The sequence below is a fragment of the Nocardiopsis sp. TRM 82005 genome (assembly GCF_056312425.1).
The window spans coordinates 57672-113926 of sequence record NZ_JBWDTQ010000023.1 but is presented as its reverse complement, the minus strand read 5'-3'; the positions used below and the strand labels follow the sequence as shown (position 1 = coordinate 113926).

Annotated in this window: 49 protein-coding genes and 1 riboswitch (2 of these 50 cut by a window edge); of the genes, 26 read left to right on the top strand and 23 right to left on the bottom strand. The window is 70.6% G+C overall.

Going from position 1 to position 56255, the window contains the following annotated elements; all coding sequences use genetic code 11:
• On the bottom strand, positions 1-738 hold the 5' portion of the coding sequence (gene gcvT, locus AC0T5L_RS18995) for a glycine cleavage system aminomethyltransferase GcvT (RefSeq protein ID WP_476166786.1). The gene continues 375 nt to the left of window position 1, outside the view; 738 of the gene's 1113 nt are visible here — the first part of the coding sequence; it begins with the start codon at positions 736-738; its stop codon lies off the left edge, out of view.
• Positions 739-881: 143 nt separating this feature from the next.
• Positions 882-983: riboswitch (glycine riboswitch) on the bottom strand.
• 390 nt (positions 984-1373) lie between these two features.
• Between gcvT and AC0T5L_RS18990 the strand changes: the two genes are divergently transcribed.
• Complete coding sequence (locus tag AC0T5L_RS18990) at positions 1374-2144, top strand: penicillin-binding transpeptidase domain-containing protein (RefSeq protein WP_476166826.1); 771 nt, start codon at positions 1374-1376, stop codon at positions 2142-2144.
• Positions 2145-2353: 209 nt separating this feature from the next.
• A complete protein-coding gene (locus AC0T5L_RS18985; protein WP_476166785.1) occupies positions 2354-2995 on the top strand; it encodes an amidohydrolase family protein in 642 nt (213 codons plus the stop codon).
• A 30-nt stretch (positions 2996-3025) separates the two neighbouring features.
• Here AC0T5L_RS18985 and AC0T5L_RS18980 read toward each other — a convergent pair whose 3' ends face one another.
• On the bottom strand, positions 3026-4087 hold the full coding sequence (locus tag AC0T5L_RS18980; RefSeq protein ID WP_476166784.1) for a 3-deoxy-7-phosphoheptulonate synthase: 1062 nt from the start codon (positions 4085-4087) through the stop codon (positions 3026-3028).
• 248 nt (positions 4088-4335) lie between these two features.
• Positions 4336-6054, bottom strand: coding sequence for an AMP-binding protein (locus AC0T5L_RS18975; protein ID WP_476166783.1), 1719 nt, complete (start codon positions 6052-6054; stop codon positions 4336-4338).
• A gap of 186 nt (positions 6055-6240) precedes the next feature.
• Here AC0T5L_RS18975 and AC0T5L_RS18970 point away from each other — a divergent pair, with 186 nt between their 5' ends.
• On the top strand, positions 6241-7128 hold the full coding sequence (locus tag AC0T5L_RS18970) for a DUF4429 domain-containing protein (RefSeq protein WP_476166782.1): 888 nt from the start codon (positions 6241-6243) through the stop codon (positions 7126-7128).
• 101 nt (positions 7129-7229) lie between these two features.
• On the top strand, positions 7230-8186 hold the full coding sequence (gene pip / locus AC0T5L_RS18965) for a prolyl aminopeptidase (protein WP_476166781.1): 957 nt from the start codon (positions 7230-7232) through the stop codon (positions 8184-8186).
• Positions 8187-8277: 91 nt separating this feature from the next.
• Here pip and AC0T5L_RS18960 read toward each other — a convergent pair whose 3' ends face one another.
• Positions 8278-10131, bottom strand: coding sequence for a DUF4153 domain-containing protein (locus tag AC0T5L_RS18960; protein WP_476166780.1), 1854 nt, complete (start codon positions 10129-10131; stop codon positions 8278-8280).
• Positions 10132-10550: 419 nt separating this feature from the next.
• On the opposite strand from AC0T5L_RS18960, the gene AC0T5L_RS18955 reads away from it, so the two are divergent.
• Entirely contained in the window at positions 10551-10742 is a 192-nt protein-coding gene (locus tag AC0T5L_RS18955; RefSeq protein ID WP_476166779.1) for a ferredoxin, read from the top strand.
• Here AC0T5L_RS18955 and AC0T5L_RS18950 read toward each other — a convergent pair.
• Both AC0T5L_RS18950 and AC0T5L_RS18945 read right to left on the bottom strand, forming a co-directional pair.
• Positions 10726-11994 carry an NAD(P)/FAD-dependent oxidoreductase gene (locus AC0T5L_RS18950; RefSeq protein WP_476166778.1) on the bottom strand — a complete coding sequence of 423 codons (1269 nt, stop codon included), beginning with the start codon at positions 11992-11994 and terminating at the stop codon, positions 10726-10728. The two genes, AC0T5L_RS18955 and AC0T5L_RS18950, sit on opposite strands and share 17 nt — an antisense overlap.
• A 44-nt stretch (positions 11995-12038) precedes the next feature.
• Positions 12039-13001, bottom strand: coding sequence for an asparaginase (locus AC0T5L_RS18945; RefSeq protein WP_476166777.1), 963 nt, complete (start codon positions 12999-13001; stop codon positions 12039-12041).
• A gap of 266 nt (positions 13002-13267) precedes the next feature.
• On the opposite strand from AC0T5L_RS18945, the gene AC0T5L_RS18940 reads away from it, so the two are divergent.
• Positions 13268-14176 carry a 3'-5' exonuclease gene (locus AC0T5L_RS18940; RefSeq protein ID WP_476166776.1) on the top strand — a complete coding sequence of 303 codons (909 nt, stop codon included), beginning with the start codon at positions 13268-13270 and terminating at the stop codon, positions 14174-14176.
• 31 nt (positions 14177-14207) lie between these two features.
• On the opposite strand, the gene AC0T5L_RS18935 is transcribed toward AC0T5L_RS18940, so the two are convergent.
• The 3 genes from AC0T5L_RS18935 to AC0T5L_RS18925 all read right to left on the bottom strand — a co-directional run bounded on the left by AC0T5L_RS18935 (position 14208) and on the right by AC0T5L_RS18925 (position 16115).
• On the bottom strand, positions 14208-14468 hold the full coding sequence (locus AC0T5L_RS18935; RefSeq protein ID WP_476166775.1) for a hypothetical protein: 261 nt from the start codon (positions 14466-14468) through the stop codon (positions 14208-14210).
• Between the two features lie 153 nt (positions 14469-14621).
• On the bottom strand, positions 14622-15281 hold the full coding sequence (locus tag AC0T5L_RS18930; RefSeq protein WP_476166774.1) for a TetR/AcrR family transcriptional regulator: 660 nt from the start codon (positions 15279-15281) through the stop codon (positions 14622-14624).
• A 144-nt stretch (positions 15282-15425) separates the two neighbouring features.
• A complete protein-coding gene (locus AC0T5L_RS18925) occupies positions 15426-16115 on the bottom strand; it encodes a biliverdin-producing heme oxygenase (RefSeq protein WP_476166773.1) in 690 nt (229 codons plus the stop codon).
• Positions 16116-16639: 524 nt separating this feature from the next.
• Between AC0T5L_RS18925 and AC0T5L_RS18920 the strand changes: the two genes are divergently transcribed.
• The 5 genes from AC0T5L_RS18920 to AC0T5L_RS18900 all read left to right on the top strand — a co-directional run bounded on the left by AC0T5L_RS18920 (position 16640) and on the right by AC0T5L_RS18900 (position 21864).
• Positions 16640-17905, top strand: coding sequence for a PP2C family protein-serine/threonine phosphatase (locus AC0T5L_RS18920; RefSeq protein WP_476166772.1), 1266 nt, complete (start codon positions 16640-16642; stop codon positions 17903-17905).
• 23 nt (positions 17906-17928) lie between these two features.
• A complete protein-coding gene (locus AC0T5L_RS18915) occupies positions 17929-19851 on the top strand; it encodes a sensor histidine kinase (protein WP_476166825.1) in 1923 nt (640 codons plus the stop codon).
• A gap of 27 nt (positions 19852-19878) precedes the next feature.
• A complete protein-coding gene (locus AC0T5L_RS18910; protein ID WP_476166824.1) occupies positions 19879-20313 on the top strand; it encodes a response regulator in 435 nt (144 codons plus the stop codon).
• Between the two features lie 70 nt (positions 20314-20383).
• A complete protein-coding gene (locus AC0T5L_RS18905) occupies positions 20384-20911 on the top strand; it encodes a low molecular weight protein-tyrosine-phosphatase (protein WP_476166771.1) in 528 nt (175 codons plus the stop codon).
• Between the two features lie 5 nt (positions 20912-20916).
• Positions 20917-21864, top strand: coding sequence for a fructosamine kinase family protein (locus AC0T5L_RS18900; RefSeq protein WP_476166770.1), 948 nt, complete (start codon positions 20917-20919; stop codon positions 21862-21864).
• A gap of 41 nt (positions 21865-21905) precedes the next feature.
• On the opposite strand, the gene AC0T5L_RS18895 is transcribed toward AC0T5L_RS18900, so the two are convergent.
• The 3 genes from AC0T5L_RS18895 to AC0T5L_RS18885 form a co-directional block, all read right to left on the bottom strand.
• Positions 21906-22883: a carbohydrate ABC transporter permease gene (locus AC0T5L_RS18895; protein WP_476166769.1), complete on the bottom strand. Its 978-nt coding sequence runs from the start codon at positions 22881-22883 to the stop codon at positions 21906-21908.
• A complete protein-coding gene (locus tag AC0T5L_RS18890; RefSeq protein ID WP_476166768.1) occupies positions 22880-23857 on the bottom strand; it encodes a carbohydrate ABC transporter permease in 978 nt (325 codons plus the stop codon). The genes AC0T5L_RS18895 and AC0T5L_RS18890 overlap by 4 nt, the downstream gene beginning before the upstream one ends.
• A gap of 223 nt (positions 23858-24080) precedes the next feature.
• Entirely contained in the window at positions 24081-25442 is a 1362-nt protein-coding gene (locus tag AC0T5L_RS18885) for an ABC transporter substrate-binding protein (protein WP_476166767.1), read from the bottom strand.
• 838 nt (positions 25443-26280) lie between these two features.
• On the opposite strand from AC0T5L_RS18885, the gene AC0T5L_RS18880 reads away from it, so the two are divergent.
• The 4 genes from AC0T5L_RS18880 to AC0T5L_RS18865 all read left to right on the top strand — a co-directional run bounded on the left by AC0T5L_RS18880 (position 26281) and on the right by AC0T5L_RS18865 (position 30220).
• Entirely contained in the window at positions 26281-26835 is a 555-nt protein-coding gene (locus tag AC0T5L_RS18880; protein ID WP_476166766.1) for a hypothetical protein, read from the top strand.
• A 112-nt stretch (positions 26836-26947) separates the two neighbouring features.
• Positions 26948-27364 (top strand): hypothetical protein, encoded by a 417-nt coding sequence (locus AC0T5L_RS18875; protein WP_476166765.1) that lies wholly within the window; start codon positions 26948-26950, stop codon positions 27362-27364.
• Positions 27365-27626: 262 nt separating this feature from the next.
• Positions 27627-28718, top strand: coding sequence for a Gfo/Idh/MocA family oxidoreductase (locus tag AC0T5L_RS18870; protein WP_476166764.1), 1092 nt, complete (start codon positions 27627-27629; stop codon positions 28716-28718).
• Between the two features lie 140 nt (positions 28719-28858).
• Positions 28859-30220 carry a four-carbon acid sugar kinase family protein gene (locus tag AC0T5L_RS18865; protein WP_476166763.1) on the top strand — a complete coding sequence of 454 codons (1362 nt, stop codon included), beginning with the start codon at positions 28859-28861 and terminating at the stop codon, positions 30218-30220.
• Between the two features lie 133 nt (positions 30221-30353).
• On the opposite strand, the gene AC0T5L_RS18860 is transcribed toward AC0T5L_RS18865, so the two are convergent.
• Positions 30354-31229, bottom strand: coding sequence for a helix-turn-helix domain-containing protein (locus AC0T5L_RS18860; protein WP_476166762.1), 876 nt, complete (start codon positions 31227-31229; stop codon positions 30354-30356).
• A gap of 136 nt (positions 31230-31365) precedes the next feature.
• Between AC0T5L_RS18860 and AC0T5L_RS18855 the strand changes: the two genes are divergently transcribed.
• The 3 genes from AC0T5L_RS18855 (at position 31366) to AC0T5L_RS18845 (ending at position 34275) form a co-directional block, all read left to right on the top strand.
• On the top strand, positions 31366-32085 hold the full coding sequence (locus AC0T5L_RS18855) for an Atu4866 domain-containing protein (protein ID WP_476166761.1): 720 nt from the start codon (positions 31366-31368) through the stop codon (positions 32083-32085).
• A 48-nt stretch (positions 32086-32133) separates the two neighbouring features.
• A complete protein-coding gene (locus AC0T5L_RS18850) occupies positions 32134-33480 on the top strand; it encodes an amidohydrolase family protein (protein WP_476166760.1) in 1347 nt (448 codons plus the stop codon).
• Positions 33481-33843: 363 nt separating this feature from the next.
• Positions 33844-34275: a PPOX class F420-dependent oxidoreductase gene (locus AC0T5L_RS18845; protein ID WP_476166759.1), complete on the top strand. Its 432-nt coding sequence runs from the start codon at positions 33844-33846 to the stop codon at positions 34273-34275.
• Positions 34276-34344: 69 nt separating this feature from the next.
• Here the strand turns inward: AC0T5L_RS18845 and AC0T5L_RS18840 are convergent, their stop codons facing one another.
• The 5 genes from AC0T5L_RS18840 to AC0T5L_RS18820 all read right to left on the bottom strand — a co-directional run bounded on the left by AC0T5L_RS18840 (position 34345) and on the right by AC0T5L_RS18820 (position 39305).
• Positions 34345-35244: an alpha/beta fold hydrolase gene (locus AC0T5L_RS18840; protein ID WP_476166758.1), complete on the bottom strand. Its 900-nt coding sequence runs from the start codon at positions 35242-35244 to the stop codon at positions 34345-34347.
• A gap of 109 nt (positions 35245-35353) precedes the next feature.
• On the bottom strand, positions 35354-35695 hold the full coding sequence (locus AC0T5L_RS18835) for a DUF4873 domain-containing protein (RefSeq protein ID WP_476166757.1): 342 nt from the start codon (positions 35693-35695) through the stop codon (positions 35354-35356).
• Complete coding sequence (locus tag AC0T5L_RS18830; protein WP_476166756.1) at positions 35692-37239, bottom strand: flavin-containing monooxygenase; 1548 nt, start codon at positions 37237-37239, stop codon at positions 35692-35694. The genes AC0T5L_RS18835 and AC0T5L_RS18830 overlap by 4 nt, the downstream gene beginning before the upstream one ends.
• Positions 37240-37523: 284 nt before the next feature.
• The gene (locus tag AC0T5L_RS18825) at positions 37524-38435 is read right to left on the bottom strand and encodes an AurF N-oxygenase family protein (protein WP_476166755.1); all 912 of its coding nucleotides are present in this window, start codon (positions 38433-38435) and stop codon (positions 37524-37526) included.
• A 15-nt stretch (positions 38436-38450) separates the two neighbouring features.
• Complete coding sequence (locus AC0T5L_RS18820; protein ID WP_476166754.1) at positions 38451-39305, bottom strand: SDR family NAD(P)-dependent oxidoreductase; 855 nt, start codon at positions 39303-39305, stop codon at positions 38451-38453.
• A 116-nt stretch (positions 39306-39421) separates the two neighbouring features.
• Between AC0T5L_RS18820 and AC0T5L_RS18815 the strand changes: the two genes are divergently transcribed.
• Positions 39422-40222: a MerR family transcriptional regulator gene (locus AC0T5L_RS18815; protein ID WP_476166753.1), complete on the top strand. Its 801-nt coding sequence runs from the start codon at positions 39422-39424 to the stop codon at positions 40220-40222.
• 19 nt (positions 40223-40241) lie between these two features.
• On the opposite strand, the gene AC0T5L_RS18810 is transcribed toward AC0T5L_RS18815, so the two are convergent.
• The gene (locus AC0T5L_RS18810; protein ID WP_476166752.1) at positions 40242-42155 is read right to left on the bottom strand and encodes a GMC oxidoreductase; all 1914 of its coding nucleotides are present in this window, start codon (positions 42153-42155) and stop codon (positions 40242-40244) included.
• 217 nt (positions 42156-42372) lie between these two features.
• On the opposite strand from AC0T5L_RS18810, the gene AC0T5L_RS18805 reads away from it, so the two are divergent.
• Positions 42373-43020: a DUF6230 family protein gene (locus AC0T5L_RS18805; protein WP_476166751.1), complete on the top strand. Its 648-nt coding sequence runs from the start codon at positions 42373-42375 to the stop codon at positions 43018-43020.
• A gap of 4 nt (positions 43021-43024) precedes the next feature.
• Positions 43025-44578, top strand: coding sequence for a DUF6114 domain-containing protein (locus tag AC0T5L_RS18800; RefSeq protein ID WP_476166750.1), 1554 nt, complete (start codon positions 43025-43027; stop codon positions 44576-44578).
• 61 nt (positions 44579-44639) lie between these two features.
• Here AC0T5L_RS18800 and AC0T5L_RS18795 read toward each other — a convergent pair whose 3' ends face one another.
• Positions 44640-46454, bottom strand: coding sequence for a UvrD-helicase domain-containing protein (locus AC0T5L_RS18795; protein WP_476166749.1), 1815 nt, complete (start codon positions 46452-46454; stop codon positions 44640-44642).
• Between the two features lie 842 nt (positions 46455-47296).
• Here AC0T5L_RS18795 and AC0T5L_RS18790 point away from each other — a divergent pair.
• From AC0T5L_RS18790 to AC0T5L_RS18780, 3 genes are all read left to right on the top strand, one after another.
• The gene (locus AC0T5L_RS18790) at positions 47297-47899 is read left to right on the top strand and encodes a DUF1707 SHOCT-like domain-containing protein (RefSeq protein WP_476166748.1); all 603 of its coding nucleotides are present in this window, start codon (positions 47297-47299) and stop codon (positions 47897-47899) included.
• A 210-nt stretch (positions 47900-48109) separates the two neighbouring features.
• Positions 48110-48715 carry a SanA/YdcF family protein gene (locus AC0T5L_RS18785; protein ID WP_476166747.1) on the top strand — a complete coding sequence of 202 codons (606 nt, stop codon included), beginning with the start codon at positions 48110-48112 and terminating at the stop codon, positions 48713-48715.
• Between the two features lie 59 nt (positions 48716-48774).
• Positions 48775-50205: a hypothetical protein gene (locus AC0T5L_RS18780; protein ID WP_476166746.1), complete on the top strand. Its 1431-nt coding sequence runs from the start codon at positions 48775-48777 to the stop codon at positions 50203-50205.
• A 135-nt stretch (positions 50206-50340) separates the two neighbouring features.
• On the opposite strand, the gene AC0T5L_RS18775 is transcribed toward AC0T5L_RS18780, so the two are convergent.
• Complete coding sequence (locus tag AC0T5L_RS18775; protein ID WP_476166745.1) at positions 50341-51102, bottom strand: SanA/YdcF family protein; 762 nt, start codon at positions 51100-51102, stop codon at positions 50341-50343.
• A 179-nt stretch (positions 51103-51281) separates the two neighbouring features.
• On the opposite strand from AC0T5L_RS18775, the gene AC0T5L_RS18770 reads away from it, so the two are divergent.
• On the top strand, positions 51282-52850 hold the full coding sequence (locus tag AC0T5L_RS18770) for a DUF885 family protein (protein ID WP_476166744.1): 1569 nt from the start codon (positions 51282-51284) through the stop codon (positions 52848-52850).
• A 78-nt stretch (positions 52851-52928) separates the two neighbouring features.
• Here the strand turns inward: AC0T5L_RS18770 and AC0T5L_RS18765 are convergent, their stop codons facing one another.
• Entirely contained in the window at positions 52929-53966 is a 1038-nt protein-coding gene (locus tag AC0T5L_RS18765) for an N-acetylmuramic acid 6-phosphate etherase (RefSeq protein WP_476166743.1), read from the bottom strand.
• A gap of 85 nt (positions 53967-54051) precedes the next feature.
• A complete protein-coding gene (locus AC0T5L_RS18760) occupies positions 54052-55038 on the bottom strand; it encodes a MurR/RpiR family transcriptional regulator (protein WP_476166742.1) in 987 nt (328 codons plus the stop codon).
• A 201-nt stretch (positions 55039-55239) separates the two neighbouring features.
• Between AC0T5L_RS18760 and AC0T5L_RS18755 the strand changes: the two genes are divergently transcribed.
• Positions 55240-56255: the 5' portion of an AfsR/SARP family transcriptional regulator gene (locus AC0T5L_RS18755; RefSeq protein WP_476166741.1), read on the top strand. The gene runs 835 nt beyond the window's last position; only the first 1016 of its 1851 coding nucleotides appear in the window; the start codon lies at positions 55240-55242; the stop codon falls past the right edge of the window.

The following is a 56255-nucleotide window of genomic DNA, read 5'->3' as shown; positions in this document are numbered from 1 at the left end:
CAGCGGCATCCCGGCCTCCAGGCGCAGGGTGTCGCGGGCCGAGAGCCCGGCGGGCACGAGGCCGTGCTTCTCCCCTTCGGCCAGGAGGGCGTCCCACACCTTGGGGGCCCGCGTGGCGGGCCTGACGAAGATCTCGAAGCCGTCCTCGCCGGTGTAGCCGGTACGGGCGAGCAGGACGGGTTCACCGGCGACGGTGTGCTCGTACCCGGCGTAGTAGCGGATGTCGTCCAGGTTCGCGTCGGTCAGCGGCGCCAGGACGTCCACGGCGCGCGGACCCTGGACGGCGATCAGGGCGTGGTCGGCGGACTCGTCGGCGACCTCGGTGTCGAAGCCGGAGGCCCGCTCGGCCAGGGCGGAGGCCACGACCGGCACATTGGCGGCGTTGGCCACGACGAGGTACTCCTCCTCGCCGAGCCGGTAGACGATGAGGTCGTCCAGGACCCCGCCGTCCTCGGCGGTGATCATGCTGTACCGGGCCCGGCCCACCTTGACCCGGGACAGGTGCCCCACCATCGCGTAGTCCAGGGCGTCGGCGGCCTGCGGTCCGGTCAGCCGGATCTCACCCATGTGGGAGAGGTCGAACAGGCCCGCGGCCTCGCGCACCGCCCTGTGTTCGGCGGTCTCGCTGCCGTAGCGCAGCGGCATGAGCCATCCGGCGAAGTCGACGAGGGTGGCGCCGGCCTTCTCGTGGGCCTCGCGCAGCGCCGTGGCGCGCGGCGCGGATGCGGGCTCTGACATGGGAACTCCCGAGAGGATGGGCGTCGTGACGTACGTGGCGTTGCCATCCTCCCCCTCTGTCATCGGTGCCTGAGAGCTTCGCCATGCCTCGGCGTGGCTTGCACCTTCGGCGAGAGACGGTCGTCCCTGCTTTCCAGAGTGGTCTCGCCCGTACGGTCCACTGTGCCTGAGAGGTTGTCTTCGGGGAGGAATTGCTCCTTCGGCGGCCCGTGCTGGATACGCGGGCACTCTCCCGTACGGGGTCAGCAACACGTTCAGCCTAGCAGCGGCCGCACACGGCCCCCAAGAGTGCCCGGAGCTGCCCCCGGTGGAGCCGTGGCCGCCCGCCTCCGAGCCCGGCACCTCGCCGGACCCCGGACCGGTGTCCCCGCCGTCACCGCCCTCTGGCGGGGTCGAGAGGTTAGCGTGTGCCGAGGACGGGCTTTTGTCGTGTGGAGGGGATGGCGAATGCGAACCGACACCGGGGACGGGTCCCGGAGGCTGCGGGGGACGGTACGCGGCCTGCCCGCGCTGGCCGCCGGATGCGTCCTCACCCTGGCCGCGGGGACCGGGTGCGCCGAGTCCGGGCAGGGCGGCGGGCCACGGGAGACGGGGATCCGGCCGGGTCCTCCGGGGACGGCCCGGAGGCCGGTGCCCTGACCCGGGGCGACGTGGCCGCCGAGGAGCGCGAGGACCTGGAGGCGGTGTTCTCCGAGGAGGGGGTCGTGGGCGCCTTCGCGCTCTACGACGTGCGGGAGCGGAGGGCGACCGTGGTCGGGCCCGAGGAGGCCCATGAGCGCGCGGTGCCCGCGTCCACCTTCAAGATCCCCAACACCCTGATCGGGCTACAGACGGGCGCGGTCGAGGACGTGGACGAGGTGCTGTCCTACGGCGGCGGGTCCCAGCGGGTGCCCGAGTGGGAGCGGGACATGTCCCTGCGTGAAGCCTTTCCCGCCTCCAACCTGTCCGTCTACCAGGAACTGGCCCGCAGGGTCGGGCACGAGCGGATGGTGACCTGGGTGGACCGATTCGACTACGGAAACCGGTCGGTGGGCGACGCGGACTCGGTGGACGGGTTCTGGCTGGACGGTCCGCTGGAGATCTCCGCCATGGAGCAGACCTCATTCCTGGCCGACCTGGCCCTCGCCGACCTGCCCGTGGACACGGAGCACCAGCGGGCGCTCCAGGAGATCGCCACCGTGGAGGAGGGCGACGGCTACACCCTGTGCGCCAAGACCGGGTGGGCCACGGGCGTCGAGCCCGCGCCGGGCTGGTGGGTCGGCTGGGTCGAGCGAGGCGAGGAACTGTACACCTTCGCGCTGCGTATCGAACTCGAGGAGGACGGGCAGGAGGAGTTGCGGGTGTCGCTGGGACGCGAACTGCTCGTGGAGCTGGAGGTCCTGCCGCCGGAGGCCGCCGGGGAGTGATCCCGTCGGGCCCGGGGCGGTCGGAGCGGCCGCGGACACCCCGGAGTACGGATCCGGGAGGCGCGGCGGCCTCGGGTCGTCTGGAGGGAGGGCACTGAGGTCCGAGGACACGACGGTCACGGTCCGGGGCGGGACCGTGTTCGACGGAACCGGCACCGGGCCGCCGTCCGGACTGGGTGGTCGTGGCGCGCGGCGGACGGATCGACTGGATGGGTCCCGCCGCGGACGCCCCGAGGATCGGCGGGCCGCACCACGAGATCGACGTGACCGGGTGCACCGTCCTGCCCGGGTTCGTCGACACCCACGTGCACATGGTCATGTCCGGCGACGGCATGAACCCGGCCGACCTGGTGGACCAGCCGCCGCACTACGGCTACGAGATCGGCGAGCGCGGGATCGACATGATGGGGGAGCGCGGCGCCTTCCTGGTGCCCACCCTGGCCACGGCCACCGCTCGGCCCGACCCGGCGAAGTCGGCGGACGACGCCGTAGCCAAGAAGCTCAGGCTCCAGGAACACCTGAGCGAGCGCGTGTCCGCGGCCCTGCGCGCCGGGGTGCGTGTGGCCCTGGGGACCGACTCCGGTGTCTGCTCGCACGGCCGCAACCTGCGTGAACTCGCACTGCTCGTGGAACACGGCCTGAGCACAGAGGCCGCCCTGTTCGCCGGGACCCGGGACGCGGCCGAACTCGTGGGCCTGGCCGACGAGATCGGCACGCTGGAGATCGGCAAGCGGGCCGACATCGTCGTCTGCGCCGGGGACCCCCTCACCGACATCGCGGTGGCGGCGGGCCCGAGCAGCATCACCGCGGTGGTCGAGGACGGGGCCGTGCACAAGGACATCCGCGCCTGAGCGGACGCGGATGCCCTCGCGTGTCCGTCGTCAGGCGGCGTTCTTGCGGCGCTGACGCACGGACTCGGCCAGCTGGGACAGCACCTCGCCGGTGGTCTCCCAACCCATGCACTTGTCGGTGATCGACTGGCCGTAGGTCAGGTCGGCCGGGTCCCCCAGCTTCTGGGCGCCCTCGACGATGAAGCTCTCCAGCATGACACCGACGATGCCCTTCTGGCCCTCGGCGACCTGGGCGGCGATCGCGGCGGTCACACCGGGCTGGCGGGTGTGGTCCTTGCCGCTGTTGGCGTGGCTGGCGTCGATCATCAGGCGGCGGGGCAGCCCGGCGCCCTCGATGACCTCCAGGGCCGCGTTGACCGGCTCGGCGCCGTAGTTGGGGCCGCTGCGTCCGCCGCGCAGGATGACGTGGCAGTCCGGGTTGCCGTTGGTCTCGACCACGGAACCGGCACCGGCCGGGTCGATCCCGAAGAAGGTGTGCGAGGCGGCCGCGGCTCCGACGGCGTCCACGGCCACCTGGACGTCGCCGTCGGTGCCGTTCTTGAAGCCCACGGGTGTGCTCAGGCCGCTGCTCAGCTGGCGGTGCACCTGGCTCTCGGTGGTGCGCGCCCCGATGGCGCCCCAGGAGACGACGTCGGCGATGTACTGGGGGGTGATGGGGTCGAGGAACTCGGTCCCGGCGGGCAGCCCCAGCGAGTTGATGTCCAGCAGGAGCTTGCGCGCGGTACGCAGGCCGCGGTGCACGTCGTAGGTGTCGTCCAGGCCGGGGTCGTTGATCAGGCCCTTCCATCCCACGGTGGTGCGCGGCTTCTCGAAGTACACGCGCATCACGACGCACAGCTCGTCGCGCAGGGAGGGCGCCAGCTCGGCCAGGCGGCGGGCGTAGTCCATGGCGGACTCGGGGTCGTGCACCGAGCAGGGGCCCACGACGACCAGCAGGCGGTCGTCGTCGCCGTCCAGTACCCGCTTGACCTCGGCGCGCGAGTCCTCCACCAGGGAGTTGCGCTCGGGACCCAGCGGGAGCTCGGCCAGTAGGTCCCTGGGGGCGATGAGCGGCTTGTAACTGGCCACCCGTGTGTCGTTCGTGCTCGGCATGGTGTTCCCCTTGGGTCCCGTCTGTCCTTTTTCGCTGTCGTCATGAAAGCTGTCGTCATGAAAACAGTAGCGCGGCCGGACACGGGCGGCACGGTCGCACGGGTATTTCGGCACGGGTCGCGCGATGGGAAAGAACACACCGGTTTGGCGGCCGAAAAAGCGTCTCATTTTGTGAGACGTAATTTCCGCGGCTCCCGGGCAATTGTCCGGGTGGCCGCCGGAACGGGCCGGGACTGTCCCCGGCCCGGTCACTCCTTCAGCCCTGGGAAGTCCTCCTCCCAGTACTCGTGCGGGTTGCGCACGCTGTCGGTGACCGTGCCGCGCTCGGCCTCGGCCTGGCGCAGCTGCACTCGACGAATCTTACCGGAGACGGTCTTGGGCAGCTCGGCGAACTCCAGGCGGCGTACCCTCTTGTGCGGTGACAGGCGCTCGCGCGCGTACGCCAGGACCGCCCGCGCGGTCTCGGCGTCCGGGGCCGCCCCCTCGGCCAGCGCCACGTACGCCTTGGCCACCGCGAGCCGCAGCGGGTCGGGCGAGGGGACGACGGCGGCCTCGGCCACGTATTCGTGCTCGATCAGAACACTTTCCAGCTCGAATGGTGAGATTCGGTAATCTGAGGCCTTGAACACGTCGTCGGATCGGCCGATATAGGTAATGTAACCGTTCGAATCCCGCCTGGCGATGTCACCGGTGTGGTAGCGGCTGCTGCTGGTCACCTCCCGGGTGAGTCCGGGGCTGTCGGCGTATCCCTTCATCAGCCCCACGGGTATCTCGGCCATCTCCACGCATATCTGTCCGGTGTCGGACGGTTCGTCGGTGGCCGGGTCCGCCAGCACCACGTCGTACCCGGGCAGCTCCCGCCCCATCGACCCGGGCACCACCTCCTGGCCGGGGCCGTTGCCGAGCAGCATGGTCGTCTCGGTCTGCCCGAACCCGTCGCGGACGGTCACGCCCCACGCCTCGCGCACCCGGTTCACCACCTCGGCGTTGAGCGGCTCGCCGGTGGCCAGCGCCTCGCGCAGTCCCACGTCCCACGAGGCCGGGTCGGCCTGCAAGAGCATCCGCCACACCGTGGGAGGTGCGCACAGGGTGTCCACACCGCAGCGCACCACCTCGTCCAGCAGCCGTCCGTTGTCGAACTGCTCCTGGTTGACCACCAGTACCGTCGCCTCGGCGTTCCACGGCGCGAACACGCTGCCGTAGGCGTGCTTGGCCCAGCCGGGCGCGGACACGTTCAGGTGGATGTCGCCAGGCTGCGCACCCAGCCAGTACATGGTCGACAGGTGCCCCACCGGATACGAGCGCTGGGTGTGGGTGACCAGCTTGGGCCGGGAGGCCGTTCCGGAGGTGAAGTACTGCAACAGGGGATCGTCGGGGTGGATGGGGTGCGGCGGGTGAAAGTCCAGCCCGGCGTGCTCGGAGTCGGCGTAGCTCAGCCATCCCTCCACGTAGCCCACGCAGATCCGCGTCCAGTGCCCCCGCAGCGACACGAACTTCTCCGTCTCCGTCGCCGCGCAGACCACGTGTGCGATGTCGCCGCGCTCCAGACGGTCCAGCAGGTCGCTCTCGGACAGGGCGACGGGGGTCGGGGCGACGACGGCGCCGAGCTTGATCGCGGCGAGCAGCGTCTCCCACAGCTCCACCTGGTTGCCGAGCATCACCATGATCCGGTCGCCCGCGTGCACACCCTGGTTGCTCAGCCAGTTCGCCACCTGGCTGGAGCGCTCCGACATCTGCCGGTAGGTGTGCTTGGCCTGACTCCCGTCGGCCTCCACGATCCACAGCGCCGTCCGGTCCGGGCGCCGTTCGGCCAGTTCGTCGAAGTAGTCCAGTGCCCAGTTGAACTGGTCCGGCCGGGGCCAGACGAACTCGCGGTGCGCCGTCTGCTGGTCCTCGCGGTGCCTCAGGAGCAGGTCCCGTGCGGCGAGGAACTCCGCCGCACCCGCGGCGGCCTTCTCTCTCGACATCTCTGGCGACCTCCGGTTCGGGGACAGGGCGCCGACCGCACTGTCCGCGGCCCCGCCCGGGCAAAGGAGCGGTGGAACGGGTGTGCCCCGCTGGTCCTACCCGGGATGCACGGCACCGATGCTTCACCGGTGACGGCCCCGACACCCCTCGGGCACCACCCCCGCCTGGCTCTAGGATTGGTGCACATGGAGGAACTGCGCGGGCACCATGGAACCTGGCGAATCGATGACGAGACGGTACGTATACGTTCCGGCTCCAACCGCAAGGTGCCCACCCTGCTCAAGTCCCTGGGCAGCTGCTCGGTTCCGCTGGCCGCCGTCGACGAGGTCGACTTCGACCGCGGCGACCGCAAGCACGGGTGGCGGCTGCGGTTGCGGCTGGCGGGGGGTACCGACCCCTACGCGGCCCTGGGCGCTCCTGGCCATGACACGCTCACCCCGCTGCTGATCACCGGCCCGAACGACAGTGAGCTCCTCGCCGAGTACTTCTCCGAGCAGATCGCCGTCTCGGCCCGCTTCGCCCGCGAGACCCTCACCGGGGAACTCGACCCGGGCGAGGTGGCCAGGGGACTGGTGGCCCGCCCTCCGCTCCAAGCGCGTACCGCCGAGGGATCGGTCTCCTTCGACGGAACCCGTGTGCGCCTGCAATGGGACGGCTGGCTCTCCACCACGGTCAAGGGGAAGGAGAAGTCCCGCGAGTACCACTTGTCCGAGATCGAGTCCGCCCAGTGGTATCCGCCGGTCGACGTCACCGAGGGACACCTGCGTATCGTCCTGCGCGGCGTGACCATCCCCGAGGCCACCGCGCTGGACAACGACTTCTTCACGCTGGCGTCGCACGGTTCCAAGGGCAGCGAGGAGACCCTGTTGATGGCGGCCACCATCAACGCCCACGTCGCCGCGGCGGAGGAGCCGGGGACGGGGGCCGCCGCGCTCGGTCCCGGGCCGGCGGCCGTCGACGGCAGCGAGGCGATCTTCGCCAAGATCCGCGAGTTGGGACGCCTGCACGCCGAGGGGCTGCTCACCGACGAGGAGTTCAGCGCCAAGAAGGCCCAGCTCCTCGACCGGATCTGACCGGCGCTCTCCGACCAGGTGCCCGCCGGACATCCCCGGCCACGGCACTTCCTCCCTCGGGAACCGCCCGGGGAGGACACGTCCACGAAAGGGCTCACGCTTTGCGCACCTTGTACCCGCCCATCGAGCCGTACGACTCAGGGATGCTCGATGCCGGTGACGGTCACCATGTCTACTGGGAGCTGTGCGGCAACCCCGCGGGCAAGCCGGTGGTGTTCCTGCACGGGGGCCCCGGCGGCGGCTGTACACCGGACCACCGCAGGCTCTTCGACCCCGAGCGGTACCGGATCCTGCTGTTCGACCAGCGCAACTGCGGCCGCTCCACTCCGCACGCCAGTCACATGGACACCGACCTGTCCACCAACACCACGTGGACGCTGGTGGAGGACATGGAGCGGCTGCGCGAGATGATCGGCGCCGAGACCTGGCAGGTCTTCGGCGGCTCCTGGGGCAGCTGCCTGGCGCTGGCCTACGCCCAGAAGTACCCCGACCGCGTCAGCGAGCTGATCGTGCGCGGTATCTTCACACTGCGCGACGAGGAGATCGCCTGGTTCTACCAGCACGGCGCGTCCATGCTCTTCCCGGACCTGTGGGAGGAGTACCTGGCACCGATCCCGGAGGGGGAGCGCGACGACCTGGTCGACGCCTACTCCCGCCGCCTCGCCTCGCCCGACCGCGACGTGCGCCTGGAGGCGGCCCGCGCGTGGAGCGTGTGGGAGGGGTCCACGGTCACCCTGCTGCCAAACCCGGCGCTGCGCGAGCACCACGCCGACGAGGACTACGCGCTGGCGTTCGCGCGCATCGAGAACCACTACTTCCACAACCGCGGGTTCCTCACCCCGGACCAGCTCATCGACGGCGCGGAGAGGATCCGTCACATCCCGGGCGTGATCGTGCAGGGCCGCTACGACGTGTGTACCCCTGCCCACACCGCCTACCAACTGCACAAGGCGTGGCCGGAAGCGGAGTTCCACCTCGTGGACGACGCCGGACACGCGTTCAACGAGCCCGGCATCCTGGACCAACTGATCGAGGCGACCGACCGCTTCGCGCGGTAGGAGGCCCGGCCCCGGGGCGCGGCGGACGGCGCCCCGGGGAGTGCCCGGGCCCCGAAACCCGTGTGTTCCCGGCCCCCGGACCGGTGCTGGTTCAGTACCGAGCCCAGCAGACCTCGACGAACTCCGGGTGGAAGGACACGTCCTCCAACTGGGCGTGCGCCCGGTGCCGGGACAGGTTCCACGACGAGAACCCGTCCTCCTCCGCGTGCCAGTCCAGACGCTCCTTCAGCGCGCCCAGCGAGCATTCGCGGTCCGTGCCCTCCAGTTCCAACAGGCCGGGTACCGCGTCGGCGGACAGACCGCGCAGGTACTGGGTGTCGACACTGGACAGGTCCAGGTCGTGGTGGCTCTCCGCGATGCGCAGGTCCGGGTTGCCGTAGGCGAACACGGCCAGGGCCACCCCGGCCAAGGCGGCCGTGACGCGGGGCAGCCAGGCCGCCGACCGGCCCAGGGTGTCGAGCACGCCCGCCGCGATCACCAGGCCGAACACACCGGCGCTCCACATGATCCAGGCCTGGGCGCTGACCCGCATCCGGGTCAGGCCGAAGGTGTCGATGTACAGCTGTAGGCGCATCATCGCCGAGACGAGGATGACCAGGGTGAGCACGCACAGCGCCCCGAGCAGGGCGTTGCGCAGGAGGCGGGTGGAGGTCGGCCGGTGCGGCAGGACACGTACGGCCGCCGCGATGACGCACAGGACGAGCACGCTCACCGCGGTCAGCTGGAAGAAGCCCTGGCGGGCGTACTCGGCGTAGATGACACCGGCGACCCGCTGGACGTAGTCGTCGCCGCCGAACATGGCCACGGCCTGCACCGCGAGGAACGCGGTGAACAGCGCGGCCAGGGCGCTGAGCGGGACCGTCCACACCCACACCGGCAGGGGCCTTCGCGACGGGGCCGCGTCCGCCGCTGTGGGGCGGGGAGCGGGGCGGTGCGCGTGGCGACGACGGGCGGTCAGTACCGCGGCGCCGGTGAGGAGGATGGCCGTCACCATGGCGAACAGGTCGTTGAGCGGTCCGAACGCGTCCGGTTCCGAGAAGAGCCCCGAGAACATCTGGGCCAGGTAGCTGGCGAACACCGCGTCGGCGAAGGCGAACAGCATGCCGAAGACGAACAGCAGGCCGACCGTGATCAGGATGGTGAGCAGGACGGGTCCGAGCAGGTGGCGGGACCGCGTGCCGCGCAGTGGAGCGGTCAGGAACCGGGGCGTGGAGGGCAGGTTGCGGAGCAGGGCGAGGGAGCCGGTGACGACGCCGACCGCGCCCTGGCGCGAGGCGGGGTTGCGGGCGGCGAAGGCCATCGAGGCGAAGAGGAAGGACGCGGTCAGCGTCCAGAAGAGCACCCATCCCGCGTCGCGGAACGCCGCCGTGAACAGCAGTGCGGCGGCGAGCACTCCGTAGGTCGCCGACCAGGTGTAGGCGTAGCGGTCGGGCTGCGGCCCGGGTTCCGGGGCGGCGGACTCACGGGGCGGTGCCCCGGCTCCGTCGGACGTGTCCCCGGCTTCTGCCTCCTTGCCCGGAGCTTGCTCCGGGGGCTGGCCCTCCCGTGTCCCGGGTGACTCAGGGGTTGTGGTCGTCTCGGCGTCGTCGGGGGTGTCCCCACGCTGCGACTCCCCGTCTCCGGACTCGTCCGGAGGAGCAGCGCTCTCCACGGACGCGTCGGGGGCCTGGCCGTCTTCGCTCTCCGAGACTCCGGCGGGCTCGGGCTCGGGCTCGGAGCCAGGCTCGGGCCCGGCCTCCTCGTCCTCTTCTTCCTCCTCAGCCTCCACGCCGCTCTCGGGGATGGCGGGGCGCACCATGAGTGCGGCGAGCGCGGTCAGTCCGGCGACCACACCGGTGATGACCAGGCCGATCCCGGGCCGGTCGAGCGTGGCCAGCAGCGCGGCCACCACGCCGACGCCGAGCACGGCCACCGGCAGCCACGCGGGCGCTTGGGGCAGTGGCACCCAGGACCTGGGGGGTCGGCGGTACACCTGCTGGTACCTCTGCGCGTAGGTGTACCCCCGTGCGTAGGCGTGGTGCTCGAACGGGGGGCCGTAGCGGGGCGGCCCCGGGGAAGTACCTGGCGGAGGGAACGGATCCGGGGGCCTGTACGGCCCGGGCGCGGACTCCGGCTCCGTCCTCTGTCGACCTTCCGGTCCCGCGGCGGTCTCGTTCTCGCTCACCTCACGCACCTTTCCCAGACGGCTCCGGATGGTCCGTCGCCGTCAGGGAGTAGGACAGCGCGCGAATGCCGATGGTTCACATGATGCCCGGTTTGCTATTGAGTGCGAAGTTTCGGAACGAGTGAAGAATTCCCTGTGCCGCGGGGCTTCCGGCTAGGGTCGTTTCGACACACAGCCTTCCACGCGAGGAGCGAACGATCATGCGAGTGCGGGTCGACTACGACCAGTGTGAGAGCAACGCCCTGTGTATGGCCGCGGCTCCGGAGGTGTTCGAGGTCCGCGACGACGACTTCCTCTACCTGCTGACCGAGGAGCCCGCCGCCGAATCCCGCGACCGCGTCCGCCAGGCCGAGCGCATGTGCCCCAAACAGGCCATCACCGTGCTGGAGTAGCCCCCGAGGCATCCAGAGCCTCGTCCCACGTCGTCGGCTTCTCCAGCAGTCCCCGGTAGCGCATCGTCCGCGGCGTGGAGCGCAGCCCCAGCACGCCGGTGAGCATCCCGCCCCGGCCGAGGAAGGCCACGAACTTTCGGTCCTCCGGGGAACCGTGTACGAAAGCGACCTGATCGGCCGGGGCGCCCTGTCCCAGCAGCTGGACCTTCAGCTTGTATTGGTCCGACCAGAAGTAGGGCACCGGGGTGAAGGGTGTACGCCCGCTGCCCGCGAGCAGGTTGCGTGCGGCGGCCTCGCCCTGTTCCCCCGCGTTGGTCCAGTGCTCCAGCCGGATCCGCCCGCCGTAGCGCGGGTGCGGCCAGTTCGCCAGGTCGCCGACCGCGTACACGTTGGGGACCGACGTCGCGGAGTACTCGTCGCACGCCACCGATCCGTCCGCCAGCAGTTCCACCCCGGACCCGTGCAGCCACTCGGTGTTCAGGTGCACGCCGATCCCGGCGACCACCAGGGAGGCCTCCACGGCGGAGCCGTCGGCCAGGCGGACCCGCTCCACCCGGCCCCGGCCCTCGAAACCGGCCACGCCCACACCCAGGCGCACGTCCACGCCGTTCTCCCGGTGCAGCTCCGTCAGGACCCCGCCGATCCGCGGGTCCACCACCCGGGTCAGCGGTGTCGTGGCCGCCTCCACGAGCGTCACGTCCATGCCCACCGCGCGGGCGCTGGCCGCCACCTCGGCGCCGACGAACCCGGCCCCGACCACCACCAGGTGCCCGCCGGCGTCGAACTCCGACCGCACCGCCTCCGCGTCGTCCAGCGTGCGCAGGACGTGTACGCCCGTCAGGTCGGTGTCGGGGCGGCGCGCCCGCGCGCCCGTGGCGATCACCAGACCGTCGTAGCGCGCCGTCCCGGTGCCGCCGCCGGGACCGGACAGGTTCACCTCGCGGGCGGCGGTGTCCAGACCCACGGCCCGGCTGCTCGGCCGAAAGTCCAGTTCGAGCTCGTCGACGGCCTCCTCCTCGCGCAGCCGCAGCGCCCTGTGGCCCACCAGCCAGCCGGGGCCGCCGCCCGCGGGATCCATGCCCACACCGGTCAGGACCTCCTTGGACAGCGGCGGTCGCGAGTAGGGGCGGTGCGCCTCCTCACCGACGAGCGTCAGCCGCCCGTCGAACCCGCGCTCGCGCAGCGCCTCGGCGGTGTGCAACCCCGCCATTCCAGCGCCGACGATGACGATGTCGTTCAGGGTGTCCCGCACTGTGGTGTCCCTTTCCGGTGGTGATCCCTCGAAGGAGGGCCTTGTCAGAGTGGGCGGACCTCGCCGACGGGGGCGCCACCTCCGTGGACGTCGACGCGCAACCGATCCTGGACGGGGGATACGTCCGCGCCGAGAGTCCGCAGCGCGTCGAGTGCCACCAGGGTACGCGCGCGCTGTTCCGCGTCTCCGTCGCTGATCTTGACGGCGACGGTCTCGCCGGTGGCGGCGCTGAGCACCAGGACGCCGTCGGCTCCGACCTTGGAGACCATGCCGGGCATCCGCGTCATGAGGTCGGTGTCGATGCGGTCGGTGCCGGCCACGTACAGCGGGTGGGAGCTCATCGCGTCGATGATCGCGCGTTCCGGGCCGTTCTCGGGCGCGGTGCGCATCCGCCACAGGCCCCGGGCCAGCCCGACCAGGGAGACGGCCAGCTGAGGCGCCCCGCAGCCGTCCACGGCGGTGCACGCGACCTGCTCGTCGCACAGTTCCTCGGTGGTCTCGCGAACGAGGACCTGGAAGGGGTGCTCAGGGTCGAGGTAGTCCTCGGTGCTCCAACCCCGGGCGACGCAGGCGGAGAGCATGCCCGCGTGCTTGCCGGAGCAGTTCATCAGCACGCGCTCGGGCTCGCGTCCGGCGCGGATGAACTCGTTCCGGGCCTTCTTGCCGCCGGGGACGTCCGGCGGGCAGCGCAGGTCCTCGGCGGTGAGCCCGGCGGCGGTGAGGATGCGCTCGGCCTCGGCGGCGTGGAGGTCCTCGCCGCTGTGGCTGCCCGCGGCGATGGCCAGGGAGGAACCCTCCAGGGGAGCGCCCGCGCGCAGCATCGCCAGTGCCTGGAACGGCTTGGCGGAGGAACGCGGGAACATGGGCTGGTGCACGGGGCCGCGCGCGTAGGAGATCCGGCCGGTCGGGGACAGCCCGACGACCGAGCCGTAGTGGACGCTCTCGAGCATCCCGGAGCGGGTGACCCCTGCCAGGGGGACGTACTCGGGCAGCGGGCTCTGGGGCATGCGGGCTCTCCTCGCCGTTGAGGCCGGGTCAGGGCGTTTGTGGCGTGTCCTCTTTCGGGTGGACACGCCTAAGAACGTTACATAATCCACCTTTCTTCCGGTCACTTGTGGCCCTGGAGCGCGTGGAGCCGCCGGTAACAGCGAGGATCGTCCGGGGCGGCAAGGGTGCGCGCGGGGTTCGGTGTCGGACGCGGGGAGTAGGGTCGTTGCCGGTACACGCCAGGAGAAACGACTGGCCAAGGCAGGACGAGGGAGTGGGGCACACGATGGGAACGCTGCGGACGGGCGCGCTGACCCGGCGCAGGGTCGGCATGCGGGCGGCGGACCTGGAGTACGCGGTGCTCGACATGGAAACCACCGGCCTCGAACCGCGTGAGGGCGCGCGCATCGTGGAGATCGCGGTGGTGCGCATGCGCGGCGACGGCAAGCTGGTCGAGGAGTTCAGCACACTGGTCGATCCGCGCGCGCCGGTGGGCGGCAGGGAGTTCCACGGGATCGCCGAGAGCGACACCGTCGGTGCTCCGACCGTCGCCCAGGTGGTGCCCAGGCTGACGAGGCTGCTGTCCGGCGCGGTCGTGGTCAGCCACAACCTCGACTTCGAACAGCGTTTCCTGGCCTCGGAGCTGGTGCCCGCGGGGCTGCCGGCGGGGCAGTCCGGGCTGTGTACGCTGCGTGCGCTGCGTTCGCAGGTGAACCTGGACCGGTACTCGCTGCCCAAGGCCTCCTTCCAGCTCAGCGGGGACTGGCCGACCGGACAGCACACGGCGTTGGGCGACGCCCGCGCCTGCGCCAAGCTGCTCGCGGAGATGCTCACCAACGCCCCGGGCGAGCTGCGCTACAGCGGTCCCTCCCCGAGGGGTTTCGCGGCGGCGAGGCCGGCCCTCGACGCGACGGGTACACCGGTCCGGTGGAAGCCGCGCACGGCGTCGGTGCCCGGAGGACTGAAGCCGCTGAGCCCCTGGCGGGCGCGGTGGCGGCCCCACGAGCTGAACCCGCTGTTGTGCGGCGGGGCCTTCGGATCCACGGACCGGGCGATCGCCGAGACGGCCGCGCACCGCGACACCCGTTTCCGGGAGAGGCTGGCCACGGCCGCCGCCGTGACGGGCGGGATCGCGGCCACGGCCGCGGGCAGGCTGCTGGTGCATCTGGCGGGCGGTCGTGGTGACGGGGTCTGAACGGCCGGGCCTCGCTTGGCGACCGGCCTGTTCAGAGACCGGACAGGGTAAGGAAGAACGCCACGATCAGGACACTGCCGCCGATCGTGGTGAGCAGTGCCTTCCCCGGCTCGGTGAGCTGTGCCGACACCAGGCGCACGCGTCGGGGGGACCGGGGGCGCCGCGCGGTGGTCACGGAGCCGCCGCGGCCGGGATGGGACGCCCGTGGCCGCCCGGGCACGTAGCGGGGCACCTTGTTGAACAGGGCGAGCGACACCAGGACGGCGCCGAGGATGATCAGCACGAGGGACACGTCGGAGAGGGCCTCACACTCGGTCGAATGGGTTGACCGCCCCGAGGGTGGGCGGGGCACCGATTCTTGCCGATGTCACCGTACCGTTGCGACTTGATATCGCCTGGTCAAAGCTGTGGTGCGGGTTTATGGCCAGCCCTTATGACCCCGTGTTCAGGATCCTCGACCGCGGGTGGCGGTGCTCGTGGTTTTGGGGAGGATGGTGTCGACGGTTTCGGTCGCCACCCCGAGGGCGCGGAGCACGAATCGGGTGACCAGTGCGTGGGTCTCGTCCAGATCGGTCTCGCCGCTGACGAGCGGCAGGCGCTGGGAACCGACCATCGACAGGGTGAGCCGGGCGGTGGGATCGGCGGGCAGGGGGTCGAACTCCCCCGCGGCGACGCCCTTCTCCAGGATCTCGGTCAGCAGGCGCTGCATGGGTGCCACGTGGTCGGCGAGCGCCTGGTAGGCGTCCGGGCCGAGGCTGGCCCCGAGTTCGGCGGCGGGCGGGTGCGGGTGCGCCATGATGCCCTCCAGTTGGAGGCGGACGAACGCTGAGAGCCGCCGTGCCGCCGACACCCCCAGGGGCAGTTCGCGCCGGTACCGCTCGACGAACGCGCTGTTGACCTGCTCGGTGAAGGCCAGGAGCAGTGCGGGCTTGTCCGGGAAGTAGTTGTACAGCGCGGTGCGGGTCAGCCCCGCGGAGTTGGCCACGTCGGTCATGGAGACGCGGTCGATCCCCTGGGTCCGGATCAGCTCTTCGACGGCCTCCATGATGCGCTCCCGTGTGCGGGCACGGTGGGCTGCGATGGTCGGCGCCGTGATCTTGGGCATTCTCCTATGGTGTCACGGCGAAGGAACGTTCCGGCCTGGTTTCTGAGGGGCGCCCGAACAACGGGAGCCGCGCCGCGGGTGTCCGTTGAGGGCGGTGGAGGGGCTGGGCGGGCGGAGCCCCGGACAAGCACTGCGAACCTGCCCTCAGGCGGCGTCGGGCACGTACATTCGTCCCAGGTCGGCGAAGACCTCGGTGTTGAGCTGGTAGGCCAGCCGGGTCTCGGCCACCAGGCGGGCCGCTGCGGCCTCGTCCAGGTCCAGGGAGTCGAGCCGCTCCCGGTACCCGGCACGGAACCGGGGCAGGCTGCCCAGCTCGCCGAAGACGTAGAAGGCGACACCGGCCTCGTCGGTGAGTCCGTAGGCACGGGCCGCCGCGCGGCGGATGAACTGGCCGCCGGACACGTCGCCCATGTAGCGGGTGTAGTGGTGGGCGACGAACCCCTCGGGGCGGTCGGCCATCTGCTCGATGCGCGCCGCGTAGGTGCGGCTGGCCGGGGTGGGGGAGATCCTCTCGTGCCAGTCTGCGCCGAGCAGGTGCTCCAGGTCGCGGGCCAGGGCGGGGACCCGCTCCAGCTCCGGGCGGAGGAATCCGCCGGCGACGGAGTCGCTCGCCAGCCGCCTGCCGGTCTCCTCCAGCGCGGCGTAGGCGAAGTAGTGCTGGGCGACCATCCCGGTGTACCCGGCCAGGGAGAGCGTGCCCTCCAGGAGGGCATGAACGAAACCGTGGTCCTCGGCGGCCTGGTGGTCGCCCCGGGTCGCGGCCCTGAGCCGCTCGGAGAACGACCCGGGCGGACCCGAGGCGGCTGTCACGGGGGCCTCGGCCGCTGCGCTCATCGGTGCTGTCCGCCTTCCGCGTCGGAAGTTTATGACATCATGTCATTTAGACGGCCGCCGCTGTCAAGGTGTATATGACGCCCTGTCGCGAAAACTGCCTCCGTGTGCCCGCGGCCGGATTCTGGGACACGCCCGCGTGGATTCCGGGGGTGCCGTGCGGGGTCTTCAGGTAAGCTCCGCTTGCTTTCGCAAGTGCCCCCCGTCACACTTCGCATGTGCTTCTGCATGCGCATATGCCCGTTCCGTTCAGGTACGGGGAACCCTTCCGCGCCCCCGACCCCGGCGGGAGACAGGCCCTCACACAGGCGGAACGGAAAAACGGTTCCATCCGCCGGGGTTGGATGTGTCTCGTCACGGCCGCTGGTCAACAGGTCGTCGAGGCGATTATCGTTTGGGTGTCGTGCGGCCCGAGCCGCCGGGAGGAGCCCCGGGTGTCCCCGGGGCCGACGCGGCGCGACAGCGCACCCGACGGACCGGCAGACCAAGGGCGATGAGTGGATACCAGGAGAACAAGGCACGATCCCGTGACGGTGATCGGCGAGGAAGCGGCGCAGAGCGCTTCCGCCAACGGTGCTGCCTCGTACGGCAGCGCCCCCCTGGGCGACGACACTGTTCTGAACGACCGCGTGGAGGCTGCCGTCGAATCGGTTGACGTCCTGCTGATCGAAGACGACCCCGGGGATGCCTTCCTCGCTGAGGAACTACTCGACGAGACGGCCCTGACCACGCGCATCACCTGGGTCCCCACCCTCGGAGAGGCACGCGAGCACCTCGATGAGTTCCGCGGCTGCGTGCTGCTCGACCTCAGTCTCCCCGACGCCCATGGACTGGACCTGCTCCGCGAGGTCCTGGCCAGCGCGCCCGGCGCGGCCGTCGTCGTCCTCACCGGACTCGACGACGAGCACGAGGGCATCGCCGCCGTGTCCGCTGGCGCGCAGGACTACCTCGTCAAGGGCCAGGTCGACGGCTCCCTGCTCGGACGCAGCCTGCGCTACTCCCTCGAGCGGCGCCGAGCCGACGAGAACGCCCGCCAACTCCGCGAGGCCCGCCTGCGCGCACGCGAGAACATGCGCCTCGAACGCGGACTGCTGCCCCAGGTCCTCCTCCAGCGCTCGCCCCTGGAGCACCGCGCCTACTACCGCCCCGGCCGCAAACGCGCCCTGGTCGGCGGAGACTTCTACGACGCGGTCGAGAAGGACGGCACCACCCACGTCATCATCGGCGACGTCAGCGGGCACGGCCCCGACGAGGCCGCCCTCGGCGTCAGTCTGCGCATCGCCTGGCGCGCCCTCATCATGGGCGGCGTCGACGAGGAGAAGGTGCTGTCCAGCCTGGAGGGCATCCTGGTCAGCGAACGCGCCCAGGAGGAGATGTACGCGACGCTGTGCATGGCCAGCCTGGACACCGGCGACGACCGGGTCAGGCTCCGCGTGCTGGGACACCCGCCGCCCATGGTCCTGCGCGACGGCGCGGTCGAGGAGACACGGGTCACCCCGCAGCCCCCTCTGGGCGTCTTCCCGGTCGAGCAGTCCGAGACCGACGAGATCGTGCTCCCCGTCGGGGCGACCATCCTCTTCTACACCGACGGCCTCGTGGACGCCTACGACGGCGCCCCGCCCGCGCGCCTGGAGGTCGCGGGTCTGCGCCGCATGGTCACCGGTGTGCTGGGACAGGACGTCTCCCTGTCCCAACTGCCGGCCCGCCTGGTGGACGAGGCCGAGCGCAGCAACGGAGGGCCGCTCCAGGACGACGTGGCGATGCTGCTCATCACCCACGGAGAGCCGGAGTGAGAGAACCCGGAGAGGGGACGGCCATGGAGACCGAGGGATCCGGGCCGGCCCCGGACACCGGCGTGCGCGGCGGCATTTCCATCGGCGGCGCGCACTTCGTCAACGGCACGGGGCGCCGCGGCCGTTCCTTCCGTGAGTCGTGGAGCCTGCGACGGCGCGTCACCAGCCTGCTGACCGTGGTCGCCGTCGTCCTGGTCGCGGCGGTGTCGATCATCACCCTGGCGGCGCTGGACGCCCGCGACTCCCTCAGCCTGCAAGTCGACTCCCTGACCCCCGCCGTGAGCGCCGTCGAGCAGACCAGCTCGGCCTACCTCACCCAGGACCACGCCCTACGCGGCTACATCCTCACCCAGGACCGCGAGTTCCTCCAGCCCTACGTCGAGAGCCAGCTGTCCCTGGCGGACCACCGGGCCTCCCTGGCCCAACTGGCCGAGGAGAACCCCGAGGTGGCCACCAACGTCGACGACATGCTCGCGGCGGGCCGGAAGTGGACCGAGGAGTTCGCCGAGCCCGCCCTGGAACAGGTCAGCAACGGACAGGAGATCTCCCAGGAGGACCTGCGGCGCGGTCGGGTCCTGTTCGTGGAGCTCAGCCGGATCAGCGACAGCACCACCCAGCAGCTGCGCTCCGAGATCAACGAGGCCCGCGAAGGCCTGGCCCTGGCCACCCAGCAGGTCGTCGCCCTGCTGGTTCTGGTCGGCCTGGTCGTGGTGTTCCTGTCGGTGTTCCTGTGGGTGATGCTCCAGCAGTGGGTGCTGCGGCCCCTGGATGAGCTGGCCGGGCACATGCGCCAGGTGTCGGAGGGCTACTACGCGCACCGGATCTCCTTGCACGGACCGCCGGAGATCGTCCGGCTCGGCCATGACGTGGACGCCATGCGCGAGCGCATCGTGCACGATCTGGACGAGGTCGCCTCCGCGCGGCGCAAACTCCAGGAGCAGTCCGCCCTCCTGGAGAACCAGACCGAGGAACTGCGCCGCTCCAACCTGGAGCTGGAGCAGTTCGCCTACGTCGCCTCCCACGACCTTCAGGAGCCGCTGCGCAAGGTGGCGAGCTTCTGCCAGCTGCTCCAGCGCCGTTACCAAGGGCAGCTGGACGAGCGCGCCGATTCCTACATCGACTTCGCGGTCGAGGGCGCCAAGCGCATGCAGACCCTCATCAACGACCTCCTGGCCTTCTCCCGGGTCGGCCGGACCAGGAACTTCGCACCGGTTCCTCTGGACGCCGCCCTGGACGACGCCCTGAGCAGCCTGTCCACCCGCCTGGAGGAGGTGGACGCGGAGGTCACCCGGGACCCGATGCCGACCGTGCAGGGCGACCGCACCCTGCTCACCCAGGTGTTCTTCAACCTGGTGGGCAACGCCGTGAAGTTCCGCGGCGCGGAGGAGCCCCGAGTCCACTTCAGCGTCGAACGGCGCGGGGGCGAGTGGGTGTTCTGCTGCACGGACAACGGGATCGGGATCGAACCGCAGTACGCCGAGCGCATCTTCGTGATCTTCCAGCGGTTGCATACCAGGGACAAGTACACGGGCACGGGCATCGGCCTGGCGATGTGCAAGAAGATCGTGGAGTTCCACGGGGGACGGATCTGGTTGGACACCGACTCGTTGGCCCCCGAGGTGCCCGAGGCCGCCGAGGAGGCGGACTCCGTTCAGACCGGAACCCGCATATGCTGGTCTTTGCCAGTCGACTCCGCCCAGGAGGGGAACACGGTCCCCGAAGAGGGAACCTCCGGAACCGCTCCCAGCGATAACCGAGTCGAAGGCACCGAGGACGCCGAGGCCAACCCCGAGGAATCGGCTCCGACGGCCGCACGACAGTCCATGGGTACGGGTGCCCCGGAGGAGGGCGGCGCCGAGTCCGACGACAGGTCCGGCGGCGTTCGATCCATCCCACCCGACACCGATGGCGGTACGGTTCCCCCCGGCCACGGGGCGGGACCCTGACAGGGGTCTGAAAGCTTGAGCGAGGTCATGTTGGTGCATCCCATCGAGGTGCTGCTGGTCGAGGACGATCCTGGTGACGTCCTGATGACCAAGGAGGCGTTCGAGGAACACAAGTTGGGCAACCGCCTGCACGTGGTCTCCGACGGAGTCGAAGCGCTCCGCTTCCTGCGTCGTGAGGGCGAGTTCGTCGACGCCCCCCGCCCCCATCTGATCCTGCTCGACCTCAACCTGCCCCGCAAGGACGGCCGCGAGGTGCTGGAGGAGGTCAAGAACGACGACGATCTCGCACACATCCCCGTCGTGGTGCTCACCACGTCCGAGGCGGAGGAGGACGTGCTGCGCAGCTACCGCCTGCACGCCAACGCCTACGTGCCCAAGCCTGTGGACTTCGAGCAGTTCATCAGGGTGGTCCGGCAGATAGACGATTTCTTCGTCAGCGTGGTACGCCTGCCCAAGGGATGAGGGCCTGCCCCGCGAACGCGCGGGTGACGGGAGCACGTGGGCGCGGCGGTTTTTCGTTACGGTAAGAGGTATGAGCTTGCCGGAACCGCGTGATCCCGCTGGTCCCTACCGTGTCAGTGTGGTGTGCCTGGGCAACATCTGCCGGTCGCCCATGGCCGCGAAGGTCCTCACCGCCGACCTCGAACGGGCCGGGATGAGTGATCTCGTGGAGGTCGACAGCTCCGGCACGGGCGACTGGCACGTGGGCGGCGGCATGGACCCGCGCGCGGCCTCCACGCTGCGCGTGCACGGATACCTGACCGACCACACCGCCCGCCAGTTCGACCCGGCCGTCCTGGCCACCCGCGACCTCGTCCTGGCCATGGACCTGGACAACGTCGACGAGCTGCGGCGCGCCATCGACGAGCACGGAGACGAGTACGGGTTCGACATGTCGCGGCTGCGCCTCTTCTGTTCCTTCGCGCCCGACAGCGGCCCCAACCCGGAGGTCCCCGACCCCTACTACGGCGGTGACGACGGGTTCACCGCCGTCCTGAACATGGTGGAGGCCGCCGCCAAGGGCCTCACCAGCGAGCTCGTCACCCGGTTGAGGCGGTAGTGCCGGTGGAGGGGGAACCGATCGTGTGCGCGTTCGGAGGCGGGGACGACGGCGACGGATCTCGGGAGAGACGCCGCAGGGACCCTGTCAGCGGCACCATGGCCGAGCGCCTGACCGCCATGCTCGGCCGCGATGTCAGGCGCGCCGCCCGCGCCGGGAGCAGCCACGACTGGGAGATCTCCTACGCCGAGCTCGCCGACGGTACCCGCCTGTTCGTCAAGGCCCTGCCCCGCAACGCCCCGCCGAGCGGGGTGCTCGTCGCCGAGGCGCGGGGCCTGGAGTGGTTGGGACGCGCGTTCGGATCACCCGCCATCGACGTCCTGGCCTGGGACGACCGCATCCTCGTTCTGCCGTGGGTGGAGGAGCACGAACCCACGGCCCGGGCCGCCGAACGGCTCGGACGCCAGATCGCCGGGATGCACATGACCGGCGCCGACCGCTTCGGCGCCGACTGGCCCGGCTACATCGGACCGCTGTCCATGGACAACACCCCCTCCGACGACTGGCCGAGCTTCTACGCCGAGCAGCGGCTGCGCCCCTACCTGCGCCAGGCCCTGGACCAGGGTTCGCTCACCCCCTCAGACGCCCGCGCGGTGGACAAGGTCGTCGACTCGGTGGCGGACCTGGCCGGGGAGCCCGAACCGCCCGCGCGCGTCCACGGGGACCTGTGGAGCGGCAACGTGCTCTGGCAGGAGCAGGACGCGCTGCTGATCGACCCGGCCGCGCACGGCGGGCACCGGGAGGCCGACCTGGCCATGCTGGCCCTGTTCGGCCTGCCCCACCTGGAACGGGTCCGCGACGCCTACAACGAGGTGGCGCCGCTGGCCTCCGGCTGGCGGTCGCGGGTCGCCCTGCACCAGCTGCACCCGCTTTTGGTGCACGTGTGCCTGTTCGGCGCCGCCTACCGGACCACGGCCCTGGAGGCGGCCCGTACCGCCCTGCGCGGCGGTTGACCGGGCCGCCCCGCCCGCGGGGCAGGACCGCGGCGCGTTCCTCAGCCCTTGACGCTGCCTGCCAGCAGACCGCGCACGAAGTAGCGCTGTAGCAGGAAGAACACGATCAGCGGCACGATCATCGACACGAAGGCCCCGGCGGTGAGCCGGTGCCAGGCCTCACCGCGGGTCCCGGCCAGCTCGGCGAGGCGGACGGTCAGCGGCGCGGTGGCGGCGTCGCCGCCGGTGAAGATCAGCGCCACCAGCAGGTCGTTCCACACCCACAGGAACTGGAAGATCCCCAGCGACACCAGCGCCGGGGCGATCAGCGGCAGCACGATCCGCGTGAAGATCCGTCCGTGCCCGGCGCCGTCCACCCGGGCCGCCTCGAACAGCGACCTCGGCAGCTGTGAGACGAAGTTGTGCAGCAGGAAGATGCCCAGCGGCAGCCCGAAGACCGTGTGCGCCACCCACACGTTGGTGAAGGCCATGGCGCCCGACAGCTCCCACGCGGGCAGGATCTGCGCCCCGCCGACCGTCACCCCCTGCGAGAAGAACCGCAGCAGCGGGACCAGCGACATCTGCAACGGGACGATCTGTAGCGCGAAGACGCCCAGGAAGAGCCAGTCCCGGCCGCGGAAGTCGATCCAGGCCAGCGCGTACGACGCGAGCGCGGCCACGCCCAGCACGAACACCGTGGAGGGGAGCGTGATCACGAGGGAGTTGACGAGGTGACTGGCCAGCTGCCCGTCGCTGGCGCTGCCGAACAGCACGTCCCGGTAGTTGTCCAGGGTCACCTCGGGTGAGGCGAAGAACGTCCACCACCCCGTGGTGCGGATCTGCTCGGCGGGCCGGAACGAGGAGACGAGCAGTCCGGCGGTCGGCACCGTCCACAGCACGGCGATCACGAGAGCCGCGAGGCTGGCCGTCGAACCGGTCAGCCGGCGGCGTACCCGACCGGCCGCGCCGCCTCCCCCGGGGCGGCGGGAGGCCTCGCCCGGGGCCTCGGCGACGACGGGGGGCGTCGGAGGGGTCGTCATACCAGCTCCCTTGCCTTGCGGTTGCGGCGGATCTGCACGACCACCAGGGGAATGACCAGGATGAACAGGAACACCGCCAGGGCGGATCCCTGGCCGGTCTGGCCCTGTTGGAACGCCTGGCTGTACATCTCGTTGGCGATCACGCTGGTTCCGTAGTTGCCGCCCGTCATGGTGCGGACGATGTCGAAGACCTTCAGGGTCTGCACCGTGATGGTGATGAGCACGACCAGCAGGGTCGGCCACACCGAGGGCAGGGTGATCCGGGTGAACAGCTGCCAGGGCCCGGCGCCGTCGATGCGGGCGGCCTCGACCAGTTCCGACGGGATCGCCTTGATCGACGCTGACAGCACGACCATCGCGAAACCGGCCTGCACCCAGATCAGCACCAGGATCAACAGGAAGGTGTTGAGCGGTTGGTCGAGCAGCCACAGCCGCGGCTCCCCGCCCAGCCAGACCACGATCTGGTTGAACAGTCCGTACTGCTCCTGGTCGGCGGGGCGGTAGGCGAAGACGAACCGCCAGATGATGCTGGCGCCGACGAACGAGATCGCCATCGGCATGAACACCAGCGACTTGGCGACCGGCTCGAACCGGGACCGGTCGATGAGGACCGCGTAGAGCAGCCCGATGGCGGTGGCCAGGGCGGGGGCGAACAGCACCCACAGCAGGGTGTTGCGCAGGACCAGCAGGATCTCCGGCCGCTGGAACATCCAGACGTAGTTGGCCAGGCCCACGAACTCGTCGCCGGAGCGGTCGTGGAAGGACAGCAGCGTGGTGCGCAGCACCGGGTAGACGAGCCCTCCGACGAGGAGGATCAGGGCTGGTGCGAGGAAGAGGAACGCCTGCCATCGGTCGCGCCGGGTGCGCGGCACATCGATCAGGGCGAGCATCAGGCCGATGACGCCCAGGAAGGCGGCGATCCCGATGAGCATCCACACGATCTTGGGAAGCTCGTACAGGAACGAGTACTCCATGAAGGCCCTTTGTCGGTTCGCGGGGTGGCGCGGGGCCCGGCCGGTCGGGCCCGCGGGGACGGGAGGGTCAGAGCCGTTCAGGCCGGGGCAGGTCGGCCCGGGCCCGCCGGGTGATGCTCACCCGGCGTTCGGCGGCCTCGTCCGGGTGCCGGAGGCGGAAACCTGCGGTACCTCCGGCGCCCGGACACGGGGCCGGGTGGAACGGAGCCCCTGGGAACACCGTTTAGGGCCAGGCCGACTCGACGGTCTCCAGGACGTCCTCGGTGGAGGTACCGGTCAGCCAGTCGATGATGCCTCCCCAGAACACGTCGGTGCCGACGGAGGAGGGCATGGAGTCGCTGGCGTCGAAGTGGAAGACCGTGTTCGGGTCGTTGAGCACCTCGGCGGTGAACTGGTCGGTGGGATCGGCCAGGTTGGCCGGGTCCAGGTCCTGGTGGGCCGAGACCCACGAGCCCAGGGAGGCCCGGGAGTTGGCGAAGTCACCGGAGGACAGGTACTCGTGCATGGCCACGACCTCGGGACGGTCGTCGAATGCCACGGCGAACTCGCCGCCGCCCATGATCGGCACCTCGGCGCCCTCGTCCATCGGGGGCAGGACGAACCCGTAGACGTCGCCGTCCTCGCCGACCTCCACGTCGTCCTCGAACTGGGCGCCGTAGAAGGAGCCCATCAGGTACATGGCGCAGCCGCCGTCGAGCAGCGGAAGACCGGCCTCCTGGAAGGAGGTGACGGCGATGCTCTCCACGCCGCCGAAGGTGCCGTTGACGTAGTCCTCGTTGCGGATGACGCCGTCGGTCAGGTCGAAGGCCTCCTCGACCTCGGGGGCGTCGAAGGGGAGGTCGTGGGAGATCCAGTCGTGGTAGACGTCGGTGCCCGAGGTGCGCAGCAGCGCGTTCTCGACCCAGTCGGTGCCGGGCCAGCCGGTGGCGTCGCCGGACTCGAAGCCCGCGCACCAGGGCTTGGTGCCCGAGTCGGCGATCTCGTCGCTGAGCGAGATCATCTCGTCCCAGGTCTGGGGGACCTCGTAGCCGCTCTCGGAGAAGAAGGTCGGCGAGTACCAGACCATGGACTTCATGTTGGCGCCGAGCGGGGAGCCGTACAGTTCCTCCTCGACGGTGGCGTAGCTCTGCCAGTCCTCGCTCCAGCCCGCATCGACGTTCTCCCGCACGCCGTCGGCCACGGGCACGGCGTGGCCGTCCGCCACGGCGCGTTCGAGCAGTCCGGGCTGGGGGATGAAGGCCAGGTCTGGGGCGTTGCCGCCGTCCAGGCGGATGGGTAGCTGGGCCTCGAACTCGCCGCTGCCCTCGTACTGGACGGTGATGCCGGTGCACGCGGCGAACTCGGACCAGGACTCCTCCAGACGCTCGCCCTCCTCGTCGCGGATGGAGGCGTAGACGTCCACGGTGCCGCCGGTGCCGGCCCACTGCTCGTAGGGCGAGCAGTCCAGGTCGGAGGCGTCGGGGGTGCCGCTGCCGCCTCCCTCCCCGCTGAGGAACCCGCAGCCCGAGGCCGTGAGGAGGACGCTTCCGGCCGCTGCCGCTACGGTCAGGTGTGGGTGGCGCGCCTTGCGGTCTGGTCTCAGCATGGGAGTTCTCCCTCGTGTCCGGATGGTCGACGGGCACCGGGTGATGCCGCCGATTCGGGTCGGTGTGACCCAGGGCATGCCGGAACACGATGGAAGCTGTTCCAGGTGAAAATCTCTACATGATTCGCAATATTTTTCGTAACGATGGCGAAACATCCTGTTCGCCCCCGCAAAGCACTTTCTCAGGAAGGGAAAAACCCGTGCCGGGCCAGCGGCTGCCGTGCCGCGCCGGGCCGGAGTGACCGGCGCGGCACGGCCGGTCCCGACCGAGCTCACCCCTCGCGACGGGGCGGGTCCCACCAGCCGAAGGCGTGGGGCCGCGCCGGGCCTCCGTGCCTTCGGGCCGACACGGGTCCGCCGCCCGCCCGGTGCGCCGGCTGGGAGCATCGCGGGTGTGGCGTGCGAGGTTCCTTCGCCGGGCGCCCCAGAGCTGTCCGGGCGATGGTTTCAATCAGGTGGGACCACGGTGGCGCGTTCGGGTTCTCGCCAGCATTGTTCGAGCTCGGCGGCAGCGCGCTCTCCCAGAACGCGGGCACTGTGCGGGACTTGGCCGTGGGATTGGTTGTCGCGGCTTGGCCGGTAGTTCCCGAGGGCGTGGGCCCTGGCGCGAAGCGGATGTGCGACGCTGGGCGGATGAGAGGTACGAAGAGAGGGTTGAGGAGCCATTCCAGGCCCTCCATTTCAGAGAGTCCCAAGGGAAATCGGAGGGCTGCGTCGCTGCCTTGCCGGTGTTCCTTTCCGGGCTCCTTGGCCTATGTTCCCGGGGATCTTGTCAGGGGTGGCCGGGGTATGGGAACTCGTGGGTGCGGTCTTGGGTATTAGGTTCGGAGGCCGTCTGGTGTTCAAGAGGTGGTCATCCTTTTTCTTCGCTCTTCTCCTTGCTCTCTGCTTCGGTGTCATGATGGTGGGCCTGGGAGGCGCTGCCGCAGTGGGCGAGTACCTCGAAATACCAGCTGCCCTGTATGGCCTCGCCTTTTCTTTTGTGGCTGCTCTGCCGGTCTGGTTCACGTTCAACCTTGCTGTTTTTCCGGGGGTGGACGTGTGTGAGGGAAAAGTCGTCATGAAGGGGTTCCTGAGGGAGACGGAAGTACCTTCTGGCATGATCTCCGGGGTGAGGTGGCGGGGAGGCGTGGTGATTGATCTGAAAAACGGAAAGAAGATCCCGTGCGTTTCCTTCCCTGTTTCTCTGCACTCCCTGGTTCTGGGGTATAGGAACTTTAGAAGAGTGTCCCTGAACATAGAGGCTGCTGTGGCGGATTCGAGGCAGGATGTCGGCCCGGTCGCCGAGCGCGACTTTTGGCGTGTGCGGACTTTTCTGCTGATGGTTGCCTGCTATTTCTCCGTGTTCGGTGCGGCCTACGCGGTAGTGGGTATTGCGGCTCTAGGAGTGTGAAAGACTGTCTGCCAAAAGGAAGTGTCCGGAATCGCCCAGGTTCTCTGATTTCGGCCTCTTCAGGCTTCCTGACTACTTTATCGCTTTTTCCTCTGGAAAGTTTCGCGACCTGATGGTCTCCAGGGTCAAAAATGAGAGAGCACGTGCGGCCGGAGATGAGGGGGAAGATGTTGCGTTCGAGCTCCTGTTGGGTAGAGCCCCCGCCTCGCTCTTCGTGGTGATCGTGTTCCTGAATATTCCACTTATCCTTGCTGCGTTGCTGATGAAAACCATCCCCAGCTTATCGTTCGTTATTTTCACCTCCCTGGCCTTCTATGTTCCGTTTAAATCCTCCTTGTTTATAGTTGCGGTCGGAGAGCTGGTGTTCTCTGTGGCTGTTGCAAGGTGGAACCATTCACGTGGTGAGTTTGAGGCGAGGTATTTTTTTGACATATATGGCAAGATGAGGTATCCATTGGCTCTTTTTGGTTTTGTTCTGGCTGTGTGGTCTGTCTGCTCCGGTGGTATCGAGGGAATTGTCTATGGCTGATGTGGTGTAACTATTCGACTGGTGCCGGGTGGTCGGGAATTTTTGGGAGTAGTTCGAGGAAGTTGTTCATTGAGGTTCAGGAGATATTGTTCTCTTAAGGTGGTCATACCAGGTGCGGAGCTGCCTTGCTCGGGCGGCGGGGCGGGCTCTCACACCAGGAGCGCGACGCCGGTGGGTCTGAGAGCGTCTCCGTGCGTGGCTGGTCAGGATCGGGAACAGACGAGGGACCGGTTCCACACCGGACACCTCCTAGATTGGTGGCATGGCTGACGCACCCGACGCACCGAACACACCCGAGAACGGCGGACCCGAGTTGCACGTGGCGCTCATCGGCTACGGCAAGGGCGGCGAGGTCTTCCACGCGCCGCTGATCGACGCGGTACTGGGACTGCGCCTGTCCGCGGTGGTCACGGGCAACCCCGAGCGCCGCAGGGCCGCCGAGGCTCGCTACCCCGGTGTCACCGTGTACCCCAACGTCGCCGAACTGTGGGCGGACGCCGACCGCTACGAGATCGCGGTCGTCACCACGCCCAACGACACCCATGCCCCGCTGGCACAGGCCGCCCTGGAGGCGGGCATGGCGGTGGTGGTGGACAAGCCCTTCGCCCTGAACGCCGTGCAGGCGCGGGAGCTCACCGCCCTGGCGGGCAAGCTGGACCAGGTACTCACCGTGTACCAGAACCGGCGCTGGGACGCCGACTTCCTCACTCTGTGGAAGCTGATCGAGGAGGGTTCCCTGGGGCGGGTACACCGCTTCGAATCGCGCTTCGAGCGCTGGCGTCCGCAGGCCAAGGGGACCTGGCGCGAGAACGGCGGGGTCGAGGCCGGGGCGGGACTGCTCTACGACCTGGGGCCGCACCTGATCGACCAGGCGGTCAACCTGTTCGGTCCGGTCGCCTCCGTCTACGCCGAGATCGACGTCATGCGTGAGGGGGTCAACGCCGACGACGACGTCTTCCTGGCTCTCAGCCATGCCCGGGGCACCCGCTCCCACCTGTGGATGAGCGCGCTCACCGCCCAGGGCGGGCCGCGCTTTCGCGTGCTGGGGAACGAGGGGGCGTTCACCAGTTACGGGATGGACGAGCAGGAGGCCAGACTGACGGCGGGGGAGCGGGCCGACACCGCCGACTGGGGCGCGATCCCCGAGGAGGGCTGGGGCGTGCTCGGAGTGGACGGCGACACCCGGCGGGTACCCAGCGAGCGCGGCGCCTATCCCGAGTTCTACGCGGGGGTGCGCGACGCGGTCGGCGAGGGGGAGCCCCTTCCGGTCGATCTGCACGAGGTGCTCCACGGGCTGGAGGTCATCGAGGCCGCCCGGCGCAGCTCCCGCACGGGTTCGGTGGTCACCCTCTGACTCCGCGAGGCCGGGCCTTCGACGGGCCCGGCCGCTCCCCGGTGTTCCCCGGTGGGCCTATGTTGGAGGGAGGTCCTCCCCGGGTTTTCGTGCTGGATACCGCCGAACCCGACGCCGACGAACGCCGAAGGAGACGTACCGTGGCCCAGGTCCTCGTGGTCGCAGACGACCTCACCGGTGCCAACGCCACCGGTGCCAGGTTCGCCCGCACCGGGATGCGTGTGGCCACGGTGACCCCCGAGCACGTGAGCCGGGTCGCCGGAGACTACGACGTGGTCGTGGCCAACCTGGACAGCCGACACGTCCCCGGAGAGCAGGCCGCCGACTTGGTCACGGACGTGATCGAGGCGGTCTGGCCGGTGGGGCTGGTGGTCAAGCGCACCGACTCCACGCTGCGCGGCAACATCGGCGCCGAGCTGGAGGCCACCTACGCCGCCGTTCGCGACCGTGTCCCCGCCGGAACGCGGGTGAGGGTGCTGTTCACTCCGGCCTTTCCGGGATCGGGGCGCATCACCGAGGACGGGGTGCAACTGCTCAACGGGCTGCCGCTGGAGCGCACCGAGCTCGCGGTGGATCCGCTGTGCCCGATGACCACCAGTGTCGTCGCCGACATCCTCGCCGCTCAGACCGACCTGCCGGTGCGGCACGTGCCCGTGCGCCAGGTGACCCAGACGATGCTCACCGCCGAGCTGCTCGCCGGCGACGAGCCGGTCGTGGTGTGCGACGCGAGTACCGAACAGCACCTGACCGACATCGCCGAGGCCGCGGCGGACGCGCACCGCACCGACGGCACCGTGTGGGTGGCGGCCGACCCCGGGCCCACGGGGGCGCTGCTGGCCTACGCGCTGCGGTTGCGGGGCCAGGCGGGCTCGCGGGGACCGCTGCTGGGGGTGGTGGGCAGCACCACCGGGCTGACCGGTCGGCAGCTGGCCACGGTGGCGCGTACCGGCGCGGTGCGGTTCGTGGACGTGGACGCGGTGGCGCTCACCGGATCCGACGGCGACCACGCGGACGAGGTCGCGGAGGAGCTGTCCGAGCAGCTGACCTCGTCGGGCTTCCCGGAACTGTGCGTGCTGCGGGTGGTGAACACCTCCGACCAGGTGCGTGAGCTGCCGGCCCAGGCCCGGGTGGAGCTTCCGGTCCGGATCGCGCGGCTGGTAGCGGACGTGGTCAACGGGGTCGCCGACACCACGGGTGCCCACGCGCTGCCCAGCGGCCTGTACCTGTCCGGCGGGGACCTGGTGGCGAGCCTGCTGGACGAGCTGGGCGTGCACGCCTTCGACGTGGGTGGCGAGATCGTGCCGCTGGCGGTGCACGGACACCTCAGCGGAGGGCCGCTGGACGGGACGCCGGTCGTGGCCAAGGGGGGACTGGTGGGGGACGAGATCACCATGGTCGAGTGCCTGACCAAGCTGCGCAGGGCGGTGCGGACGCGGTTGCACCAGGTGCACTCGGAGGTGTCCGAGCACGTGGTGCCGACCCTGTCGCGGGACACGGTCTGAGCTCGGACCAACGCTGATCGGGCGTGCGGCGGGGCCCGGTGACGGAAGTGGCCGTCACCGGGCCCCGTTGTTGTTCGTGGTGTTGCGCTGGCGTCCGCTGCGGGGAAGTCGGCCGGAGGGTGGGAACGGGAGGTTAGCGCGGTGACCGCAAAGGTTCGTCGAGATGTGCTCGCCCACGGCGCGGCGGCCGGGCCGGATCGGCGGCCAGGGAGCCCAGCAGCCGCAGCGCCCGGAAATCAGGGCTGTCCGGCTCGGCCCGGTAGACGACCAGCTGGAGTCCGTCCTGCCCCCGCACGTCGAACACGTGTGAGGACAGGGTCAGTTCGCCCACCGCGCTGTGCCGGAACGCCTTGCCCTCGTGGGACTTGCCGCGCACGTCGTGCTCCTCCCACAGTTCCCGGAACCGGGCACTGCCCCGGCCCGCCTCCTCCACGAGTTCCAGTACCCGGCGGTCGTGCGGATCGTGCCCCAGCGCCAGGCGCAGGTTGGCCACGCACGCCCGGGCGGCCCGCAGCCAGTCGACGAAGAAGACCTCGCCCACCGGGTCCAGGAAGGTCATCCGCACCAGGTTGTCGGCCTCCGTGAAGTCGGTGTACAGCGCGTCCGTCAGCGCGTTGGCGGCCAGGAGGTCCAGGCGCCGGTCGATGACCATCGCCGGAGTGTCCGGCCAGGCGTCGAGCAGCATGCGCAGGTGCGCGTCGACACGCGTTCGTGCGGGCTCCGGGAGGTGCTCCGGCGAGACCCCGGCCAGGCGGAACAGGTGGTCACGGGCGTCGGGCTCCAGGCCGAGGGCCCGGGCGACGGCGTTGAGGACCGAGGCGGAGGGGTGGCGTTCCCTGCCCTGTTCCAACCGCGTGTAGTAGTCGGCGCTCACCCCGGCCAGGACGGCGACCTCCTCACGGCGCAGTCCGGCCACCCGGCGCGTACCGCTGGAGGCGAGACCGACGTCGTCCGGGCCGAGGCGGGCGCGGCGGGCGGTCAGGAAGGCTCCGAGTTCCGTGTGGGGCATGCCGCCAGCCTAAGGAGAAGGGGTCCCGCCAGCCAGGGTGGGCCGCACCCAGGTAGAGCCCGGCCTGGTCGCGCAGGCGCTCGGAGCCGAGGGTGGAGAGCGTCCCTGACACCCACACACCTTCGGGAAGTGAACCATGAGCACCACGCTGTTCGACGAGGGCCTGCTGGAGACCATCGCCGCCGAGCCCAAGCGCCCGCTGATGTTCGTCAACGCCACCGTGTACACGCTCGACCCGCTGATCGGCGACCTGACCGGTGCCGACCTGCTGCTGGGCGGCGAGGAGATCGTCGGTGTCGGTACCGGCCTGTACACGGCGGCCGAGGACGACGGCGCGGCCGTCGTGGACTGCACGGGCCTGACCATCGTTCCGGGCGTCGTGGAGGACGACACCGTCGCCGGGCTGCGCCGGCGCCCCTCCGACCGGGTCGGCACGCTGGCTCCCGGAAGTCCGGCGACCTTCGCCGTGATCTCGGGGTACTCCTCCGGGGCCTCGGCCCTGGAACGGGTGGTCTGGCGCCCGGAGCAGGCCGCCGCGATCGTCATCGACGGCGAGATCGCCCTGTTCAACGGCCGCCGCCTCACCGGACCCCGCAATGAGCCGGGCACGAGGCAGAGCCCGGCTGACAGCCCGTACCTGGGCATGTGGGTCGACGAGACGGGCTTCATCCACCAGGAGCTGACCGCGGACGGTCGCTACGACGAGGCGCGCGGCGGGCGCCCCCACGCCTACCAGGGAGCGTTCTGGATCGAGGGGGACCGCATCGTCTACCGGGACGACCTGGGGTTCTGGGCCTACGGCCGTTTCGTCGACGACGTGCTCCACCACGCGGGCTACGTCTTCCACCGCCGCTGACAGCAACCGGCGGACACCGACCACCTCCGACAGAACACGAGGAGAACCATGAGCGGCACGCTGTTCACCGGTGGGGCCGTCGTCACGATGGATCCGCGGACCGGCGACCTCGAACGCGGGGACGTCCTGGTCCGCGCGGACCGGATCGTCGCCGTCGGCGCGGACCTGACGACGCACCCGGACGCGGCCGGGGCGACCGTGGTCGACACGGCCGGGCGCGTCGTCGCCCCCGGGTTCGTCGACACCCATCGCCACGCCTGGCAGGCGCAGATGCGCCGCAGCATCCCCGACGTGTCCGACCTGGGCGCGTATGTGGCGTCCACCCTCGGCGAGGTCGCGCCCCGGTACACGCCCCACGACATGTACGTGGGCACCCGGCTCGCGGCACTCACCGCCCTGGACGCCGGGATCACCACGATGCTGGACTTCTCGCACAACTCGCGCACGGCCGCCCACTCCGACGCCGCGATCCGCGCGCTCGCCGACACCGGTATCCGAGGCGTACACGCCTCCATGGGCCCGCACTTCGGCGACTGGGACCGCCAGTGGCCCGGGGACCTGGAACGCCTGTGCGCCGACCACCAGGGGGCGGGCAAGGGCCTGGTCACGATCCGTCTGGCGGCCCTGGCCACCGACGAGATCGCGGGCCCCTCCCTCGCCTACGGCAAGGAGCTGGCGGCGGTGGCGCGCGCCCTCGACCTCGGGGTGAGCGTCGACGCGGTGTTCGGCGCCCCTTCCTCCGAGGCGATCCTGAGCTGGGCCGACACGGACCTGCTCGGCCCCGGCCTGTGCCTGATCCATGCCACCGGACTGTCCCCGGACGCGTGGCGGGCCATGGGCGAGACCGGGACCACCGTCTCACTGGCGCCCTCCTCGGACGCCCAGATCGGATTGGAGAGCGCGGTTCCGGCGGTCGACGAGGCGCTCGCGGTCGGTATTCGCCCCGGTCTGGGCATCGACGTGGAGGTGGCGCTGTCCAGCGACATGTTCACGCAGATGCGGACGCTGCTCGCCATCCAGCGCATGCGCGCGGTGCGGGGAGTGTACGGGAGCGGTGCCCCCGTGCCGGACCGGATCACCACCCGTGATGTGCTCGACTTCGCCACCCGTCAGGGCGCGCGCACCATCGGGTTGGGCGAGGTGACCGGGACGCTCTCTCCCGGGAGGCAGGCGGACCTGATCGTGGTCGACGCCGGTGACGTCAACACCATGCCGTTGAACGACCCGGTGGGCACGCTCGTGCTCGGCGCCGACGCCCGCAACATCGAGACGGTCATGGTGGCCGGTCGGATCCGCAAGGAGCACGGGCGACTGGTCGGGGTGGACCTCAACGGCCTGCGCGAGGAGGCCACCGCCTCGCGGGACCGCATCGTCGCTTCCCTGGGGCGGAGGTGACGCGGGCGTATGGGGTGACGGCCTGTACGGGGTCGGCCGGGGAGTGTTCGTGTGACGGCCCCAAGCCCAGGGGCTGGGAGCAGGCGGCCTGCGGCGCGATCGCCTGGGGCGTCGTCCGCGCGCACGTGGTCCCGTGCGCCCGCAGGAGTGGCCCGCCCCGGGCGCGAGCCACCTGCACGCTCTACCCGACCCCCACACCACGAGGGCGGATCCCTCGGCGTCAGTGCCGGACTTCTGCGGTTCGTCAGGGCACTGACCGGTCAGGCCGTGGATGATGGGTGAACAGCCACGCGGCGATGACCGAGCCCCCGGCCACGCATCGCCACGAACAGTCAGCACCCGGTCGAGAGGTGACTCCCGAACATGACCGCCACACCGTTCAACCCACGCACGCTGCTCGCGGAAGGCCGGCTCGGTGTCCTCGCGACGATCAAGTCGGACGGCCGCCCCCAGCTATCCCCCGTCATGCCCTTCTACGACCAGGAGGCCGAGGTCGTCTACGTCTCGATGACCGAGGGGCGGGCCAAGACGGCGAACCTGCGCCGGGACCCACGGGCAGCACTGGAGGTCACCAGCTCCGACGGCTGGGCGTGGGCCACCGCGGAGGGCACGACGGTACTCACCGGTCCGGGTGCCGACCCCCACGGGCCCGAGGTCGAGGCGCTGGTGCGCTACTACCGTCGCGCCTCCGGGGAGCACCCGGACTGGGAGGAGTACCGGTCGGTGATGGTGTCCGACCGCAGGGTACTCATGACGATGACGGTCGACCACGTGTACGGCGACAGGATCCGCTGACGGCCTCCGCGCAGGCCGACGCCCCCCGGTCGTCCTCTGCCGGGGGGCGTCCTGGGGTGCGGGCCCGTGTCAGGCGGCCTCCGACCGGGCTTCCAGGTGCTCGGCGGCGAGGTTCTCCAGCTGTTCGGACAGGACCTCGGGATACTCCAACGGCCCCATGTGTCCAGCACCGGGGATCTCCCGCACGCCGCGGCAGTCCTTCAGCAGCGAGGCGATGTGCTGCGCGTGCCAGGGCGGGGTCAGCTTGTCGTCGGTTCCCACCAGCACGACGGTGGGCACCGAGATCTGCCGGGCTGTCTCCTCGGCCTCCAGTTCGCTGATCACACCTCCCCACGCACCACGGGGTACGGCTCCGCACGCGTGCACCATCCTCATGCACAGCCGTACCATGCGCGGGTCCGACTTCCTGCCCATCACCATGGACTTCAGCACCGCGGTGGTCACGGCGTTGCGCGGCCCCAGGGGCAGGGGCGCCTGCAAGAAGATCCGCGCGCCGAGTGTCCCGAGGGGACCCGGCAGCGGGACCGCGGTCGAGCGCTCGGGCAGCTGCGTGCACCCGGTGTTGGTGAGCAGCACCGCGGCGGCCCTGTCCTGGAACACCGGGTGCGCACCGGCCGCCATGACGGTCATCCCGCCCATGCTGTGCCCGGCCACCACGGCCTTTCGCCCCTCGGGAACGGTCGCCTCCAGCACCGCGCACAGGTCCTCGGTCAGCTTCTCCGCGCCGTACCCCGCGCGGGTGATCGGTGTCTGGGAGCGGCCGTGGCCGCGCTGGTCGTAGAGAACCACCCGCAAGGACGGGTCGAGTTCGCGCACCACCGGCCCCCAGGAGGCCAGCGACGTCGCCCAGCAGTGGGCGAAGACCACGGTAGGCCCGTCCTCGGGGCCGCGCACCTCGACGTGCAGCAGCGTGCCGTCGGCGGAGCGCACCTGGAGCTCACGGACCTGACCCACGTGTCGGGTTGCCATCGGGGATACCTCTCACTCGGGGGTAAGGCGCGCCGGGGGAGCTGACGGGGGTACCCCCTCGGGTCGGCGCGTGCCCGAGGGGGTGTCTGGGGGGAGGGGGCGGTCCGGCTCAGTCGTCGAGTTCGTCGATCTCGATGCTGGGGACCGCGAAGGGAGGGCTGCCTGCACCGTTGACCGGGTGCCCGCCCCACAGGTTGGGCTCGTCCAGGGCGCCGGTGCCCTCGAAGCCGTCGGGGGTCCGCACCACGACGGTCCGCGCCCCCTCGCGGAAGGCCTCGGTCACCTCGGGGCTGGGGGACAGCCGCCCGCGCCAGCGGTAGTCGCCGGTCAGCGGGGAGAAGTGGCCCGCCAGGTGGGCCCGCACCTCCACGGTCCTCTCCTCGTCGGTACCGGGCAGCACGACCGTCACCGTGCCCCGGTACTCCTCCTCGTCGTCACCGAACCCGCTCATCGCGCCTGCCTCCCGGCGGTGGTCAGCACACGGTCGGACCGGTGGGAACCGCGCGTCCGCGCGCGGTCGACCCGCAGGTCGTAGTTGTGGGGGTCGAACCAGCGCGTGCGCAGGGCGAAGTTCCACGTGAAGGTCGGCCACAGCGTGGTGTTGCGGCCGTTCTCGTTCAGGTACCAGCTGTCGCAGCCGCCGGTCACCCACACGGTGCCCTCCATGGACTTGGAGAGCATCTCGTTGTAGTCCTCCTGGGCCTGCGGACGCACGTCCATGCGGTCGAGCCCGTTCCGGCACAGGTACTTGAGCGCCTGCATGGTGTACCGGATCTGGGCCTCGATCATGAACACCTGCGAGGTGTGGCCCAGCCCGGTGTTCGGTCCGGCGAGCACGAACGCGTTCGGGAACCCGGCGACGGTGGTGCCGCGGAAGGCCTGCACGTCCTCGCCCCAGTGGTCGGACATCGAACTGCCCTCGGAGTTGAAGATCCGCTGTGCCACCGGCGGATCGGTCACGTGGAAGCCGGTACCGAGGATGATCGTGTCGACCTCGTGCTCGGTCTCCCGGCCCGCGGAGTCGCGGGTGACCACGGCGTTCGGGCGGACCTCCACGATGCCGTCGGTGACCACGTCCGCGTTGGGCTCGGCCAGCGCCTGGTAGTAGTCGTTGGACATCAGGATGCGCTTGCAGCCCGCCCGGAAGCTCGGGGTGAGCTTGGCCCGCAGCTCCGGGTCCTTCACGCTGCGGCGGATGTTGGCCCGGCCCAGGGCCTCCACGACCGAGAGCAGCTTGGGGTTCTTGGCGAAGCCGAGGATGTAGCTCTCCCGGCCCCAGTAGATGCTCTTGCGGGCGATCTGCTGGGTGAGCGGGATGTTCCGGTACAGCCAGCCCTCCAGTTTGGTGATGTCGCGGTCGTGCCGGAACATCACCCACGGCGCGGTCCGTTGGAACAGCGTCAGCTTCCCGGCCTTGGGCTGGATCTTGGGCACGAACTGGATCGCGGACGCCCCGGTGCCGATCACGGCGATCCTGCGGCCGGCCAGGTCGTGGTCGTGGTCCCAGTCCGCCGAGTGGAACATCTTCCCCTCGAACGTCTCCAGACCCTTGATGTCGGGGTAGGAGGGGTCGGCGAGCGGCCCGGCCCCGCTGACCAGGAACTGGGCGGTGACGGTGCCCCGCCCGGTCTCGATCCGCCACCGGTTGCCCTCCGGCTCCCAGTGCGCGGACTTCACGTCGTGGCCGTAGCGGACGTGCCTGTCGACACCGTGTTCCCCGGCGACCCGCTTCATGTAGTCGAAGATCTCGGGCTGCGGGGAGAAGCTGCGGCTCCAGTTCGGGTTGGGCGCGAACGAGAACGAGTACAGGTGCGAGGGGACGTCGCAGGCGGCGCCCGGGTAGGAGTTGTCACGCCAGGTGCCGCCCACCTCGTCGGCGCGCTCCAGAACCACGAAGTCCTTCAGACCGGCCTGTTTGAGGCGGACGGCCATCCCGATCCCGGCGAAGCCGGACCCGATGATGGCCACCCGGAAGTGGGGTGGTGCTTCGGTCACGTTCTGGTCCCTTCGTGCGAACCGGCCCGGAGTGCTGCCGCTCGGGTCGGGGAGTGGGTCCCCCGGGGACGTGGCGCGTTTCGCCCCCGGGGGAGTTGCCGCCCCGGAAGGCGCGGCGCGTGTGCCTTCCGGGGAGTGGGTCCCCCGGGGACGTGGCGCGTTTCGCCCCCGGGAGGTTCAACCACCGCCGGAGAACGTGGCGCGTTTCGTACTCCGGCGGTGGGGTCTGGGGAGGGTGGTGTGGAGCGGACACGGGGCGGTTCCGTGTCCCACCGGGCCGGGGGTCAGCCGAGCAGCCCGGCCTTCTTCCAGAAGTAGCGGCCCAGGCCGGAGATGGCGCCGGCGGTGCCCAGAGTGCCCACGACCTTGCGGGCGGCCCAGGTCTTGGTGCCGGTCCAGTGGGGGTTGCTCTGGGCGACCCGGCGTGCCTCGCGCGGGTCGAGCCCGACCTGCGCGTACACCTTGGGGTTGATCAGCCGGGTGGCCGAGTAGTAGGTGACCAGGCCGAGGATGATCCGGCTGTAGGCCCTGTTGACCGGGCCGCGGTTGGTCCAGTCGCGCTGGAACTCCTCGCGGGCGTAGCGCATGTGCCGCGCCTCCTCCACCACGTGGATGCGGGAGACCGAGCGCACCAGCGGCAGGATCTGCTCGTCGGGTACCGCCTCGCGCTGGATCTGGTCGAGGACCTCCTCCACGAACAGGGCCCCGGCGAAGATCAGCGGTCCGTGCGCGATCGTCTTGAAGAGGTTGCCGAGGTGGAAGGCGACCGGGTCGAGCTTGTGCGTCTCCCAGCCGAGCTTGTCCACCATCTTGGCGAACATCACCGTGTGGCGGCACTCGTCGGCGATCTCGGTGTAGGCGTACTGGACGTGGTTGCTGCTCGGATCGTTGTGGTACGCGTGGCGGACCAGCATCTGCATGAGGATGGTCTCGAACCAGATGCCGATGGTCGCGACGCTGGCGATCTCCAGGCGGGAGAGCTCCTTGCGCTGCTCATCGCTGAGCTGGTCCCACAGGTAGGTGCCGTACAGCGAGATGCGCTCGGGACGGATCGCCCACATGTCCTTGTCGACGGGGGCGTCCCAGTCGATCTCGACGAGCGGGTCGAAGGAGGCCTTCGCCGAACCGCGCAGCAGCCGCTTGGCGATGTCCTCGCGGTCGGTGAGCTTGGGCTTGGCGGTGATCTCTGCGGTCATCTTTCTTCCTCCTCCTCAGGACGCGTTCGGCTGGGCCAGGGAGCCGCCGTGCCGCGTGTGGAGACCCCTGGCTATCTCCGCGTCGCCAAAGGCACCGTCCGACAGGAGCAGGCCGATCTGGAGCGACACGATCTGTTCGGTGGTGCCGGGGAAGTACCGGAACAAGTGCAGTCCGGCGGTGCCGAGCGCGGTGGAGGCCACGTCGCGGGAGGCCCGTTTGGCCCCGGCCGCGCGGACCACCGCCATGACGGTGTCGCGCTCGCGTTCGGCTGGGACGAGGCCGTCGAGTGCGACGCCCGTGGCCCGGGAGCTTTCGTGGATGGGGGTGTCGACGTAGCCGGGGTAGACGGTGGTGACCCCGACGTGGGTGCCGTACTCGGCGCGCAGGCAGTCGGCGTAGGCGGTGAGCGCCCGCTTGGACACCGTGTAGGCACCGGCGAAGGGCAGTTGCAGGTTCGCCAGCAGGGAGGCGGTGATGACGACGCGGCCCTTGCTCTGGAGCAGGGCGGGCATCGCGGCCGCGGTGACCCGCCAGGTGCCCAGCAGGTTGACCTCCAGCGCCTGGTGGACGCCCGCGTCGGGGGCCTGGCCGATGTCCACGGCCGGTCCGACGCCCGCGTAGTGGATCAGCAGGTCCAGGCGTCCGTCGAGTTGCTCGACGGCCTCCGCGACGCCCTGGCGGACCTGTTCGTCGTCGGTGATGTCGCAGCCGATGACGCCGGGGGCGGGTTTGCGGTCGATGCCGACGACGTTCACACCGAGGTGACGGAGGACGGCCACGGTGGCGCTGCCGAACGCTCCGGAGGCGCCGGTGACGATGGCGTTCTGGCCGGGAAGCCGGCGCAGGTGGCGCGGCAAGGGGGTCGTCATGTGATCTCCTCCACAGTCATTGCTGGAACGTTACAACGCTCATTGTCACAATGCAACGGGATGGAACCAGAAATTTACTGACGAGTAAGGTTCGCGGGGTTCTCTAGGCTTGACCCATGGCCGAATACCGCATTGACGAACTCGCCCGGCTCGCCGACACGACGGTGCGCAACGTCCGGGTGTACCAGGACCGGGGTCTGCTCGCCCCTCCCCGAAGAGAGGGACGCGTAGGCATCTACTCCGAGGCTCATCTGGCACGTCTGCGGCTCATCGGCCAGCTGCTGCGGCGCGGGTACACCTTCGCCAACATCGGTGAGATGGTCCGGGTGTGGGAGCGCGGCGGCGACCTGTCCGACATCCTCGGCTTCGAGTCGGCCATAGGGGACGCCTGGAGCGACGAGATCGCCGACTACCTCACCCTCGGGGACCTGCGTGAGCTCTTCGGCATGGGGGTGACACCGCGGACGGTGAAGCGCTCCCTGGACCTGGGCGTGCTCGAACGCGACGGGCTGCGCTTCCGGGTGCCCAGCCCCCGGCTGCTGCACGCCGGTGTGGAGCTGGTCAAGCTGGGCATGAGCGTGGACTCGGTACTCGACATAGCGGAGAACCTGCGTGAGAAGGTCGGCGACGTCGCCGACCACATGGTCCGCCTGGTCGCCGACCACATACTCACCGAGTACGCCCCCGGCACGGTGGTCAGGAGCGAGGAGACCGCTGAGATGGCCGAACTGATACGCCGCGTGCGCCCCCTCGCGCAGCAGGCCGTGGACGCGGTCCTGGCACAGGCGATGGCGGAGAAGCTCACCAACGTCATGGGGGAGCACTTCGCCCTGGCGATGGAGTACCTGGACAAGGAGAGCGCCGGCAAGGAGCAGGACGGCCCGAGCGCCGCCGAGGGCCTGACGGGATCAGCCTGAGACCGATCCCGTCAGGCGCTCACGCCCCGGCGTCGTCCCCGGCGGTCTCCGCGGCTCCCTCCACCGCGGCGGCCCCCGCCCCGGACACCGGCTCCTCGGGCTCCCCCGCCACCGGATTCCCGGCGCGTGCCGAGGAGTCGGCCACCGACAGCGGCAGCGGGGTGGTGAACCGCAGTTCGGCGAAGGCGCCGGCAGGGACGGCCGGGGACCCGGGGAACACCGGCCTGGTCCGCCGGTACCCGGCGCCCTGCTCGGGGCGCGGATCCTCCTCGCCCTTGTTCGGCCACATCGACATCGCGCGCTCGGCCTGGGCGGTGATGGTCAGCGACGGGTTCACACCCAGGTTCGCGGTGACCGCGGAACCGTCCACCACGTGGACGCCCGGGTGCCCGTACAGCCGGTGGTACGGGTCGATGACGCCGCTCCGCGCACTGTCGCCGATCGGGCAGCCGCCCAGGAAGTGCGCGGTCATCGGGATGTTGAACACGTCCCCCCACGTGCCGCCCGGGAAGCCGTCGATGCGTTCGGCCAGCCTGCCGGCCGCCTCCTGCCCCGCCGGGATCCACGTCGGGTTCGACTCCCCGTGGCCCTGCCGGGAGGTCAGCTTCCTCCTCCCGCCGAACAGCCCGCGCCTGACCGACGTGGTCAGCGAGTTGTCCAGGGACTGCATCACCAGACCGATGATGGTGCGCTCCGACCACCGGCGGTTGGAGAAGCTGCGGGCGAACGTGTGCGGGTGGCGCGCCGCCAGGCCGAGGAACCGCAGCCAGCGCGGGATCCTCCCGCCGCCGGGCACCTGTATGGCGGTGAGCAGTCCCATCGCGTTGGAGCCCTTGCCGTAGCGGACCGGCTCGATGTGTGTGTTCTCGTCCGGGTGGATCGAGGAGGTGATGGCCACGCCCCGGGTCAGGTCCTCCGGCGGCGGGACATGGCGGCTCATCGCGCCGACGAGTGCCTCGGAGTTGGTGCGGGTGAGCGTGCCGAGCTTCGCCGACAGCCGCGGCAGTGCCCCTGAGTCGCGCATCCGGTGCAGCAGGGCCTGGGTGTTGTAGGTCCCCGCGGCCACCACGACCTGGCGGGCGGTGAACGTGCGGGCGTTCGACCGGCGCCGGGGCGCTCCGGTCCTGAGGGTGTCGGCGGCGAACCCGCCGTGGGGCAGCTCGCGCAGGCGCTCGACGGTGGTCAGGGGGTGCACTTCGGCGCCGTCCCGCTCGGCGAAGTACAGGTAGTTCTCGGTGAGGGTGTTCTTGGCGCCGTGGCGGCACCCGGTCATGCACTCGCCGCACTCCTGGCAGGCTCTGCGGTTCGGACCCGCGCCACCGAAGTAGGGGTCGCCCACCGGTTCGCCCGGCGCGGCCCGGCTGCCCTCGCCGTCCTGGCCGTCACCGAAGCACACGCCCACCGGGGTGAGGCGGAAGGTGTGCCCGACGCCCATGTCCTCGGCGACCGCCTTCAGGTGCACGTCGGAGGGGGTGACGGTGGGGTTGGTGCGCACGCCGAGCATGCGGCGGGCCTGGTCGTAGAACGGCGCCAGCTCCGACTTCCAGTCGGTGATGTGCCGCCACTGCGGGTCCTCGAAGAACGGGTCCATCGGGTGGTACAGCGTGTTGGCGTAGTTGAGGGAGCCTCCGCCGACACCGGCGCCGGCCAGGATCATCACGTCGCGCAGCAGGTGGATGCGCTGGATACCGTACATACCGAGCTGGGGCGCCCACAGGAAGTTCTTCACGTCCCAGGAGGAGGAGGGCAGCGTCTCGGGTGTGAAGCGGCGTCCCGCTTCCAGGACACCGACGCGGTAGCCCTTCTCGGTGAGGCGCAGGGCGCTCACCGAACCGCCGAATCCGGAGCCCACGACGAGTACGTCGTAGTCGAAGCGGTCGTCGGTCTGATCGGGGGAGGTGGCGGTGGGATCTGTCTTGCGCTCTGGGGGCACGGCTGGTCTCTCTCCAGGTCAGTCGCGGGACCGTATTGCGCCGGATACGAGTCCGCAACATTGAATGCGCCATCTAGAAATGTGACATTATCTATTGTAATGTTCGTCACTACCGCCGAGTAGGTTGTGTTCCATGTAACACGCGTGGCGCGCTCCGGCGCAAGTTTCGCTTCCCCTCTCGCCGCCCCCCAAGACGGCGGAATACAGGAGGTACCTCATGCCCAAGGCTTCCAGCGAGGCGCCCGAAGCGCCCCAGGATACGCCTGAGCAGCACGAAGGCAGCGGTGGCACCCGGTGGCGCAGATTCGCCCTCGTGGCGGTCCCGGGGTTCGTCGCCGCCGCCGTCCTCGGCGGAATGACCACACAGGGTCTGCTCGCCGCCTCTTTCGCCGTGTCAGGTGACAGTTTCAAGATGTCCGCCGACGAGCTCGTCGGCCACGGTTTCACTCAGTACGGCGCCTCCGCCGACTCCGTGGACGGCTCCTCCCGGGCGGTGGGCCTGTCCTCGGTGAACACCGCGGAGCTGACCAACCTGTGCATGTCCTCCCTCTGGGACCTGCCCGTCGGCGAGGCCACCCTCGTCATCAACGCGGGTGAGGCCACCCCCGTCGAGGGCACCAACCTCGTCCTGGACATCGAACAGCTCCAGGGCAACGCCGAGTTCGACGCCATCGAGATCGGCCGCGACGCCAGCACGCTGGACAAGGCCGACGGCGGCCAGGGTCCCGAGGGCGGTTTCGGTTTGCAGGCCGACTCCATCACCGTCGATGACATGGAGCTGACCACGTGGGCGGTCACCTCCGGATCCTTGCGCCTGTCCGGCCTGAAGCTGGGGATCAAGCCCGGCAACCACGAATGCTTCTGATCCCATGGCCCACGCACTGACCCTGCTGCGCACAGGACGGGCACACTTCCGGGACTGGCGGCGCGGCCGTCCGTTCTGGGGAGGGTTCCTCCTCGTCGTGGCCGGAATCGAGCTGCTGGTCGCACCGGCCGCGCAGAGCCTGATCCTTCCGATCGACCTGATCGTCTACGCCGGTATCGCCGGTGTGTCCGGCACCCTCATCGCGGTGCTGCTGATCACCCTGGGTGTGCTGAGCTGGTTGCAGACCGCGCAACACGTCTTCTTCGGGATGGTCGGGCTCTTCCTTGCCCTGGTGTCCTTCGTGACCTCCAATTTCGGCGGGTTCGCCATCGGGATGCTGCTCGGCATCGTCGGCGGATCGCTCGTGTTCGCGTGGGCGCCCGACGTCCGGCGGCGCCCGCGGCGCCGCGGGCGCCGCCGCGCGAGGACACCTGCGGCGGACCGAGACGGTGACCACGAGGAATCCTTGTCTGAGGAGGCACCTGACACCCGAGCCGAAACGAGGACCGAAACCAGTGCGGGCGGACCGGGAACCGGAACCGATCCGGACGCCGCTTCTGGCCCGGTCGGCGTCACCGGGTTATCCGGCGCCTCCGATTCCGTGGAGGTTTCCGGCGTCCCGGACGGAACCGGAAGCGCCGACGCCTCCGGTGGTGCCTCCGGAGGCGGCGTCTCCGAGCCCCGCCCCGGGACCCGGCCGTTGGCCGCTCTCGCCCTGCCCCTGGCCGCGGTCATGACCTTGGCGAGCGCGCCCGCGCCCACCCTCGACTGGCCGTGGGACTGGCTCACCCCCTCGGGCGAGGAGGAGTCCACCGACGAGTCCTCACCCTCTCCCTCCCCCTCTCCCTCTCCCTCTGAGGGGTCCTCCGACAACCCCACCGACGGCCCCACTGAGCCGGACGCCGGCTCCGGCGACGACGGGGACACGGATGACGAGGACACCGGGGACGGGAGCGGTGAGGAACCGCAGGAGGAAGAGGGGACCGAGGAGGAGGAAGAGCCGGAGGGCGACCCGGAGGAGTGCGAGCTGCGCACCGGTGAGACCGGCCTGGCCGAGTCCGAGGAGGAGCTCATGGAGGCGGTCCGCGCCTGCCAGGCCGCCCAGGACGAGGACCAGCTCCCCGAGGTCCCGCTGGAGGAGGACTACGACTGCTTCCAGGGGGCGATCAGTACGTCCGGGCTGACCGCCGACCGGCTGACGATGAGCGGCGCGCGTTACGACGGTGTCGTGGAGTGCCCCACCCTCGACGGCCCCCAGAGGTACATCCGGCTGACCATGAGCAGGGCCGACTTCAGCGGCGCCGAGCTGTGGTTCGAGGACGTCGGCACCCGCATGAGCCTCGGCCTGCCCACCATGATCATGGACGGGACCGTCGAGATGCACATCACCCGTATGCACGTGCGCATCCTGGGCATCCCGCTCACCTTCACCCCGGACTTCCCGCCCCCGCTGCTGCTTCCGTACATGATCGTCACCGACGTTGAGGTGGACAACCCGATGGCCAGTACCGACATCATGGACATCACGCACCTCAACGGGCAGTTCGCAGGATCCTGATCCCCGCCGGAGACGGCGACGGGGGCGCCGCCACCGCGGCGCCCCCGCTTTCCTTCTGCTCCTACCAGTCGCCGGTGACCAAGCGGCTGGCACGGCCCACATGCGACACGTACAGTGCGTCGCGGGCCCGGGTGCAGGCCACGAACAGCAGCGTCCGCTCCTGCTGGAAGGCGTGCTCCAGCGCCACCTGGTCGCCGTCGGCGGCCTCGATCGCGGCCTTGGGCGGCAACAGGTGGTCGCTGACGCCGACCAGTGCCACGCAGCGGAACTCCTGGCCCTTGAGCCGGTGCATCGTCCCCACGCGCACCGCCCCGGCGCCGCCGCCGTCCTCCAACTGGGCCGTGGAGACGCCCCGGGCCTCCAGCTCCTTGGCGATGCCGCGCACCACCCACTGGTTGCGCCCGGCCACCGCGATCTCCGCGGGGCGGACCCCCGCCTCCAGCCACACACGCACCCGGTCGCCCAGCGCGGCGAGCTCCTCGGCGCGGTTCTCGCAGCCGCGCGTCACCGGCACCGGCCCGCGCAGCAGCGAGCGGTAACCGGCCAGGGTGTCGGCGTTGTCGTCCATGCCCAGGGCCGCACGGCGGTCCAGGACCGGCATGCTCCAGTCCAGGATCTCCTGCGTCACCCGGTAGCTCACCCGCAGCCGGTGGCTGCGGCCGCGCACGTTGATGCCGAGCGAGGCCAGAGAGACCCGGTTGTCGGACATTCGCTGGTGCGGGTCGCCGACGATGAACAGGTCGTCCGGGCCCTCGGAGACGGCTGCGCGCAGCATCCGCCACTGGGCCGGGTGCAGGTCCTGTGCCTCGTCGACCACCGCGTGCCGGAACAGGGGCTCGCCGCGGCGCAGGGTCCGGGCGGCCTCGGCGGCCAGCTGCGGGTAGGACCACAGCCCCTCCACCCGCATGGCGCCGACGTAGCGCCGCACGGTCTCCCACACCTGGCGCCGGTGCTCGGGCGCCAGGTGCTGCACCCGGCCGCTGCGCTCGCAGCGGATGTACTGGGGCAGCAGCTCCAGCCCCTTGGCGAGGATGACCTGCTCCCACTCGTCCACCAGGAAGCGGCCGGAGAAGGGCAGGCCGTCGGCCAGCGCCACCGCGCGCCAGCGCTGGGCCAGTTCGTCCTTGCTGACGAGATGGGGAGCCATGCTGGTGTGGGCCTGCACGACCGATCGGGCGAGGCTGTTGATGGTGGCCACGCGCACCCGGGCGCGGACCCCGGGGTCGGGCAGGAGCTGGTCCAGCCGCTCGGCCAAGGACTGGGCCAGCGAACGGTTGTAGGTGGTCAGGAGTACCGATTCGCGGGTGTCCTCGGGGTGGACGGCGGCGTCGCGCTCCGCCAGGTGGGCGGCCCGGTGCAGCGCGATCACGGTCTTGCCGGTCCCCGGTCCGCCGGTGACCTGCGCGGACCCCTTGTACTGGGCTTCGGTGATCCGGTGCTGGTCGGGGTGGAGCGTGAGCTGCCACTGGTCGAAGGACGCGTTGAGGGCGCCGGTGAGTTCGGGCGGGCCGGTGGGCGTGGGATCGACGTCGCCGGGGCCGGGCACGTCGGGCACGTCGGGGCGCAGGCCGCGTGCGAAGCGCAGGGCCTCATCGCGCGGGCGCACGGTGACCAGGCGGTAGTGCGCGCCGTCCGCGCCGGGGAGGTCGTCGTCGGGTCGGCCGTGCTCGTCCGCGTCGGGGACGAGTACGCCGGTCCAGTCGGGAGAGATGCTGAGGACCCGGACGCGCGGGTCGGCGGCGTCCGCGACGGACTCCAGGGCGGGCTGGTCGCCCGCCTGGTAGGCGCGCACCACGGCCAGGGTGTTGAGCTGGAGGTCGGGCGTGAGGCGGGTGAAGTCGCTGAGAAACGTCGGGGCGATCGCGAGTGCGGACACGTCGTGGTTTCCTCCGGTCTTCGACCAGGTGGTGTCTGTGTGCTCGGGGCGGTCGGAGCGGATGGTGTCTCGGTGCGGATGGTGTCGCGAAGCCGTTCCGTGCGGCGTCGCGCCCACTGAAGGGATGCTCGTCGCGGAATTTGGGCAAACGCCGCTCCGAAGGCGGTTCCCGTCAGGGTCCAGGCGTTCTGGAGAGCTCATGTTTTCCCAGTTCAGAGCCGCACTTGCGGAACTGAGTTCGATGGGATCGCGTAGGGTTTTCGAAGCGGAGGAGAAGGTCCCCCGCGACCTGGGGTTCTCTGGCGGACCGTAGTGTCCGTAAGTACTTTTATGTTCTGTCCGAAATACGATAGAAGAGAGGGCTCAGAGGGAAGGACTGCCTGTTCCTGCTGGTGTTCATGGGAAATATGAGAACGGTCCGTTTGTGTCAGGACGAGAGGACCGAAAAGCGCAGGGCGGGGGAGGTGCGCGAAGCCCCGGGACGCGATCCGTTCGGCGGGGCCGGGTTCACCTGCTGGCCGGTTCCGGACACGCTCTGTGCGGGCGCGTTCCAGTACGGGATCGTGTCTCCCACGGGGGAGGAGAAACCACGTGTGGTTCAGGACTCTGCCGGGGTCCGTCCTACCCCGGCAGAGTCCTCAACCACCCTAGAGAAGCGGTACCCAGTCCCCGACCTCCCCAAAGCGTGCGAGGGCGCGAACCTTGGGGGTGTCGACGCGGTACCGGTTTCTTTCCGGCCCCGTATCCCTTCGATTCCATGTTCTATCGTGGGTGTGACAAAAGGGCGGAGAAGGGCGGAGGGGAGTGGGATGAACACAGCGGCCTCCAACGAAACGGGTCGAATGCGAGTCTCCGATGCCGAGAGGGACCAGGTGACCGCAGTCCTGCGTGAGGCGGCCGCGGAGGGGCGGATCACCTTCGACGAGCTCGACGAGCGACTCGACGCGGTCTACGCCGCCAGGACCTACGCCGGCCTCGAACCGGTCACCGCGGACCTGCCCACGGCCGCCAGGACGCCCTCCGCTCCCGCCCCGGCGGTTGACGGCCGCATCCTGAAGCACGGCGACGGCGGGGACATCGTCATCCGCTCCCAGGGCAGCGTCATCGTCCGCAACGGCCGGTGGCGGGTGCCGCACCGCGTCGAGGTGTACAACAAGGGCGGCGTCAGCCGGTTGGACTTTCGCGAGGCCGCCCTCTCCAGCCCCGTCGTCGAAGTCCATATCGACGCCTCGTGGGGCCTGGGGGACCTGATCCTGCCCGAGGGCTCCACCGCCGAGGTCGACGTGGACACCTCCTGGCTCGGTACCCTGCACTCCCGTGCGGGCTCCGTACGTGAACCCTCCACCACGCACTTCGTCATCACCGGTGCCGCGAGGGGCGGGACCGTGCGGATCCGGCACAAGCGCCCCTTCTCCTGGGCGGGTCGCAGAGGGATCGGAGGCTGATCCCCGGCCTCACGCCCGGGAAGGTCCCGGGTTCGGCCGCCAGCCGTCCGGCTGCCTCGTCCACGCGCGCGACAGTCTGGGTGCTTTCGTCCGGATAACCCACTCCGTCGGTACGCCATGATGGGGTGCGGCGCGCGGCCTCGCGCGCGGCACGGGCACGACGGCGGCGCGTTCGCGCCGCAGAACCGGACAACAGGAGAGGCGGCAGGGGTGGGCTTGTGGATCGCGGCGGTCGGAGCGGGCGCGTGCGCCCTGGCACTGTCCCCCTACGCCTGGGTCCATGCGGCCAGCGCCGGGCGCCGCGGGGGAGTCGACACCGTTCCGTACCGGCCCGTGGCCGTCGTCCTGGGCGCCGCCGCATGGGAGCACGGCCCCTCGCCGCTGCTCGCCCGCCGCCTGGACCTGGCCGTGCGCCTGTTCGAGGAGAACGGGGTCGAACGGATCATCGTCTCCGGTGACAACCGGAAGGTGTCCCGCTGCGAGACCGACACGATGGCCGACTACCTGGTCAAGCAGGGCGTGCCCGCCGAGAGGATCGACGCGGACCGCCACGGCTACCGCACCTGGGACACGTGCGCGCGGGCGCGGGACCTGTTCGACGTGCGCGCGGCCACCATGGTCACCCAGGCCTTCCACCTCCCCCGCACGGTCGCCCTCGCGCGAGCCGCGGGGATCGACGCCGTCGGGGTGGGGGACTCCAGCCTGGGCGCGCGGCGCCGCTCGACCGTGATCGGCTACGCCCGTGAGGCCGGTGCCGCCGTCAAGGCCCTACGTGACGCGCTCCTGCGTCCCGAGCCGGCCCGCACCGAGCTCTGACGTCCGGGGCGGAGCCGGGCTGGTGTGCATGTGACTCCGTAACCGGGATAATCACCCCCATGAACGCGACCACGGACAACGACTTCCACGGCGGCGCGGAGAACGTGGACTGGGCGGCACTGGCCCCCGAGGGCGGCGCGCGCATCCCCGAGCTTCTCGACCAGCTCGCCGGAAGCGACAGCGCACTCTCCGATCTCCACGACATCATCCACTTCCCCGCTCCCGGACACCTCGCCGCGCCCAAGGCGGTCGACTTCCTGGTCGACATCGCCTGCGACGAATCCACCTCCGCCACCGACCGCTGGCGGCCTCTGAGCCTTCTGCTGGAACTGGTGGCCGGGCACGCGGAGGACCGCTTTCCCGAGCCCCTCACACTCGACCAGTGGCGCGACGAGGTGGCCTGGGCCACCTCCACCGACGCGGAGAAGGTCCGAGAGCAGTACCGGTCCTGGGCCGAGGAGGCCCCGGACGAGCATCACTACCGCCGTATGCGCAACCGGCTCGCCGTCATGGAGCAGTCCGACGGCGCCGCTCTCCTCCAGGCCGAGCTGGACACCCACGAGGCCGTCCGAACCCGTGTCCCCGACCTGGTCGCGCTGCTCAGGGGCGGTACCAACCGGGGTGGCATGGACCGCGCGGGGGAGTGGGTCAGCTACTTGCTGGGTTTCATGACCGCCGACGCCGAGCGGATCGCCGCCGAGATCACCGGAGCCTCCCAGATCCTGCTCGCCAAGGACCTGCGCCCGACCCCGCAGACGCCCACGAACCTGCGCGACATGATGAACGGGGCGGACAACGGCGAGCCGCTGCCCGCCGAGCTGTTCGCCCTGGGCCTGCTGGCCGACCCCTCCGACACCGACACCTCCGTCGGCCTCACCCACCAGATGGCGGGCGGGAACCTGTACAACTCCTTCGCCGCCTCTGTGGCGATGGTGCTCATCCACGGCGAGAACACCCCGCGCGAGGCGCTGCGCCGTATCGGCCGCGGCGGCGGCACCTCCATGGGCTACGAGGGACTGTTCAACGAGTCCTGGCCGCACTGCGGTGGCCGGTCCCCGCAGGTCCTGGGCTTCCTGGCGCTGGGCCGCGCCGGTGACCGCGCCCGCCGCCTGCGCCTGGACATCCTTCCCGGCCTGATCAAGGGCGAGGAGGAGTCGCGCGCCCTGGTGGCCGCCGCGGGCCTGGAGATCGTGCTCGGTCCCCGCAACAGGGGCCACACCGCCGAGGACCACGTCAACGCCGACTACGACGAGGAGACGCTCAAGGTCCTGTGGGCGATCGCCGAGCTGCCCGCGTCGGTGTGGGAGGACGAGGAGTTCACCCGGACCCTGGGCGCCTGGGCGCTGCCGGACAACGCCGAGGAGTTCTGCGCCCTGGCAGGGGTGGAACCCGAACCCGAGCCGGAGCAGGCCCCGGAGCCCGAGCCGCAGTCGCCCGCCGCGCCCCAGCCCGGCGGTCTGCTCGGACGCCTCTTCGGCGGCGGGCGCTAGCACGCTGGCTGGGAACGTCGCTGGTGTGACGTACGAGGTTCCTTCTCCGATGATTTTGCCCGTAGCGGCGTGCTCGACCGCTGACACCGCCAGTACGGGCAAGATCATCGGGGGAGAGCTGCCCGTCCCAAGGGCTCACTCGTGGTCCAGGGCCAGGGCGTCGTCCATCCCCGTCTCGTAGTCGCCCAGGAACTTCGGATCCGGCCGCAGCACCACCGTGCCCAGCGCGGCCACCGCCGCCGGAACCTCCCGGAACCACCCGTACACGGTGGCGAAGGTGCGCTCCCGCAGGCTGGAGTCTGCCACGCCCACCGCGTCGATCCCCGCCGCCCGGCACAGCCGTACCGCCCGGGGAAGGTGGAAGTCCTGGGTGACCACCGTGGCCTCCCGCACCCCGAACACCTCGCTGGCCCGCGCGCACGAGTCCCAGGTGGAGAATCCGGCGTAGTCTCCGACGATCCGCTCCCTCGGCACCCCGGCCGCCACGAGGTAGTCGCTCATCGTGTCGGTCTCGTTGTAGTGCTCGACGCTGTTGTCCCCGGTCACCAGTACGGCGTCCACCTTCCGGGAGAAGTACAGCTCGGCGGCGGTGTCCAGGCGCCGGGCCAGCAGCAGGCTCGGCTCGCCGTCAGGGCGCACACCCGCGCCCAGCACCAGCGCCACCGGACGCTCCGGCACGGTCTCGGCGGCGTGGCGGTCGTCGGAGGTGGAGGAGAGCACCCACAGGAAGGGCGCGCACCCCGCCACCATCGCGAACACGGCCAGTAGGGCGAGGCGCCGCAGCGGATGCCTGCGTCGGCGCTTGCCGGAGCCACCAGAGCCACCGGAGCTCTCGGGACCCTCGGATCCGTCGTCGGGAACGGGGGGCTGGGAAGCGGCGGAGCCTGAGGTCGTCACACTCGGGAAGACGCCCGGACACGGCCAGGAGTTCCGGTCCGGTACCGAGGAGGTACGGGAGGCCGCAGTCCCCGGGAACCGCCCGCCCGCCGCGTGAGCCCCGGGGCCGGAAACCGGCTGTCCTCCGGTATGTGGTGCGGGCTGAGGCGTATCCGCCGAATACGCCTTAGAGTCACCGCATGCCTTTCCAGCAACAGCACGACGCCTTGCCCGCACGGCTCAGGGCCCTCGCCGACCTCATGCCGGGGAACATGCGCGACGGCTCAGGGATGCACGAGTACGACGGGAAGGTCGCCGACATGTCGCCCGACGGGGTTCGGGACGCGCTGTCCCGCCTCGGCGGCGATCCCCTCGACGACCCGCACGACGAGGCCCACCTGGCCGCCTTCGAGAACGCGCTCCGCTACGAGCTGGGCGAACTCCAGCTCCACCGTGTCAACCCCCTCTACCACCTGGGCGAGCTCGACCTGTCCGGCTACGACCGCGAGTACGCCCCCCAGGCCGAACGCGACGCCGCACGCATCACCCACCTGGCCGAGTGGCCGCGCGTGGTCGACAATGCGATCGCGGCCCTGGACCGCATGCCCGCGCCCGTCGCCGATGCGCTCCTCGGCGCCGTCCGGGGGGTCGCCGACGGGCTCCCCGACGGCCTGCCCGCCGACGTCCGCGACGCCGCCCTCGCCGCGCACGCCCGGCTGGTCGCCCACGTCGAGCGGGCCGCTGAGCAGGGACCCGAGAGCGCGGGGCTCGGCGCCGAGGCGCTCGGCCGCCTGATGGGAAGCGGAGAGGCCGTCGAGGTGGACCTCGCCGACCTGGCCGCCCGCGCCGACTCCGAGCGCGACCGCCTGCGGGCCGGTCTCGCCGAGGCCGCCGGGCGCCTCGCCCCCGACCGCGACCCCATGGAGTTCGTCCGAGAGCTCACCCGCCAGCACCCCGACACCGACGGCGTCCTGGACGCCGCCCGCCGCTGGACGGAACTGGCTCTGGAGTTCACCGCTGAGCGCGGCCTGGCACCCCACGGCGACGGCGAGTGCCAGGTGGACACCTCCCCGCCCTCCCAGCGCTGGGCCACCGCGATGATGGCGTGGTCCGGCCCGTGGGAGGCGGACACGCCCTCTTTCTACTTCATCACCCCGCCCGACGCCTCCTGGACCGAGGAGGAGGCCGACGAGTGGCTGGAGATGTTCAGCCACACCACCCTGCCCGCGGTGAGCGTGCACGAGGTCGCCCCCGGCCACTTCTCCCACAGCCGCGCCCTGCGCCGGGCACCCGGACCGGTGCGCCGCGCCCTGCACTCCATGACCTTCGCCGAGGGCTGGGCGCACTACGTGGAGGAGGTGTGCGCGGAGGAGGGCTTTGGCGCCTACGCCGCCGAACGCCTGGGCGACGCCGCCTGGACCGCCGACCACTTCGAGGCCGGCGTATGGGTGGAGGCGCTCATCCGCGTCACCCGCCTGTCCGTGGCCATCGGCGTGCACAGCGGCACCATGACCGTGGAGGAGGCGGCCGCCCGCTTCGCCGAGGACACGCCGCTACAGGGTCCGGCGGCCCTGTCCGAGGCGCGCCGCGCCACCTTCGACCCCACCTACGGCCGCTACACCTGGGGCAAGCTGGAGATCCTCCGGCTGAGGGAGCTGGCGCGCGAACGCTGGGGCGACGGCTTCACCCTCGCCCGCTTCCACCGAGCGCTGCTCGACCTGGGTTCCCCGCCGCTCGGCCTCATCGACGCGGTGCTCGAACACGGCTGACCCGGCCGACCCGGATGATCCGGTCGGCCCCGAGCCCCTCGCGGGGCAGGGGGCCGACCCCCGTCTGCTCCGGGGCGCCTACTCCGGGGCGACCGGTCCCGGCAGGCCCAGCTCGACGAGCGCGGTGCGGACCCGTCCCCGAGCCGTGTCCAGCGCCCGCGCGGCCGCGTCCGCGTCCACGTCGGCCAACAGTGAGACCAGCGCCACCCGGGTGTCGCCCCCGGCCGCGTTCAGCGCCTTCGCGCATACCTGCTCGTCCAGTCCGGTGGCCTGCGTCAGGATGGTCACCACCCGGCCGCGCAGCTTGCCGTTGGTGGCGTCCACCCCCACCATCAGGTTCGAGTACGTGCGCCCCATCCGCACCATCACCGCGGTGGAGAACGCGTTCAGCGCCAGCTTCTGCGCGGTGCCCGCCTTCATCCGGGTGGACCCGGCGATCACCTCCGCTCCCGTGGACATGCCCACGTGCACGTCCGCGCCCTCCGCCAGTGGCGCCCGTGGGTGCGCGCTGATCAGGACCGTTGAGGCCGAAAGCTCCCGGGCCGCCTCCAGGGCACCGCCCACGTACGGGGTCCGACCGCTGGCCGCCAGCCCCACCACCAGTGAGCCCGGGGTGATTCCGGCCGCGTCGGCACGTCCGGTCTCCCAGTCGTCCTCGATCCCCTCCACGGCCCGTGCCAGCGCCTCCCCGCCGCCCGCGTGATGGGAGACCACCCAGCTGGCGGGCACACCGTAGGTCGGCGGCAGCTCGGCGGCGTCCTGGGCGGCGATCCGCCCCGAGGTGCCCGCGCCGAAGTAGTGGATGGCCGCACCGCTCTCCAGAGCGGCCACCCCCAACTCCACGGCCCGTGCCAGCTCCGGCAGGACCGCGCCCACCGCCGCGGGGACCATGGCGTCCTCGGCGTTGATCCGACGCAGCACGTCCAACGCCGGAAGCAGGTCGATGTCCCGGGTACCGGGGTCGCGGGCCTCGGTCGGTGCGCGCACGATCACGGCCTCGCCGCCCTCCGTCCGCTCGGAGGCCAGCGGCGCACCGGCCTCCCGAGCGGTGTTCCCATCGCCTGGCGGGGCGTCCCGCCCGCTGTCGTGCACAGCGCTCTCCTCTTCGGTCCGCACCCGTGCCGTTCCTTTCCGCTGGTTCGCCGGCCGCCCCCGTCCCGCCGCGGGGCAGAGCCAGGCGACGGGGTCGACGCACGCCGGTTCAGCCGTCGCTTTCGTCCGTGCTCCTGCCACCGGGGTCCTCACCCCTGCGGCGTCTGCGGTCGTCGTTGATCCGCAGCCCCCGCACCGCCTCGAAGGTGGTCTCCAACGCGGTACGGCTGTCGGTGTAGCGGCTCTGTGCCAGACCCACGAACAGGCAGTCCACCACGGTCAGCTGGGCCAGCCTGCTCGCCGTGGCCCCCGAGCGGAAGGTGGTCTCGCGCGCCGCGGTGGTCAGCACGTGGTCGGCGAATCCGATCGGCGAGCGGGGGAAGTTCGTGATGGCGACGGTCCGCGCGCCGCGCCGCCCCGCCTCGGTCAGCGCCTGCACCGTGTCGATGGTCGTGCCGCTGTGGGAGATACCGATGGCCACGTCGTGCTCGTTCAGCAGAGCCGCGCTGGTGAGCATCACGTGCGCGTCCGACCATGCGAACGAGGTCAACCCGATCCGGTGCAGCTTCTGTTGCAGGTCGGAGCCGACGAACGCGCTCGCGCCCACCCCGTACACGTCGACGCGCCGCGAGCCCGCCATCGTGTCGATGACCGTGCGCAGCACCTCCACGTCCAGGGCCGCACCGGTCTCCTCCACCGCGCGCGCGTCGGTGTAGGCGATCTTCTGGACCACCGTGACGAGGGTGTCGTCGGGGTTGATGTCGCTGGACAGCTCCGGTGCTCCCGAGCGGGCGCCGCGTGCCTGACCGACCTCGGTGGCCAGCGCCAGGCGCAGCTCGCGGTAGCCGCCGAAGTCGATGGTGCGGCAGAAACGGATCACCGTGGCCTCGGAGGTGGCGCAGTCCTTGGCGAGCTGGGTGATGGATGAGGCAGCGGCCCGTTCGGGGTCGTCGACGACGTGCTGGGCGACCCGCCGCTCGGCGGGGGCGAGGGAGGGCAGGAGCGACCGTATGCGCAGGACGGTCGTGGGAACAGGCGGGGCGGAGACGTCCCCGGTCTCCGGTCTGCCGCTCTCAGGCTTCGGAATTTCCGCCATGGAGGAAAGTTTCTTTCGGTCGTGGTGCAGAGTCAACGAGGTGATGGGAAAAAGCGGGAGAATCCAGGATTTCAAGGGATGGCCGCCACAGCAAGTACCAGGGGTCCGATTGCGATATCCCAGCTCAGGCGGCATCCTGGGAGCCAGGGGCGCCGCGGTTCACCCGCTCACACGCGCCTGCCCCGCAGGGAGGATGGTGCCGTGCCGCTGAGCGACCCGGCAGGACGGCGGCGCGACACGGCCGCCGAGGTCAACACGGTCGGACACGCCGCCCGCGGACTCCGTGTCAGACTGCTCGGCCAGTTCGGGGTCGAGGCGGACGGTGTCCCACTGCGCCTGCGCGGGGACAAACGCCGCGCCATGCTCGCCGCCCTGCTGCTCAACGCCGGGCGTACCGTATCCACCCCCCACCTCATCCAACGTGTCTGGGCAGCCCCGCCGTCCCCGGCCGCGCGCAGCGCCCTACAGGTCCACGTGACCCGCGTCCGCGCCATCTTCGACCACCACTGCGGCACCCCGCTGATCCTGGGCGGAGACGGCGGCTACCGGATCGACCTCACAGAGGAACAGTCCGACCTGCTGTGCTTTCGCTCCCTGCTCCGCCGGGCCGCCGACGCCGCCTCCCGACAGGACCCGTCCGCACGCGCCGACCTGCTCATCCGTGCCCTGGGGCTGTGGCGGGGCCCGGTCCTGGCCGACATCGTCAGCCCCGTCCTGCACGAGCGCGACGTCCGGCCCCTGAACGAGGAACTCCTCCGCGCCGCCGAGGAGGGGTTCGGCGCCGCCCTGGCCCGCGGCGACCACGAGCGGGTGGCCGACCAGATCGGCCCCATCGCCACCGACCACCCCGAGCGCGAACCCCTCATCCGGGTCCAGATGGTCGCCCTGTACCGCAGCGGCCGCCCCAGCGAGGCGCTGCGCGTGTACGCCCGCACCCGCGACGTCCTGGCCGAGCGCCTCGGTGCGGACCCGGGGCGCGAGCTCCAGGAGACCTTCCACGGCGTCCTGCGCGGTGACATCGACCGCGTTCCGGCCCGCGTTCCGCACCAGCGCGCCTACGGGGAGGGGCACGGCGAGGCGGAACCCGACCCGGTCACCGCACCGGGAGGGGAGCGACAGGACGGGAAGGGCCCCGGCCCCGGGCCGCGCACCGGGGATCCCGGGCCGGTCCGGGCACCCGCCCCGGTCTCGGCCGCGCTCTCCCCGTCCGAACTACC

What these genes read in the sequence shown, in the direction of transcription:
- AC0T5L_RS18985 (WP_476166785.1), top strand. Translation starts at nt 2,354, where the DNA reads ATGGGTCCCGCCGCGGACGCCCCGAGGATCGGCGGGCCGCACCACGAG.
- AC0T5L_RS18980 (WP_476166784.1), bottom strand. Translation starts at nt 4,087, where the DNA reads ATGCCGAGCACGAACGACACACGGGTGGCCAGTTACAAGCCGCTCATC.
- AC0T5L_RS18975 (WP_476166783.1), bottom strand. Translation starts at nt 6,054, where the DNA reads ATGTCGAGAGAGAAGGCCGCCGCGGGTGCGGCGGAGTTCCTCGCCGCA.
- AC0T5L_RS18970 (WP_476166782.1), top strand. Translation starts at nt 6,241, where the DNA reads ATGGAGGAACTGCGCGGGCACCATGGAACCTGGCGAATCGATGACGAG.
- AC0T5L_RS18955 (WP_476166779.1), top strand. Translation starts at nt 10,551, where the DNA reads ATGCGAGTGCGGGTCGACTACGACCAGTGTGAGAGCAACGCCCTGTGT.
- AC0T5L_RS18945 (WP_476166777.1), bottom strand. Translation starts at nt 13,001, where the DNA reads ATGCCCCAGAGCCCGCTGCCCGAGTACGTCCCCCTGGCAGGGGTCACC.
- AC0T5L_RS18940 (WP_476166776.1), top strand. Translation starts at nt 13,268, where the DNA reads ATGGGAACGCTGCGGACGGGCGCGCTGACCCGGCGCAGGGTCGGCATG.
- AC0T5L_RS18930 (WP_476166774.1), bottom strand. Translation starts at nt 15,281, where the DNA reads ATGCCCAAGATCACGGCGCCGACCATCGCAGCCCACCGTGCCCGCACA.
- AC0T5L_RS18925 (WP_476166773.1), bottom strand. Translation starts at nt 16,115, where the DNA reads ATGAGCGCAGCGGCCGAGGCCCCCGTGACAGCCGCCTCGGGTCCGCCC.
- AC0T5L_RS18915 (WP_476166825.1), top strand. Translation starts at nt 17,929, where the DNA reads ATGGAGACCGAGGGATCCGGGCCGGCCCCGGACACCGGCGTGCGCGGC.
- AC0T5L_RS18910 (WP_476166824.1), top strand. Translation starts at nt 19,879, where the DNA reads ATGTTGGTGCATCCCATCGAGGTGCTGCTGGTCGAGGACGATCCTGGT.
- AC0T5L_RS18905 (WP_476166771.1), top strand. Translation starts at nt 20,384, where the DNA reads ATGAGCTTGCCGGAACCGCGTGATCCCGCTGGTCCCTACCGTGTCAGT.
- AC0T5L_RS18895 (WP_476166769.1), bottom strand. Translation starts at nt 22,883, where the DNA reads ATGACGACCCCTCCGACGCCCCCCGTCGTCGCCGAGGCCCCGGGCGAG.
- AC0T5L_RS18890 (WP_476166768.1), bottom strand. Translation starts at nt 23,857, where the DNA reads ATGGAGTACTCGTTCCTGTACGAGCTTCCCAAGATCGTGTGGATGCTC.
- AC0T5L_RS18885 (WP_476166767.1), bottom strand. Translation starts at nt 25,442, where the DNA reads ATGCTGAGACCAGACCGCAAGGCGCGCCACCCACACCTGACCGTAGCG.
- AC0T5L_RS18875 (WP_476166765.1), top strand. Translation starts at nt 26,948, where the DNA reads ATGGTCTCCAGGGTCAAAAATGAGAGAGCACGTGCGGCCGGAGATGAG.
- AC0T5L_RS18870 (WP_476166764.1), top strand. Translation starts at nt 27,627, where the DNA reads ATGGCTGACGCACCCGACGCACCGAACACACCCGAGAACGGCGGACCC.
- AC0T5L_RS18860 (WP_476166762.1), bottom strand. Translation starts at nt 31,229, where the DNA reads ATGCCCCACACGGAACTCGGAGCCTTCCTGACCGCCCGCCGCGCCCGC.
- AC0T5L_RS18855 (WP_476166761.1), top strand. Translation starts at nt 31,366, where the DNA reads ATGAGCACCACGCTGTTCGACGAGGGCCTGCTGGAGACCATCGCCGCC.
- AC0T5L_RS18850 (WP_476166760.1), top strand. Translation starts at nt 32,134, where the DNA reads ATGAGCGGCACGCTGTTCACCGGTGGGGCCGTCGTCACGATGGATCCG.
- AC0T5L_RS18845 (WP_476166759.1), top strand. Translation starts at nt 33,844, where the DNA reads ATGACCGCCACACCGTTCAACCCACGCACGCTGCTCGCGGAAGGCCGG.
- AC0T5L_RS18840 (WP_476166758.1), bottom strand. Translation starts at nt 35,244, where the DNA reads ATGGCAACCCGACACGTGGGTCAGGTCCGTGAGCTCCAGGTGCGCTCC.
- AC0T5L_RS18835 (WP_476166757.1), bottom strand. Translation starts at nt 35,695, where the DNA reads ATGAGCGGGTTCGGTGACGACGAGGAGGAGTACCGGGGCACGGTGACG.
- AC0T5L_RS18825 (WP_476166755.1), bottom strand. Translation starts at nt 38,435, where the DNA reads ATGACCGCAGAGATCACCGCCAAGCCCAAGCTCACCGACCGCGAGGAC.
- AC0T5L_RS18820 (WP_476166754.1), bottom strand. Translation starts at nt 39,305, where the DNA reads ATGACGACCCCCTTGCCGCGCCACCTGCGCCGGCTTCCCGGCCAGAAC.
- AC0T5L_RS18815 (WP_476166753.1), top strand. Translation starts at nt 39,422, where the DNA reads ATGGCCGAATACCGCATTGACGAACTCGCCCGGCTCGCCGACACGACG.
- AC0T5L_RS18805 (WP_476166751.1), top strand. Translation starts at nt 42,373, where the DNA reads ATGCCCAAGGCTTCCAGCGAGGCGCCCGAAGCGCCCCAGGATACGCCT.
- AC0T5L_RS18800 (WP_476166750.1), top strand. Translation starts at nt 43,025, where the DNA reads ATGGCCCACGCACTGACCCTGCTGCGCACAGGACGGGCACACTTCCGG.
- AC0T5L_RS18790 (WP_476166748.1), top strand. Translation starts at nt 47,297, where the DNA reads ATGCGAGTCTCCGATGCCGAGAGGGACCAGGTGACCGCAGTCCTGCGT.
- AC0T5L_RS18780 (WP_476166746.1), top strand. Translation starts at nt 48,775, where the DNA reads ATGAACGCGACCACGGACAACGACTTCCACGGCGGCGCGGAGAACGTG.
- AC0T5L_RS18770 (WP_476166744.1), top strand. Translation starts at nt 51,282, where the DNA reads ATGCCTTTCCAGCAACAGCACGACGCCTTGCCCGCACGGCTCAGGGCC.
- AC0T5L_RS18760 (WP_476166742.1), bottom strand. Translation starts at nt 55,038, where the DNA reads ATGGCGGAAATTCCGAAGCCTGAGAGCGGCAGACCGGAGACCGGGGAC.